Source organism: Desulfocastanea catecholica (genome assembly GCF_054657295.1).
Window position 1 is genome coordinate 1 of the sequence record NZ_BAAHYZ010000016.1, and the last position, 57,671, is coordinate 57,671.

Genomic DNA, 57,671 nt, shown 5'->3' on the forward strand with positions numbered 1-57,671 from the left:
GACGCGCAACTAAGGGTATCCATCTTTCATCAATTCAGGCGATGTCAAGTTGAAAGTTTTATGCAGTGAAACACTGTAGGCTGTGTTTCAGTCCAATGTTTATATTTAACAGTACTTGTATATCATCGTATAGGTTATACTATTATTGTACATAACCAATACAGGGAAAAGGAATGGAAAAATTACTTACTATAAAAGAAGCTGCTGCTTTTTTGAAAGTCTCGGAAATGTCACTCAGGCGCTGGACCAATGCCGGCAAGCTGAAATGTTATCGGGTAGGCGGTAAAAATGAACGTAGGTTTACCAGGCAAGACCTGGAAAGTGTTCTTAGAACGAGTGAAAGACTTGTACCGCTTGGTATCGGTGATACCACAGTCGAAGATTGTTCCCATATCGCCCACTTTTACAAAGATTCCGATAAGTGTATCGCCGAGGGCATTAAATACCTGAGTTGCGGGTTGTCCCGAGGTGAATCTCTATTGATCCTGTCCACTGAAAATAAATTATTACAAATTCTTTCAGGCCTTAATGATCTTGGTTTCCCGGTGGACAAACTCAAAAATGATAAGCAGATAATTTTAGACAGTGGGCGGTCTGATTTTGATGAGCAAGTAGAATTTCTGACTTCGGCCATCGAAAATGTGCCGATCGGCAAAGGATTCCGACTTCTGGGCGACATGATGTGGGCTGTTGAAAAAGGCTGGAAGCTGGATGAAATAACCAGGCTTGAAGCTAAGGCCAATCACCTCTTGACGGGTAAGAACAGTCTTATCATGTGTCAGTATGATCTGACCTATTTTGGCGCGGATGGGGCAATGATGGCTTTTGATGCTCATAACATAACGATCTACCGTGGAGAAGTAAAACAGAGTCCGTATTTTATCGGGATGGCTCATTAAGGCAAGAACCAGCTCTCTCATTGGCTCATTCCGGGAGCAGAGATGTTTAACCACTTCTCAACATCAACATGAAGAAAAAGCAGATGAACACTACTCATGAAGAAGCTCAAACAGCCGAAGAAAACACCAATCCGGAGACATGGGTCGATCTATACGCTGATAGCCTTTTTCATTATGCATTATACCGTATTGCCGACAAGGCTGTTGCCGAAGAACTGGTTCAGGAAACTTTTGTCGCTGCCCTGTCGAGCCTTGGCAATAGCCGGTTTCGTGGCGAATCGGCCTGCAAAACATGGCTGATCGGGATCCTTAAACACAAACTGCTCGACCACTTACGACAAAAATATCGGCACCAGGCGAGTTCAATTGACGTCATCAGGGAAAGCGAGGTTGAGGACTCTTTCGATGCCCGGGGAAACTGGCGGGTCAAACCTGGTCAATGGGATAATCCTGAGAAAAACTATGAACAGCGGGAACTCATGCTCATCATTATGGAGTGCATTGCCGCGCTTGGCCAGCGACAGGCCGATGCCTTCAGGCTCCGGGAAATCGAGGGTGAGGAAGCGGAAGAAATCTGTAAGATCCTCGAGATCAGCCCGACTAATTATTGGGTACTGATGCATAGGGCGCGACTGGCGATGAGGCGCTGTATTGAGCTGCACTGGCCAGTGGCATCTCTCCAAGGGACAAGATAACACAATGTTCATGAGAAATGCGGCCTAGTTGAACGTTTGGCTGCCTGATTCCTCGCTCCATGGAAACGTATGGGGATCAAATCCATATTCGACCGTCGGTTTAATTATCTGAAAATATGGTGAAACATCAAAGTCTCTTGGGGTGAACAGGCTGTAGTGTCGAATTCGATGCATTTCCTTGTAACAGGCTAAACAGGAAGGATCGTCCGACTGCTGGGCAATAATTTCCGGCAAAATTGGATACTTTATCGATTGGAAGGCCTGGGCTATAAGGGAAGAACAGATCGCCTGGGTTGGATCGGCGCTGCCCAAAGACAGTAAACGCCTTCTGAAACGTAACGGTACTGGAGGCACTGGAAAGAGATATTTGGCAAGATCAATAATATTGCGCAAATCATATTTGTGACCCAGTCGTGCTACGACATAACCGACAAGCTCATCAACTTCATCTTTGCTTAATCCTACAGGGCGGCAGATACGGGTATGGAATGGGGAATAAAATGACAAACCCACACTACGGACCCCATCATTTATGTCGGCTTCTACAAGTACAGGTTGTTCCTCACCATCTTTTACGACCGGCAGAGCATCACCGACATAGAGAGCGGCATGTGACCAACTGGATTGAGTCAGGTATTTTATTGCTGTGCTGAAAGTGCTGTTCCCTTCCACCAGGAGCACATCACCCGGACGAAGACAACCTGACAACTTCTCAGGACTACTGGTGGCAATCTTCGTGTTGCCTTTTCGTGGTCTTGAGAGATAGTGAGCTAATTGTGCACCGATTTTTTGAAGTATTTTCATTTGATCCAGTTCGTTTTTAAGAAAAAATCCAATTACCCATCTGTTTCCTGAAGCATTCAGGTCGATTGTCGTTCGGCTGTAGCTGGTGGCTTATTTCATGATTTTCGAGCCGGGATGTTTGTTCATCCATTTCCGCCAATTGCTGTCTTCTGATTCCAGCATTGGCAAATATTGGTTGAAATAGTGGCCACATATTCCCCGGAACCCTTTTTTATACGGATACCACAGGCTTTTGGTTTCCTTGTCGTAGAGGACAAAAGTGTTTTTATACGTCCAGCCGGATGGCGCTAAAGTGAGATCCCTACCGTTTAAAGTGCGGCTGTACACGGCCGCCAGATCGACCAGTGGTCAGTAAGCGGCAGCAATTGCCTTACCAGCAAGGGTTGTATTGGCAATTTCGTGATGTCTGAGGCGACTCACCGCATAGGCGTGAGCATTGTCGTCAATCGAGATGCCGATAATTCGGGTATCGAGAACCCCCGAGACCCGCTCGTCTCCAAAAACCTCATCCCGCAAGGGGGTAAAAGCGTTTTTACCAATACCATGCTGGAACTTTTGAGGGATAAAACCTAGTTTTCGCGCCTGGGTGACATCCCAGCGATCGCCGCTACGGTCTACTATATAGACCCTGTCACCCTCGGTTACCACCTGGGACGCTATACAAAAACTTACAGTATAGATGAGTGTTACGATCATGATCATGGTAATTAATACTGTCTTTTTCATGACTTATTCTCCTCCTGGCTTATATTAAAAAGTACAGGTCGCATGTATTTTTGGATTGTACTCGGCCTTCTTTACATATGTCGTGTGAAAATAATTTTCCTTACTTATCGATAAAGGAAAATTTGCATGTTCCTTCCTTGATGAAAAAAATCTGTAAGGTCTTGAGCATCAGCGCGACTAATCTACGGGTACCTTTACCCAAGGCCCATCTGCCAAGGCGGCATTATAATGAGTCATACATTGGTCACAGGAATCTTTTCGGAGGACAACACCATGAAAATGTGGATGTTCAATTGTCGGCAAATAGCACGTCTCGTCTCGGAGTCGATGGATCGCAAGCTGTCCCCCGGCCGACGGCTGGGTGTGAGATTCCACCTTCTTATGTGCCGCCACTGCGCCAGGTATAAAAAACAGCTTCATCTTATGCGCCGACTTATCCGTAGTCGAGCTTCCGATGCCAAATATTCTTCCATAACCATGGATGAACAGGCCAAAGAACGACTTCGTCAGCTTATCAATAAGAAAAATCAAACCAAAGATTGAAGCCGTCAATTTTCAACGTTCGTTCTTTTTTATGTAAGGAATCATCCCTCCTCCGCGACAGAGTATGCAAAGGGTTCTTTTTTTCACTTGTCAACAACCAGAGAGAATATCATGAGAAAATATTTCATTGCTGCTGCAGTAGTGGTTGCTGTATCCGCCTATTGGATTTTTGATGTAGATCAGTATCTGTCTCTGGAAGGTATCAAGGCGGCCCAGGCTCAACTGGACAGCTGGCGCAGCGGATCTCCTTTTCTGGCCGGCCTGGGTTTTTTCGCCCTGTATATTGCCGTTACCGCACTGTCTCTGCCGGGGGCCGCGGTGCTCACCCTGGCGGCGGGAGCGTTTTTCGGTCTGCTTTGGGGCGTAGTGATTGTTTCCTTTGCCTCAACCATCGGCGCGACCCTGGCATTTCTCGTTGCCCGATTCATTCTGCGCGATAGTGTGCAAAACCGCTTTGGCAATCGGCTGCAGGCCACCAACAGAGGTATGGAACAGGAAGGCGCCTTCTATCTCTTCACCTTACGCCTGGTGCCTATCTTCCCTTTTTTCATTATCAACCTGCTTATGGGCTTAACCCCCATTCGGACCTGGACCTTCTACTGGGTCAGCCAGGTCGGCATGCTGGCAGGTACCATCGTCTATGTCAATGCGGGTACCCAGTTGGCCCGGCTTGACAGTCTCAGTGGCATCTTATCACCGGGACTGATGATATCCTTTGCCGTTTTAGGGCTGTTCCCGCTCCTCGGCAAGAAAACCGTCGAGTGGCTGAAAAAGCGCCGGGTCTTTGCCAAATGGGCAAGACCGGCAACCTTCGATCGCAATCTGATTGTCATCGGCGGGGGTGCGGCAGGACTGGTCAGCGCCTATATCGGAGCCGCCGTTAAGGCCAAGGTGACCCTGGTTGAAGCGAACAAGATGGGCGGCGACTGCCTCAACTACGGTTGCGTGCCAAGTAAGGCGTTAATCAAAAGTGCCAAACTCGCCCACCACATCCGCCACGGCGACGACTATGGCCTTGAGGCGGTTGAGCCAAATTTTAGTTTTCGCCAGGTAATGACCAGGGTGCATCGGGTGATCGCCACCGTTGAACCCCACGACAGCATCGAACGCTACACCAGTCTCGGGGTTGAGGTTCTTTCCGGTTATGCCAAACTGGTAGATCCCTGGACTGTCGAAGTTGCCCTCAATGACGGCGGCACCAAACGTTTAACTTCAAGGGCGATCGTCATTGCTGCCGGGGCTCAACCGTTCGTCCCGCCTTTGCCCGGACTCGATGATGTCGGTTACCTTACCAGTGACAACCTATGGGATTCTTTCGCCGCCTTGGATGAGGCACCCTCAAGGCTGGTTGTACTTGGCGGCGGGCCAATTGGCTGTGAGTTGTCCCAGGCCTTTGCCAGGCTGGGTTCACAGGTATGGCAGGTAGAGATGGCTCCAAGAATTCTCATAAGGGAAGACGAGGAGGTTTCGGAGATTGCCGAAGCATCTCTGGCCAAAGACGGGGTTCATGTCCTGACCGGACACAAGGCGCTGCGCTGCGAACGGGACGGTGAGCAGAAATTCATCGTCGCCGAACACGAAGGCCGGGAACTTCGCCTCGAATTTGACGCCCTCATCTGCGCGGTCGGCCGGATCGCCAGGCTGCAGGGTTACGGCCTGGAGGAGCTGGGCATTGCCACCGAACGAACGGTGGTGACCAACGAATATCTGCAGACCCTGTATCCGAATATTTTTGCCGCGGGCGACGTGGCCGGCCCCTATCAGTTCACCCACACCGCCGCCCATCAGGCCTGGTATGCCTCGGTAAATGCCCTGTTCGGCGAATTCAGGAAATTCAGGGCGGATTACTCGGTGATTCCCTGGTCGACGTTTATCGATCCCGAGGTGGCACGAGTCGGCCTGAATGAACAGGAGGCACGCGAGCGTGGTATCGCCGTCGAGGTGACCCGCTACGGCATTGACGATCTTGACCGGGCCATTGCCGACAGTGTGGCCCGCGGTTTTGTCAAGGTACTGACCGTACCCAGTAAAGACCGCATCCTGGGTGTCACCATCGTCGGTGAGCATGCAGGCGATCTGCTGGCGGAATTCGTGCTGGCCATGAAACATGGTCTCGGACTGAGCAAAATCCTGGCCACGATCCATACCTACCCGACCCTTGCCGAGGCCAACAAATACGTGGCGGGCGAATGGAAGCGCGCTCATGCACCAAAAAAACTTTTGGCTTTGCTGGAGAAGTACCATACCTGGAAAAGGAGATAAATCATGCTGCGTTCTATATTAATTTTAATGCTGGTGATGCGCGCCGTTAGTGCCGACGCGGCCTCATTCGATCATAGTCAGTGGGATGGCCTGCTGAAAAACAATGTGGTGGTCTATGAAGGAGGAAAAGCTACCAAGGTCGATTACCAGGCTATGGCCAGGGAAAGACAGGTATTGACCGACTATTTTGATCGGCTGGCAAAGATACGCCGTGCACAATTTGATTCCTGGCCAAAGGACGAGCAGCTGGCCTTTTTGATCAACGCCTATAACGGCTGGACCGTTGAACTGATTCTCACCAGGTACCCCGACCTGCAATCGATAAAAGAGCTGGGGTTCTTATTCCAGTCACCCTGGAAAAAAGAGTTCATTCCCCTGCTGGGTGAAAAACGTTCGCTCGATGACATCGAGCACGGCCTCATCCGGGGCTCCGGACGGTATAACGACCCGCGAATTCATTTTGCCGTCAACTGCGCCAGCATCGGTTGCCCCGCTCTGAGAAACCAGGCCTACCGGGGAGACATCCTGGATAAGCAGCTGGAGGAGGCCACAGCATTGTTCCTCTCGGACAGGAGCAGAAACAGGCTGAGTGACGGTGAACTGCAGGTTTCCAGCATCTTTAAATGGTATCGTGAAGATTTTGAACGGGGCTGGCGCGGTGCGGCCACCCTGGCACAGTTTCTGTCACTGTATAAGGACAGCCTGGGGCTTGACGATGCCGAGGCCGGAAAGCTGGTTGCCGGCAATGTAGCCATCAGGTTTCTTGAGTACGACTGGAAACTTAACAGCACGGATTAAGGTCATTAAATGACCGACAGATGTTTTTTTGATGCAAAAGGATGATATCTCATGGAACACCGGTTTCCACATTGAAGGAAAAGTACATGATCAATGAAATTCTTGATCTGGTTGGCTTTAAAAATGGTGAAGGGCGGATGACCACCGGCTCGAGTAACGCCAATATGCTGGCGATGATGTCGGCTCGAAATGAGATACTCCCCGAAGCCAAGGCCAACGGCCTCTGCGGCGAGACAGACATCTATGCTTTCGTCAGTGCCGATGCCCACTATTCCATGGAAAAAGCAGCCAATATTTTGGGACTGGGGACCAACCGCCTCATCAAGATACATGTAACGGAAACGGGGGAGATGGATATCGCCATCCTTGCCGCACGACTGTAGAAAACGGTGGCAAGCGGGGGAAGCCCATTTTTCTTGAAGTGAACTCAAGACCGTATCTCAAGATGCACGACTATCCCCGATACGGCGAAAAAGAAGACTTAAGACCATATCTGAAAAAATTGGCAAGCCTTGAAATAGGCGAAAGAGATATCTACTGATGCGAACAGATGAAGAATTTTAACGACACCATAAATGGAGGTAACCATGCAATATTACGAAACGAAAGATTTGGCCGATTTTCCCAATATCGGCGAATGGACAAGTGATGAGGCGCAGAAGTTTTTTGATTATTACGCCAAGGCCACGGGTGACGGGAAACTCACCGAACGTGAAAAAACGCTGATCGCCCTGGCCGTTGCCGCGACGCAAAACTGTCCCTACTGCATCGACGCCTATACCAATAAATGCCTCTCATTAGGCGTGGACAAAGAAGAGATGATGGAGGTTTTTCATGTCGGCGCCGCCATGATGGCGGGAATTACCCTGGCCCATTCCACCCAGATGCGCAAGATTGTCAAGAAAAAGGAGATGTAGATGGATGCCCATGAACAGTTGTCCGCTTTGGATAACATCTGCCGGCAGAAATTCATCGATACATTGGCGGCAAGAGGACAATACCCGATAAAGGCAGCGGGAGTGGATGTCTTTCAGATGAATATCTGTCGAAAATGCAACCTTTTCTGCAAGCACTGCCATGTAGACGCCGGTCCCCATCGTACTGAGATAATGTCCAGATCTATTATGGAAATTTGCCTTAAAATCTTAAGGGACAATGAGATCTCAACCATCGATATTACCGGTGGCGCACCTGAAATCAATCCACACCTGAAATGGTTCCTCGATGAGGCTGCACAACTGAAGCGTCGACTCATCGTTCGGTCGAATCTGACGCTGTTGCTGGAGGATAAGTATCGCCATTTTATCGATACCTACGTCAGAAATAACGTCGAGATTGTCACCTCTCTGCCGCATTACAAGGCGGAGGGAACAGACAAACAGCGTGGCAAATGTGCCTTTACGACGATAGTCGAGGTTATCGGGAAATTAAATGCCAGGGGATACGGTAAAGCAAATTCCGGTCTTGTACTTAACCTCGTGCATAACCCAACCGGCTTTTATCTGCCCGGCTCACAATCGGCGCTGGCGCGTGAATATAAATCACGGCTCTTGAAAGATCACGGGATTTACTTCAACGAGCTGTTCTGCATCACTAACATGCCGGTCGGCCGGTACCTCGAGCACCTGCAAAAAAATGATACCTTGTCGGAATATATGACAGAGTTAATCGATTCTTTCAATTCCACGGCAGCCGAAAATGTCATGTGCAGGAATACCATTTCGGTCAGCTACGACGGGCAGCTGTATGATTGCGATTTCAACCAGATGCTGGGGCTGCCGATAGAATCCAATGCCCATGTAAGCGAATTTCACCGGGAAGTGATAGGGCGCCGTACCATTGTTCTTGCCAATCACTGTTATGGCTGCACAGCGGGTTCGGGCAGTTCGTGCCAGGGCACGACAGAAAAACAGGAGAGATGAGAACTATGTTTACTTGTGATGCGGCGGTCATTACCGGTTCCGGCTTCTATGATTTTCCGGAGCTGAAGGATTCGCGAGAGGTTGAAATAGTCACGCCATTTGGCGAAGTTCAGGCGCTTTGCGGCATCTGTGGCGACAGGTCGGTATTGTTTATCGCCCGGCATAAAAAAAACCATGCGCTATTGTCCAACTTGATCAATCACAAGGCCAATATCCATGTCTGCCAACAGGCCCGGGTGGAAGTCATTATCGCCACCTCAATTGTCGGCCTTACCAATCCAGCTTTACCTTTGGCAAAGCTGCTGATTTTCAATGATATATTCTATCCGGATAACCGTCTGCCGGATGGGAGTCACTGCACATTTTTCACTAAAGAGAATCAGGTCGGCAGAGGTCACTATCTTTTTAAATCGCCTTTTTTCGACGTCTCAAAGGTACTGATAGGCGAAGACGTCCTAGCGGATCTCACCTACGCTTACGTCAATGGCCCGCGCTTGAATTCCAAAAAGGAGATTAAATTTATCGCAAACTACGCCGATGCGGTAAGTCAGACCGCCGGTCCGGAAGCGATTCTGGCCGGCGAACTGGAGATTCCCTATGTGCTGTTAGGTTATGGTGTCGATTATGCCAATGGGGTGCACGATCAACCAACTCCCATCGAGGTATTAACTGAGAATATGAATCTCAGTAAGCAGGTTTTTGCTCAGGCGATCAGGATGCTTCTTGCCCATGAAAAATATCAATTCAATGGGCTTGTTTATCGTTTTGATTAACAAAAGTGCTTTACTCTAGAAAACCTGCCACTCAGTTCAGTACCCTCTTGAAGGGTGAAAAACAAGAGAGTTGGAGACACATTGGCAGCTTCACAAGCTGTCTTCTGCAACCTGAAAATTTACAATTGACGATAATTGTATAACATTTCGCAAGGGCAAAGAGTACGCAGAAATTACTGGCGACGAAAAAGGCTGATGAGTTTTTGTCGTCGAAAAGTGACATAGAATCCTTATTATGTGGGGACGACTGTCGGGAAAGCATGGCAAATAAAAGGAGAAGGTGCATGAGTGCATTATTGTTGGAAAAGGATGCCACCGGTAGAGCATTGTGCGTATTGTTCTCTGGCGCATGAAAGTATGGCCAGGATGGTTGGAGCAAGTGAAAAAGAGATAAATGAGGTGATGATGGTTGTTGAATTATTCAGAAGCTTCACTGTTATTGCCGATTCCTTGAAGATACCCTGCGATATTTTGCCGCCGGCGGAAGCGGCATAAGAAATGGCCATGGTCTGGAAGATTACGTCACTGATTAAAAAATTTATTGCATGATAACGCGGTCAGGCGAAATCGCCTGATATATTCCAACCACCACTACAAGGAGCAGTCATGAAGAAAAAAATATGTTCGTTCTCGCATCGGTATTTGTAATGGCAGGAACTTTGACCCTCGCTTATGCAGCAGACGTCTACAAGGGCAAGGCTCGCTTTGCCAGCCCGATCCTTGGCGGCGGCACAACCGGCAAGAGCTGCATGACCTGTCACGATGGGGGGGGAAGGTTTTGGTGATGATCTGTTTGATCGGAAGAGCTATACCATCATGGGCATGGAGAAGAACAGTGTCGAGGAAATTGTCAATGTCTGTATCGAGAAGCCGTTGGGAGGTGTCGCCATTGACCCGGCGGGTGAAGAAATGGGTGATCTTATTGCCTATATGAAAACCCTGGTCGCCAAGTAATCAGGGAAAAACCTGAACAACAAGCTTGAAGCTTGCCCGACTCGAAAATGAGTGTCGGCGACTATTGCCTCCCTGCCCAGCAGCCGGCCAGGAGGCATTGTCATACAACGATATTTATAAGTCAATATGGTAGCGCTAAGGACCTGGTGATGACGCACATTTCTACCAATTTTGATCGGACCGGCTTGCAGCAGAACTGGAACGTGGTGTTTCCTTTGGCGCGGCTCCAGGGAACTTGCCTCCGATAGCACCATCGGCAGCGTGGCCGACCATCTTCAAGAGATACCATGTCGATAAAGAGAGGTATGAAAAATGAAAATAAACGTTAATTCAGTGGCTGGTACGATCAATCCCGAACCTTGTGAACCGGTGTCTGGAGTTCCTTGTGGCTATGTCATCTTTGGTGCTTCCGGTGATCTTACCTTGCGGAAGTTACTGCCGGCAGTTTTTTCTCTGTTCAGGGCACAAAAGGTTGGGGACCGGTTTTTTGTCGTTGGCTTTGCCCGTTCTCTCATGACCGACGACGAATTCAGATCAAAAGTTATCGAGTCGATCCGGCATGCATATGGAGAAATTCCACAATCGGAAATGGAAGATTTTTCCATGCGGTGCTTCTATGTGGCCGGTGCTTATGACCAGGATGACGGGTATATCAAGTTGCATGAAAACACAGAAGAGCTGAGCCATAAGTTTGCCACCGACGGTAATCTCGTCTTTCACATTGCCACCCCACCTGCGCTCTATGCGGACATTGTCTCATTTCTGGGAAAAAACGGCCTGGTAACCAGGCACCAGAATGACAAACCATTTCATCGGGTGATTGTAGAGAAACCCTTCGGTCACGATCTGGAAAGTGCCGTCAACCTGAACAAGGAATTGCTCGAACATCTTGCCGACGAACAAATCTACAGGATCGACCATTATCTCGGCAAAGAGACCGTGCAGAATATCCTCATGTTCAGATTTGCCAATCAGATTTTTGAGCCTGCCTGGAATCGCCATTATATCGACCATGTGCAGATCACCGTTGCCGAGCAGCTTGGGGTGGAACACCGGGCCGGTTATTTTGAACAGGCAGGTCTGTTGCGGGATATGTTTCAGAACCACATGCTGCAGTTAGCCGCGTTGGTGGGTATGGAGCCGCCGGTGGATGCTTCGGCTGAAAGCGTGCGGGATGAAAAAGTTAAGTTCATGAAATCTATACGGCAGTTCGACCTGGAAAAACTGGAGACACAGTTGATCAAAGGCCAATATGTCAAAGGGGAAGCCGCCGGCAAAAAACTCATGGCCTACAGGGAAGAAAAGGGCGTTGCGACAATATCGTGCACTGAGACCTATTTTGCTATGAAGCTTTTCGTGGATAACATGCGCTGGAAAGATGTGCCGTTCTATCTGCAGGCCGGAAAAAGGCTGGAAAAAAAACTGACCCGGATTGCCGTGATATTCAAAAAAGTTCCTCACAGTATGTTTACCCGAAATCTGAAAGACCTGGACCCTTCTCCGAATGTACTCGTCTTTGAAATACAACCACGGCAGGGAACATCTCTTCTCTTACAGGCAAAGGTGCCGGGAGCGAAAATGTGCCTGGCGCCGCTCAAGATGGAATTGGACTACCGGGATGTCTTCGGCACGAAAATGGATGGGGATTATGCCAATCTTATCCTCGACTGCATGCTTGGCGACCAGACACTGTACTGGAGAAAAGACGGCGTGGAAACTTCCTGGAAGCTGTTAGATCCGGTGTTGAAAAAGTGGCAAGCGGAATGCAGGGAAGCACAAGACAGCGCTCTGCAAAGGTATGCTGCCGGAGGCTGGGGACCGTTGGCGGGCAAGCAACTTATTGAACAGGACGGCAGAACCTGGATTGTAACATGATTAGCCCGAATTTCTCAACTGAGGTGAAAGTTATGGATAAACTTAAGCAATTAAAAACGATGACCACCGTTGTTGCTGATACCGGGGACTTCGATGCAATCGCTGAATATAGACCGACGGATGCAACGACCAACCCTTCCCTGATCTATGCCGCAGCGCAATTACCGCAATATCGTGGGTTGGTTGAAGAGGCCATGGAATATGGCAGAGCAAAGGCTAACATACCTGAAGCCCGCAAGGCTCTTATCATGGATCGGCTGGCGGTCATTTTCGGTCGCGAGATTCTCTCCATTGTGCCGGGGCGGGTGTCTACGGAGGTGGATGCGCGGTTTTCGTTCGATACCGAGGGCAGTATCCGCAAGGCCAACGAGCTGATGGCAATGTATCAGGAATTCGGCATCGATTCGGACCGTATCCTCATCAAGCTGGCTTCGACCTGGGAGGGAATTCGGGCCGCGGAGACTCTTGAAAAGCAGGGAATCCATTGTAACCTGACCCTGATGTTCAGCTTTGCGCAGGCGGTAGCCTGTGCCGAGGCGGGAGTAACCCTTATTTCACCCTTCGTCGGGCGGATTACCGACTGGTATAGGGCTAAGGACGGTATCGATGTCTACGCGCCTGACGATGACCCGGGAGTGCAGTCAGTGCGAAAGATTTTTTATTATTACAAACATCATGGCTACAAAACCGAGATTATGGGGGCAAGCTTTCGCAATGTCGGCCAGATACTGGGGCTGGCCGGTAGTGATTTGTTGACTATTTCTCCTAAACTGCTTGACGAACTGGCCGGCATGGCAGGAGATGTCGACCGTAAACTGGACCCTCAACAGGCCAAGGCGATGGAAATAAAAAAATACACTCTCTCGGAAAAAGAGATGCGCTGGAAGCATAATGAAGACCCGATGGCAGTGGAAAAGCTTGCCGAGGGTATTCGAAATTTCACTAAGGATCTGCGTAAGCTGGAAGCTTATGTACAGCAACGACTTGATCACCCTGATTTCTCATGAAAAATCCAGGATAATCATACCATAAAATAAAATTTTCTACGGAGATGCATTATGCAAACCGACAATCTTGGCTATATGAAACGGATTTCCTACGGGATGGTGCTTCTGCTTCATGCCATATCAACTGTCTCCTCGTATAAGCAGTATCTTGGCACCGTATAGCGGATCGAATATCCTGTTCTTTGCCGCCTGGCCCATGCTGGCGGCCTGCCTTGCTTTGTATCTGATGCGGGATCAGGATGTTGTATGGACGATTGGCCAATAGACATTGCCCGAAAATTTAACAGGAGAATAGTATGTCACAAGCAGATATCGGACTGATCGGCCTTGCCGTCATGGGCCAGAACCTGGTGTTGAATATGAACGACCACAATTTCAGGGTGGCTGTGTTTAACCGAACACGTACAACGGTCGATGCCTTTCTTGCCGGTCCGGCCCAGGGGACGGACATCATTGCCGCCGATTCCATCGCCGAGTTGGTCGGCCATTTGAAAAAACCGCGTCGTGTCATGATGATGGTCAAGGCCGGGGTGGTGGTTGACGACTTGATTGCGCAAATTACTCCGCACCTGGAACCGGGCGACCTTATCATTGATGGCGGTAATTCCCTTTTTACAGACACTACTCGTCGCACGCAAGACCTTGCGGCAAAAGGAATATTATTTGTCGGTACGGGTATTTCCGGTGGGGAGGAAGGCGCACGAAAAGGACCTTCGATCATGCCGGGCGGCAACCCTGCTGCATGGCCGTATGTGAAAAATATTTTCCAGGCCATTGCCGCCCGGGTCGATGGCCTGCCCTGCTGTGACTGGGTCGGAGAAGAAGGGGCGGGGCATTACGTCAAGATGGTGCACAACGGTATTGAGTACGGCGACATGCAGCTCATCAGCGAGGCCTACGATTTTCTGCGCCGGGGGCTCGGTATGGATACGGATGCGATCCAGTCGGTGTTCAGTGCGTGGAATACTGGGGTGCTTGATTCGTATCTCATGGAAATCTCATCTGATATTCTTGGCCACAGAGATGCCGACGGCACCCACTTGATAGACAATATCCTTGATGCTGCCGGCCAGAAAGGCACCGGCAAGTGGACCGGCATCAATGCCCTCGAAGAAGGTATTCCGCTGACCCTAATTTCCGAGGCGGTGTTTGCCCGCTGTCTGTCGGCAATGAAGGAGGAGCGAGTCGGCGCCTCGGCAATACTCGATGGCCCGAAAACCGATTTTAGCGGCGACGTCAAGGAGTTTATCGGCTATGTCCACGATGCCCTGTACGCCTCGAAAATTATCTCCTACGCCCAGGGTTATATGCTTATGCGCCACGCGGCAAACGAATACGCCTGGCACCTCGACTATGGCGGTATTGCCCTCATGTGGCGCGGCGGCTGTATTATACGCAGCGTCTTTCTCGACAATATCAAACAGGCCTTTGATCAGAATCCATTCCTGGAAAATCTCCTTCTTGATGATTTTTTCCGCACTGCCATCCATCGGGCGCAGTACGGCTGGCGTCGGGTGGCCGCCAAGGCCATTGAAATCGGTATCCCCATGCCGGCCATTGTCGCCGGCCTGGCGTATTATGACGGCTATCGCAGTGACCGCCTGCCCGCCAACCTGCTGCAGGCACAGCGTGATTACTTTGGCGGCCACACCTATGAGCGCATCGATAAACCGCGGGGTGAATTTTTCCATACCGACTGGACGGGCCACGGCGGCAAGGTGTCATCACATACGTATACTCTTTAATGGACAGGGAATTGCCGTTTGACAGACTTCAAAAAGAAAAGAGGGGTATGCCGCCCAGGGTGAATATATATGCCAGCCGCGTCGAACTGTCAGCCGACCTGGCCGGTCATGTAGCCGATCTGGCGGCAAGGGCCTGCGCACAACGGGGGCGGTTCCACATCGCTCTTTCCGGAGGATCGCTCCTGGATATCCTCTCTCCCGGTCTTTGTGCCAAACCCTTGCGCGACACCATCGACTGGTCGAACTGGCATGTTTTCTGGGCGGATGAGCGATGGGTCCCGTGGAGTAGTCCTGACTCAAATTACGGCCTGGCAAAAGATCGATTCTTCAGCCGTGTGCCTATTCCCGAGGAACACATTTATGCCATGGACGATTCGGCCAATCCTGTCGCAACGGCGAAAACCTATGCGTCCGTTGTGGCAAAGGTCTTGCGTCCACGGCAAGGACAGATGCCGCGTTTTGATCTGATCCTCCTTGGTGTCGGTGAAGACGGCCACACCGCTTCCCTCTTTCCGGATCATCCGCTCCTCGCCGAAACCAGGGCCTGGATAGCCCCCGTCTTTGACGCTCCCAAGCCGCCGCCGGTGCGTTTGACCATGACGCTGCCTTTGATCAATAATGCCCGGACGATCTTTTTCGTGGCCGTCGGCCCGGGCAAGGCGGATATCTTGCCAAAAGTGCTCAGGCCAGCAAGCCGGCAACAGGAACCGCGCGAACTGCCGGCGCAGCTGGTCAGTCCGTCAGGCGGTGCATTGCAGTGGTTTATCGACCGGGCGGCAGCGGCAAAAATCGACGCGACCCATGCCTGTTCCTGCTGATTGCCGCCTGTGAGTGAGAGTAGCTTTTACAATAAATTCTCCAAAAACAAATTACCAGAGGAACCTCGCATGCTCATATTACACTCCCTGCTCAGTGAACTCAAAGACGAATTTGCCTCATCCCAAAATGGTAAGGAACGTAGCGCCTGGTTTCTTCACACCCTACTCGCGATCATCTTACCATTTGCCTCATCCAGAACCTCAAATTTGCTGCGAGTGCTTCATATCCTGTTCGGTTTTGCCGAGATCGGCAAGAAGCGGTACTACACCTTTATGGCCTCTCCGAAGATTCCTTGGGATAGGCTCTGGCCGAGGCTGTGGAAAATGATCCCCGAACCGGAAACAGGAGGCAGATTGATCATCGCCCTCGACGATTATATCAATCCCAAGACAGGGAAGAAGATTTCTTGCCTGCGCCAAGGTGTTTGACCATGCAGCCAAGCAAAATCAGTCAAAATATCCCTGGGCTCAGAATATTGTCGCCATCGGCCTTCTCAAAATGATCAAGGGACGCTGGGCCTGCCTGCCTCTTAGTCAGCGGTATTATCTGCCAGAAGCAGAAATCAAAGAAAAAAAACCAACATTCAAGGGCAAGAAAATTGACTTCCAAAGCAAGCATATCCAGACCGTAGAGATGCTCGGCAGAGTTGCTGTGGAATTTTCCCAGTCGGATATCATGGTTGTAACCGACTCCTGGTTTGGCAACAACGGCCTCTTCAAGCCTTTGCGAAAAGAAATAGGGAAGCGTGCCCACTTGCTGTCTCGGCTTCGTTCGAACAACAATCTCTTTGACGTGCCTTTCCCACTAACGGGAAAAGGCGCCGGTCGTCCGAGAAAATATGGGGACAAGCTTGGTACGACATCGTCACTTGCCGTGATAAATAGAGAGCGGGCTCGGGAGATGACGGTCAACCTGTACGGCAGAGTGCGAAAGGTTTTAGCCTATGATCAGGTTGTCATGCAAAAAACGCTTAAGTGCCGAATTAAAGTAGTGTGGGTGTATCGCCGGACGCAATGGGTTGCGCTCTTTTCCACCGACCTGACCCTGTCAATCACCGAGATAATCGAGTATTACGGCGCCAGATGGAAGATTGAGACCGGATTCAAAGAACTGAAAAGGGATATCGGCAGTGCCGAAACCCAGACCCGAAATCCGGTAGCAGTAAAAAACCACCTGGATTTCTGCTTGATGGCCACATCTCTTACCTGGATTTACGCCTGTCGCCTACAGAAAACTCCGCAGCGACGGCATACGGTGAAAGGCCGCGACCATTTCGCCTTTTCCGATGTCAGAAGGTTGGTGGCCCAAGCAGCATTGGACAAAGATTTTCCAATGCTTTGCCCAGTTCCACGCAAATCGATGGTTAATACGCTTGTGACCGCCCTGATGCGGATGGCGGCATGAGACTTTTATAGGAAACTTCAGATGACCTAACTGTAGTATTCTCATAATAATTCTTCACCCTCCTGCACCTGACGCATATTGACAGCACATTTCCCTATTCTTCGCTCCTTTCAGGAAGAAAGCCTTAGGGATTCATAAATTTCACTCCAAGTCCTCGCCGCGCAGGCCGCCTTTTACCGTTATCATGGTAATGGTCTGCAGCCATTGAGCGAAGTCAAAGCGGTTGCTATGAATACGCCGGTAAAAATAGCGGCGTAAGAAATATTCATATCAAGAAAAATACCGAAGATAACAGGCCCGAGGGCAGTACTGATAATCATCACGGCAATAAAGATACTGCGAATTTGCCCAATGATGGTCGAGCCATAAACCTCAGCCAGCATTGCGTCCTTAATGATATTACCAATTCCGTGTCCCATGCCTATGAGAGCCAGGGCAATGGGATATACGATACGGTGTTCAAAAAGAATGAGCGTAAGCAAACCAAGAAGATAGAAAATCATGTAATACGGGAAAAGTCTTTTGGCCGTGAACTGGTCAACCAGCGGGCCAACACCTATCATGCCCACTGCTCCGGCCACTGCGAAGGCCGATACTGACGCGGCCACCCATACGGGACTCCATCCTTTTGCCGCACTCAGCTTGAGCTGAAAAAAGAAGATGGCCGTGTTGGTAAAACCGATCATGAAAATGACCGGCGTTATCATCCAAAAATATTTTTTCACTCACAACGTGTATGATCGATATTTTTGGTTGGTTTTTTCGTGTTGCTCTAGCTTGCAATCGGTAGGCCCTTAGTTTGGCTTGCGATTGGTTAAGAAGAAAAACTATCAATGACGCTACTATTATAGCACATGCAAGTGCTGATACCTGCAGTGCCTCCCGCCAGCCAACGCCTCCAATAAGTAGAGTTATGAGAATGGGTAAAACCGCCTCGCCCACCGGATGACCGACACTGGCGGCACCAATGGCTTTTCCCCGATTGGTGCTGAAATATCTTGCTATACACGATATGGAAGTGTGGCTCATAAGTCCTTGCCCAAACAAACGTAATCCGTAAAAAGCAACCAAAACCATCGCAATGTTGTATGAGAACGAAAGCAAAAGCAGTGCCGATATCAGGTCGCCTGTAACCAGTAAGCTGTATCGTTTTGTTCCAATTTTGTCGAAATAGCCGCCGGCAAAGGGAAGAGTCGCTGCGCTGCCGATGGTAGCAAAGGCATATATTGCGCCAAATTCGGTGTTACTTATGCTTAATAGCTGCTCAATGGAAGGTACATACAGCGACAATAAAAATGTTTGCCCGAAACCTGAAATAAAGGAGAGCAAAAAACCAAAAGCAAGCAAGCTAAGGTTGTATTTGAAGAATAATTTTTATTCCCCAAGAAAGGGCATAAGACCGTTATCGTTGATGTGTAGCGCCAGCGCCTGAACAAGGGCGTCAAGTCCGGTCTCAAGATTGGAGAGCTGGATGGGGGTGAGTTGCTCCAAAGCGTTGCTCAGCTTGCCTTGGGCAGGTTTGGGTGCTTTGTCAAGAAACTGACGACCTTCTTCGGTGATGTAAATATGTACACTCCGTTGATCTGTTTTGCTGCGATCACGGGATACGAGTTGTTTTTCTTCAAGCTTATCCAGCATATTGCTGCAGGTCGAAGGGTGTATGGCAAGAGCGGCCGCAAGTTTCGACACTTTTAAACCCGGAGCAGTAGCGATTTTATCAAGCATCCATAGCTTGGCACTACTCAAGCCACATGATTTTTCAACGTATTTAGAGTGCGCCTGCACCCCTTTCAGAATATTACGCAATTTTTGAGTAACTGCATTAATTTGCTTGTTTCTTTCATCCATCATTCTCTCCCTGAAAGATCTCTATGAGTGAGACCTTCAGCTTAGTACTCCTTTTTTATCATCTGTTCCAGAATTTTTTGTTTGAAGAGATTTTAATTTTGAAAAAAATGAAACTCGAAGGACACAAAATTTGTGTCCTTCGATAATGCGGTAATCTCGCTTGATTGAGACTATTTCAAACTATTCTGCAGCTGCCATACGGGCTTCAGCAATCCAGCCATCCCATTTTCCCTGGTTTTTAGCAATCCACTCATCAACATGACCCTCAATGTCTTTCTGGCTCTTTTCACCTTCATTCATACGAGTGTTCTGGGCGCTGACCTCGCCGATGGTCAGCTTGAAATTCTCCAGGAAGGTTGCAGCTGCCGGATTCCTTTCCAAGAACTTTTTGTTGGCGACGACAGTGATATCGTAGACCATGAAGCCGTTACGAAGCGGATCGGAAACTGCACCCATAATACCGGAGACGGGGCTCTGATCGTCACCTTCGGCAGGCACATTGATCCACATGACGTCCTCACCAGGCTTCAGCTTATAAACAGTCCAGTTAGGCGTCCAAGTGTAGAAAAAGACGGGCTTGCCGGACTTGTATGCACCGATGGCGGAAGCCATGCCTGCTTCGTAGGAAGCCGTACTTGGCTTGATATAGTCCTTGAGATTGAACACTTCCATATGCTTGGAAATGACTTTTTCACAACCCCAGCCAGGAGGGCAAGCAGTGAGGTCGGCCTTGCCGTCACCGTTCGCATCGAAAGCCTCGACTACCTCGGGGCGTTTGAAATCGTCCAGGGATTTGATATTGAATTTCTCAACTTCCTTCTTGGAAACGAGGTAACCCTGCATGCCACCGGCCTTGATAATCGGATCGAGAATTTTGGCCTTCTCTTCGAAGTTCTTGGGTAGTTGAGGCGTATGCAGCGGGAAGTTGCCGTTACACCAGTAGTCGATATCGCCTAGCTCGATAGACCTGTAGGCTATGGGGTTCGATAGATCTTTTGGTTTTTCAACATCATAACCGAGTGTTTCCAATCCACGTCTTACGAGTGCTTCCTGGAAAAAACCGGTGTTCCAGGTAGCTCTTGCAGGTTTTACCGTTACACCTTCTCCGGGATGACCGGCAGCAGCCTGTGAATTCATCGCTCCGGCCATTGCCATTGCTGCGACTGCAGCGCCAAGTATCATCTTTTTCAACAACATAATCTCTCCTTTATTTCTTTTTCTTTGTACCCATCGACTGGGTAATTCTATCCAAAACTATAGCCATTAACACGATGGCCAGGCCACCGGTTGTCGCAAGACCGATATCAAGGGTGTTCAAACCGAGAACCACCGGGGCACCCAGGCCGCCGGCACCAATAAGAGCCGCGATGACAACCATGGAAAGCGCCATCATAATCGTCTGATTCAAGCCGGCCATAATTGTCGGCAACGCCAGCGGAATCTGTACTTTGAGCAGAACCTGACTACTTGTCGCGCCAAATGCCAGAGCCGCCTCAACCAATTCGGGATGCACCCCCCTGATACCAAGACTGGTCAGGCGAATAAGTGGCGGCATGGCAAAAACGATGGTCGCCAGTACCCCTGCAACATTACCGATGGAAAACAACATAACGATCGGCACTAAATACACAAAGGCGGGGGTCGTCTGCATTGCATCCAGAGCCGGACGAAGCATTGCATTAAAATTATCGCTGCGACCGGCCCAGATACCAAGAGGTATGCCGACAATGGTGCAGAACACCACGGAAGCGAAAACCATCGCCAGCGTAATCACGGTATCCGCCCATAAACCGAGCATGCCAATCAAGAACATCGTCGCGATGGTATAAATAGCCAACTTTATCCCTGAGGCCTTCCAGGCAACAGCACCGAGCAGCAGGACGATAACAAGAGGATGCACTGCCAGCAGGGCATGCTCAAACCCGGAAAGTGTTACTTCAACCGGCCATTTTATTCCCTGGAAAAACCACCGGTATCCTTCAACAAGCCAATCAATGAACACTGTTATCCAGTCATCGAGAGGTATAATTTTTTCATCAAAACTAAACATTATGCCAAACTCCCTCAAATTGCTTTTTATGCAGCAAGTTCTTCAAAGTGATTGCCGTTTTCTGCCCGATACAGGGTGCGTAGAAAACGATTCTTGGAAACGACACCGCGATACACATTATTTTCATCCACAACCGGAATGGGCCAGGTATGTGAAGCGACTAACGGCAGGATGTCCTGGAGACTTTCCGTTTCCAGAACAGACTGTGCATCTGGCAGGAAGGCATACTCGAGTTTACTTTGACCGTTTCCTTTATCGATGGCATCCCGAAGTGAATCAGTTGACACTACCCCCAGAAAACGATGTTCTGAATTAAGGACATAGGCAAATTCCCTATCTTTATTACTGAGCATCTCCAGGGTTGCCCGCGGACCGCCCTGGGGAGTATGCCATATCACGGTGGGCATGGTGTCGCGAACAATATCCCCGGCCGAGATAACTCCGGTCGGATCGACTCCCCGGAAAAAGGCCCGGACATAGTCATCAGCTGGGTTCTGTAAAATCTCTTCAGGGGTACCGACCTGCACCACAGTGCCTCCCTCCATAATGGCAATGCGATCACCGATGCGTAATGCCTCGTCGAGATCATGGGAGATGAAAATGATAGTTCGCTCATGTCGATCCTGAAGTTTCAACAGTTCATCCTGCATCTCGGTTCTGATAAGAGGATCAAGAGCCGAAAAGGCTTCATCCATCAGCAGAATATCCGGATCAACAGCTAAGCCCCGTGCCAGACCGACGCGCTGCTGCATGCCGCCGCTTAGTTCATTAGGATATGCATTTTCCCAGCCTTCAAGACCAACCTGTTTCAGGGCATCTTTCGCTCTACTCTCACGAGCCTGCTGATCCATTCCATCCAGTTCAAGTCCAAACGCCGCATTCTCAAGGACTGTCTGGTGCGGCATAAGAGCAAAAGACTGAAAAACCATACTGGTTTTGCTTCTGCGAAATCTTACCAGTTCGGCTTTATCCATCTTCAAAATATCTTCACCATCGACCAGCACCTCTCCTGATGTCGGCTCAATGAGTCTGTTCAGCATGCGCACAAGAGTTGATTTTCCGGAACCGGACAGGCCCATGACGACGAAAATCTCCCCAGTATTTACTTCAAAACTGGCTCCCTGCACCCCAACGGTAAGACCGGTCTTATCGTAAATTTCATCCTTGTTTTTCCCCTGCTTCAATAATTCCAATCCTTTTTCAGGATCTGAACCGAAAACCTTATAGAGGTCTTTAATCGCTATTTTTACCATATCTCTTTTCAGTAACCTTCTCTGTGTCGATTACCACTTCCTTCGTTTAACTCCATTGACGAACACACAGCACTTTCACCAGGAGACTGTCCGAGAATGCTCTTTCTCCTCTTCTCCGGGTATTTCAGAAAAAAACCAATGCTCATCGGTAAGCGTAGACTCCGATGCTCTACGTATGGCTGTTGTTATTTTTCTAAAATGCCTTGATCTGAGAAAAAATGCCTCTTCTCGGACAGCCTCCTAGACGAAATGCTCCATAGGAAAAACAATCTCACAATATTGTTTTGCGCAAAACTATATTTAACAATACAATTTGTCAAGTTTTACTTTTCTGAGGGAAGGTAAAGTGTTCCGTCAATAGTGTTGCAGCTGTGCCTATCGATCGATAAAAAACAGCGCTGTTCTGTAAAATGCAAGAAGGTACAAACAACAGAAATAAAGAGAGGGAATGTGTCTGGCCTACTATATGGGTGAGCTTTCCGAAAGATTAAGCAAAGTGAACGCCGAATGGACTCAGTTCAGGTGCTATTTCAACAAAGGGACAAAAGCAAAAAGGCACCTAACGAAAATCGCTAGATGCCTTTATATACTGGTAGGCGAGGCGGGATTCGAACCCGCGACCTTCGGCTTCGGAGGCCGACACTCTATCCAGCTGAGCTACCCGCCCATGAGAAAAAAATAATCAAATTATGAAATTTGCTCAATGCTTTTAAACGAAATCGGCCAAACAAGCGACAAGAAAATGAATTTCATGCAAATTTTCATTCCTTCTTTTTGGCCACTCTTTCAAGATAGTCCTGCCATTCCAGCGGCAGCATACTTTTTTTCAGATTGTTGCAGTCCTTGCAGCAGGGTACCAGATTATCCCTGGTCGAACGACCGCCTCGTGCAAGGGGAACCAGATGATCCATGGTAATATCCTTGAAGAGAACTTTTTTACCGCAGTAGTGACAGAGTCCCGGGGCGGTTTTCTGCTGCCACCATCTGGTTTTTCGCAAATCTCTCGCCTTGCCGCGTTCGGCACGGATCTCTGCATCCGCCGGTGCATCGAAATCAAAAAACTCCCTTGCCACTAGACCAGATCACCGAGCAAGAGGTGGCGTACTGCTCCAATAAGATAGAGCGAGCCGCCGACAACAATGAGATCTCCCGCTTCGGCCGTCTCCTGAGCCGCCACAAGCGCTTCATCAACTTTTTTGACACATCGGGCTTTTCGTTGTTGTTCGGTATGGACAATGGCATAGATCTGTTCCGGGGTGGCGGCTCGCTCACCATCCGGCTGCGTTATGATCAATTCATCGACAAGCGGCGCAATCAGATCAAGGGTTGCGGCAAGATCCTTATCGACCATGGCGCCCCACACTCCAATAAGTTTTTTGTATTGAAATTTCTCCCTCAAGGTTTGTGACAAATTTCTGACACCTTCGGTATTGTGTGCCCCATCAAGGAGATAACGGAGAACCTTCCTGCTGTTTCCTGCATTATCGCCGCCTGCGGTGGAGGGATACTCCTGGTCAAAACACTCCATTCGCCCCGGCCATTTGACACCTGCCAGCCCCTGGCGAATCTGTTGTTCACTCACCTTGAAGCCATCTTTTTGCAGCAGCTTTAGTACGGCAATGGACAGCGAATCGTTTTCCTGCTGCGCAAGACTTGCACGACTGCTGCGTAGCCCGGCGATTTTGCAGTCTGCAAAAGCGTTGCCACCGGCCCATGTCCAGGTCATGTCGGGCTGCACCGCATAGTCAAAATCTTGACGAAGGACGTACAGTGGTGCAGCATTAGTTTGAGCGACCGCCTCTATCACTCCAGCCGCCTCGGGATGAACCGCCCCGGACACCACCGGAACTCCTGGTTTGATAATCCCGGCCTTCTCGCCGGCGATATCGACGAGACTCGTGCCAAGATACGCCTCATGATCCATGCTGACACTGGTGATGACCGAGAGCAGCGGCGTGACCACATTGGTGGCGTCGAGCCGTCCGCCCATGCCTGTCTCCAGGAGAACCAGATCGACATTCGATTCAGCGAACCAGAGCAGGCCAAGCGCGGTGGTGAATTCAAAGTAGGTAATCTGTTCCTCGCCGAGAACCTGACAGATTCTGGCGCCAAATTCGGTGAAGGTCTCCTCGCTGATATAGTCGCTGCCGATCCTGAATCTTTCCCGCACGCTGCTCAGATGGGGCGAAGTGTACACCCCCACCCGGTATCCGGCCAGGCCGAGCACCTCGGAGACCGCCGCACAGACCGAACCTTTGCCGTTTGTTCCGGCAACATGAACAAACTTGAGACGACTTTCCGGTCGGTCCACTTTTTCTAAAAAAGACTGCATGGCCTCAAGACCCAGCTTTATTTTATGCATCTGCAGGGCATCGAGATGAGTCAGAACGTCTTGATATGTCATGATGATATGTTATTGTCGAGTGAGTGAGGTTTTTGCATCCTGCCGAAAGCAAGATATCCATGTATCACAGAATTGTCAGTTTTGCGTAGTCCAGGTGAAGGGTTTTCAAGCCATGTCGGTCAAAATGGATGTCGAGCGATCGCGCCTTCGACAGTTTCGTTACCGTGCCATCGCCAAAAAACTGGTGATTCACTCTCCTCCCCACGGAAAAATCCGTCATTTCCATTTTCTGCTGTTTTTTCTTTTTTGGCGGTGCGGTCTCACCTGAGGAAGATGAAAAATTCGCCTGAAAGGCAAAAGCGTCACGATCACCCGCTGACCTCTCCGTAACCCGTTCAAACAGTCCGCCGCTCAACTCGGTTAAAAAAGGTGACATGCCGACTCTGCGAAACTGCCGGTCCAGGGTCATCAGTTGCTGTGGATAGGTGAGATAGAGATATTTTTTCGCTCTGGTGGTCGCCACATACAGCAGTCGCCGCTCCTCCTCCCACTGCTCGCCGAAGGTTGCCGAGGCATGGGGGAAACGACCATCCGCCACCCCGATGACAAAGACCGCGTCAAATTCCAATCCCTTGGAGGAATGTATCGTCGATAGGATGAGCCTGTCCATTCCCTGGCCATCCGTACCAATCTCCTCAGGGGGATCCAGCGTCGTGTCATCGATAAAACTCTGCAGATCGCCATAGCCGCCCATAATGCTTTTCAGCTGATCGAGGTCCTTTTGACGTTTCGGAAAGTCGTCGATATATATCCTCTCAAAAATAGGCTGATAATAGTTGAGCGCCATCTCATACAATGCGGAAGGGGTCGGCGTACCGGCATGCAGATCGACAAAGAGCTGCACCAGTCGTGCGTAAGAGTCTTGCCATGTTTTCCCAGGTTTGTAGAGCTTCAAGGCCTCGAGTGCATCGGCCGCGCCGGCAATCGTTGCAGAAATTTTCTGGGCGGTTGCCGGACCTACCTTTTCCAGCTGGAGCAGGATCCTGTTCCAGGACAGGGTATCCTGCGGGTTGACCAGCACGCGAAGAAAGGCAATCATATCTTTCATATGCGCGGACTCGGTCAGCTTCATCCCCCCTCTCTTTTCGTATTCGAAATTTTTCGCTCCAAGGGCTAATTCAAGCTTATAGGAGTGGAAACTCGAGCGGAACAACACGGCAATATCCTGCAGCACCACCCCGCTTGCCAGCAGCTTTGTGATGGTTGTAACAATAAAAGCCGCTTCTTCCCGTTCGTCCCGAGCGGCAAAAACAACCGGCCGCAGATCACCTTCAATACGGCTAAAGAGGGTTTTGGTATATTTTTCCGCAGCATTTCTAATAATATCATTGGTCAGGGAGAGGATCGGCTGCGTCGAACGATAATTTTCTTCCAGTTTAATTATCCTGGTGTCAGGGAACACCTTGGGAAAACGCATGATATTGTAAAAATCAGCACCTCTGAAAGAATAGATCGACTGGGAATCATCGCCGACGACCATGACATTATCATGGGTATGGGCGACCAGGCGGATGATATCGGCCTGAATAAGATTGGTATCCTGATACTCATCGACCATGATATGGGAAAACCGTTCCGATACGGCCAGTTGTACCTCCGGCGACTCGGTCAGCAGTCTTTTCCAGTTGACCAGCAGGTCGTCATAGTCCATCAGGCCGTGGTCAAACTTAAATTCCTGATAGTGTTTGTTCAGGGTGAGAATATCTTCCAGGTGGTCGGCAAGATGGGCATATTGATCCTGCACCAGGCTCTCGAGGTCGATGGACCGGTTAATAGATCCACTGATCATATTGATAACGGCACGCCTGGAGGGAAAGCGTTTATCTTTCTTGCCAAGGCCAAGCGACGATTTTAACAGGTTGACGATGCCCTCGGCATCGGATCGATCAATAATGCTGAACGACGAACCAAAACCGATGCGTGAACCATAGCGCCGGAGCAGCATGTTGGCTACCCCGTGAAAGGTGCCGCCGACGACCCTGTTGCAGTTTTCATTGAGCAGTCTGCCGGCACGCCACAACATTTCCTGACTGGCCTTCCTGGTGAAGGTGAGAAGGAGAATCGCTTCGGGCGCAACACCTTTTTCCACCAGGTGAGCAACGCGGTACACCAGGGTCCTTGTCTTGCCGCTTCCGGCTCCGGCAATAACCAGCACCGGACCTTCCGTTGTTGTTACTGCTGCATATTGTGCATCGTTGAGCTCCTGTCGATTGATAACACCGGAGACGGCACAGGGTGATGGCGATAAGGGATCATTTTTCATGGCGGCTACTTTAACACAGGCCATTTCCCCCCGCAACGTCGGTTGACATAATTGCCCGCTCTGGTATATTATTTTGTCGCTGTTTTTATGTTCAACGGCTCTTCGCCTCCTCCACCATTCCTTCTATAATAACGCAACCCATGACAACCGATACCTTCAAAACCATTCTGACCAAAGAGAATTTAGAGAAGATTTTTCCAAAAGACCGGGCCAATGATTTTTTTGAAGCCCTGTTTGGTGATGCCGACGAGGGAGCCTATGATATCGAACTGGCATATCGGGAATGCGACGGCAGCACCCTGATCATGGAACTGCTCCTGCATGAACGCCCAAATTGCTGTCTGGCCTGTAACCTTACCCAGGGGCTGCCCCAGGTTTTTTCCCGCCACCCTGTTATCAACATTACCGGCATTGTCCGCGACCTCGATACCTTGCTCGGTGACACCTGCAAATGCGGTGACTGGAGCCTCGGCTATACCGAGCAGCACAGCCGGTCGCTGCATGCGATCCCGATCAAAATTGCCCTCAAGAAGACCGGCGAATAACATCCAGGCAGTTTTATCCTTATCAACACAAACAAAAAGGCCGACTTGTTGAGAGTCGGCCTTTTTTTTGTCGTTTGCTGGTAATCTTTATGGTACGGAAAAGCTATTCTACCGCAACCCTTGATCGCCCTTCCGCCTTGGCATGATAGAGGATATCATCGGTGCGCTCCAGCCACTGTTTCAGAGATTCTTCCTGCTTGAGTTGTGAAAGCCCGATAGAAACACCCAGTTTTGTTGCATCGTCCGCCCAGATATTCAGCGTATCGACCGCGACACACAATCGTTCCGCCAAAATTCTGGCACTTCTCAGGTCGGTGTTGTCGAGGATGAGCAGAAATTCATCGCCACCCATGCGAATAAGCAGATCAGTTGATCGAACGGCCTGTTTCAATACCTGCGCTACGGACTTCAACACCTCGTCTCCCACCTGATGGCCGAGGTTATCGTTAATCATCTTGAATTTATCCAGATCCATGGAGATCATCGACAAAGGATGGTGGTACCGCTTGGCACTTTCTATCAACCCAGAGATGCGTTCGTCAAATACCCGTCTGTTGGACAGGCCGGTGAGCGCGTCATTGCTAGCCCGCTCGAACAATTCCTCATAGGCAAGCCCGCGGCGTAGACATTCGGCCAAAATCTCCAGAGAATGATTGATGAGATTTATTTCCTCAGGCGACAACGCATGCCCTTTTTTCAGAATCAACAGGATTCCGGCGTCATCGACACTTTCAAAAATCCACTTATAAGCACATCGTCCATCTTTTTTCGTAAAGGAACCCTGAAAGGGTGACTTGTTTTCGATGAGTTGTTCGGCAAAGGCAATGGCTTTACGCCTATTAGGTCCATGACCGGAACAGAACAGATGTCGTTTTTTGCGGCTGCTGTTGTTGTAGCCGATCAATTCATGGTTGACCAACGGCATCAGCCAGACGGAATAGGCTTCAATCATTCCCGTCAGACTGAGGACCCCGGCCATTCTTGCATGCAGCTTATTAGTGAGATCGAGTCGTTCTGACTGTTTTTTGACATTATCCAGCTCGACCATAACCTTTTCCAACTCCGCCTGCTGCAGGTTCGATCCGGATATTTGAAATTCCTGCGTTCTAAGAGTCATGAGCGATGTTCCTCAATATTGTTCATTTTAAAAGATTTTTTATGCTTATGTAATTATCGGCTGTCAGCAAAAAATCTTTACCTTTATTTCTCTATGGACTCTTATGCACTTTTTATACCATCGACGTCACACCCAAAAAGCGACAAACCATCAAAAAAACAATCATAGTATTGATATTATTGCATTATTTTTCAATAAAATAGTCGCTTCAAATTTTTGTGAACCCCCGCCACCTGCTCTCAACGCCCCTCCCTTCTTTGCTCTGTCATATTACTGTCATATTATTGACAGTAATATTCCCCCGAAAATTTCTTTGACAATTGTGCTCTCTGAAAGTACTCCTCAAGACATAACAACCTGCGGCAATTCAGGAAACACCATTACGTGCGGAAAAAAATGACGCAACTCTCTCTCGAACAGAAAATCGGTCAACTCTTTCTCCTCGGTTTTTCGGGTGACACGGTCACTGCTGAGGATCCGATTGGCGAAGATATCTGCAAAAGAAATTTAGGCGGAGTTATTCTTTTTGACCATTGCCTCGCCTCGTCAAAAAAAACAAATAATATCATAGATACCAGGCAACTAAGGCTGCTTACGGCATCTTTAAGGGAACTGTCGGATGAACCTTTTCTGGTGGCGGTAGATCAAGAAGGCGGCCACGTCAGTCGCTTTACGCAAGAAAGAGGTTTCCCGGTTACACCAGCTGCCGTTCAACTCGGCAACTCCCCTGATCTGCATGCCACCATTGCCAGCGCACGACAAACCGCCCGGATGCTTGGCGATATTGGTGTAAACCTGAATCTAGCGCCGGTGGTCGATCTCAATGTCTATCAGGAAAATCCGATAATCGGCAAATACGGCCGCAGTTTTTCCGCGGACCCAGCCGTCGTTACCGCCCATGCTGCGGCCTGGATCAGAGAACACAGACAGCTGGGAATTCTCTCCTGTCTGAAACACTTTCCCGGTCACGGTAGTTCCCGCACCGACTCACATCTTGGCTTTGTTGACATTACCGAGACCTGGCAGGAAGACGAACTCGTGCCATACCAACAGCTTATACGTACCGGTCAGATCGAGGCGATCATGCTCGGACATCTGTTTCATAGAAATTTTGATGCGCAATACCCGGCCACCCTGTCCCGCGCAACCATACAGACACTCGTTCGGCGGCGACTGCAGTTTGATGGTGTTGTTATCACTGATGACATGCAGATGAAAGCGATCACCGGGCACTATGGCCTTGAGGACGCCTGCTGCAAAGCACTCGCTGCCGGGGTGGATCTCCTCATTATCGGCAACAATCTTGATCGTGATCCGTTTATACTCTCTAAAGTGATCGATGCTCTGTTGCGGAAGCTGGACGAAGGAACAATAACCGAAGCTCGACTGGAGGAGGCCTGGAGCCGAATCCAAAAATTCAAACAACCACTCCTCATGTGCCATGGCAACAAATAACCACACCACACACTCCCTTTTGGTCGGCTATCTTCTCTGGATTCTGGGGTTCCTCGGAGCGCACCGCTTTTACTATGGCAAGCAGCTCAGCGGTACACTCTATTTTTTCACTCTGGGATTATTTTTTATCGGCTGGATCATCGATCTTTTTCTCATCCCGGGTATGAACCGCGAGGCGGATATCCGCTACCACGAAGGGCACATTGATTTCAATCTCGCCTGGCTGCTGCTGGCTTTTCTTGGCCTGTTCGGTATCCACAGAATGTATATGGGCAAATGGATAACCGGCCTGATTTATCTCTGCACAGGCGGGCTGCTCGGTTTTGGCTATATATACGACCTGTGGACCCTGAACGATCAGATCAGTTTACTGAACGCGGCGGCCCGTTAAAAGAGGTGCGCTTGCTCCCTTGACGGGCACCTTGGCCGGTATCTTGAGCAGTTCCAAGAAACCGGCCGACAACCGTCGCCAGCGCTCGCATTGATATCGGCTTCATACAGTACTCGTCTATACCTGCCGCATAAGCATCATCTTGTGAAACCTGATCCGAATACCCGGTAAAGAGAATAATAGGAATATCCGGGCGTAATTTTTTCAGGCCTTCACTCAACTCCAGCCCCGTCAAGCCGGGCATGGTCAGATCGGTAATGACCAGATCAAACTCTTCGGGTCTCCTGGAAAAAAGCTGCAGAGCATCCTGTGACAGTGTTCTGCCCACCACCCTGTAGCCGAGGCTCTGAAGAATTTCACCGGTCACCTGAACAACCTGCTCTTCATCGTCAACAAGCAGGATATTGCCGGCACCTCCCTGCAGCTCCCCGAGAGATAAAACCTGCTCAACCACGGTCTCCTTCTGGGCTATCGGCAGATATACCCGGAAGACGGAACCCTCGCCAAGCACACTTTCGACGGTAATGCTCCCTCCCTGACGGCTGACAATGCCATGCACCATGGCCAGGCCCATGCCGGTCCCCCTGGTTTTCTCCTTGGTCGAGAAGTAGGGTTCAAATATTCTATCGAGAAACTCTTCCTGTATACCGCTGCCGGTATCGGACACCGTGAGTTCCAACGAGTCCCTGCCGTTTACAGGCGGTGCAACCTTGTCAAGCTTAACCGTGAGCACGCCATGTCGCCCCCCCATGGCATGGGCGGCGTTGGTGCAGAGGTTGATCAGGACCTGGTGAATCTGTACCGGGTCAATCAGCACCCGCCCGCACTGCTCATTGACCTCTTCCTTGATGACGATGGTGCTCGGCAGGGTAACCCGCATCAGCTTCATCACCTCTTTGACGATAGGATGCATATACTGCAGTACCGCTTTTTTCTCCGTGCTGCGTGAAAAAGTCAGGACCTGCTCGACAAGGGATTTTGCTCGCTTTGATGCCTTGAGAATTTCCTCGAGATAATCGTAAACGACCTTGTCACCAAAGCCGTCTTTTTTCAATTTCAACCGTATTATTTCCGAGTAGCCCATTATCGGCGTAAGAACGTTATTAAAGTCATGGGCCACGCCGCCTGCCAAGGTACCGATAGCCTCCATTTTCTGGGTATGCCGCAGCTGCCTTTCCAGCCGATACTGTTCCGTCACATTCTCGGCAATGCCGATCATACCGGAAACCTCACCGTTTTTGCCCTTTACCGGAGACGCGGTGATGTCGAAAACAGTCTCGTCGCCGTCTGTGCCGAAAACGCCAATCCGCTGTGTACTCGATTCAATACTGCCGCTCTGCAGACTCCTGTTAAAAGCGCACAGAGTACATTTGTCATTTTTGGCACAGAAGATCTCATGACACGTTTTGCCGATGGCATCGGGATACTTGAGATATATCGTCTTATTGACCCACTGGGCCTTCATCTGGTCATCAAAAAGGATAAGAATCCCACTGAAACCGTCGAAGATCGCTTTTTTCTGGGCTTGACTCTCACGCAGTGTGTCGAGTATTGCTTGCTTTTCGCTTGATTCCAATGACGATTCCTCTTCAAGATACTGATTTTCAGTAAAGAGTCCTGGTTTTTTTGCCGTTTACCTGGATCAATTGATAAAATATCTTTTGCTGCTCCTGCTGCCTTTTCCTGCCGTTAAACAGTACTGGGTTGATTGTATCATCTGCGTCCAGTTTATTCAAAAGAGTATTGCATACGATTAGCTATGTTTTTCCATAGCCCCGCATTTCTCATGAATACCCTGCAGTGCCCTGATCGGTCTTTTCCTTGACTCTTGCCGGCTGATTCATTATTAGTTTTGAATTTGATTCTTTCTCCACAGGAGTCTGTCGGATAATAGGCTCCCAGAGGACGCCAACACAACCTATCAAAAGGACAAACATGATACTCGATCGCCGATACCCGCTGCAGCAGCCACCCGAGCGACCTGAAATAGCATACCCCTGTACCTGGTCGTACAGGGTAATTGGCATCGACTGCAGCCTGCTTAAAGACGTCATCGTTTCCGCCTGCTTTCCTCTGCCGGTGAGAATCAGCCATTCGCACACCAGCTCCAAGGGCAAATATCATAGTCTCAATGCAGAGCTCGAAGTTCCAAGTGAAGAAGTCCGGCTGAAAATTTATAAAAAATTACAATGCAGCCCGGCAATAAAAATTATTCTTTGATAACAGCGTGACAATGAAAACGGAAACAGCCGAAAAAAAATCCCAGCTGGTCAGGTCGTTGCGGGAAGGAGTCAGCCTCGTGCAGATGGTTCTCTACAAAGAAGTACGGACCAATCTGATGCGCAAGAGACCGGATCTGGATAAAATGCATCTTACCATGCTCGCCGGCGCCATCACCAATGAGGTTTTCGGCACGCAGAATCCGGAGAAGAAATTTGTCCGTTTTAGTCAGGAAAACTGGGGAACCATTGAGCAGGAGCTGCTGAACATCAAAGAGGAACAGGCTCCTCTTCGTGAACTTCTCACCGATGCCCTGCGCATACAGACCCTGTGCGATCATCAGGAAGGCGGTGACAGCTCGACCACCCTGCTCCGGGCCAAAGAACTTGATTTTCTTATCGAAGAACGAGAAATCCCCCTGCCCTCAACGTTTATGACAGCGGTACGGCAGCTGGGAGAGCAGCACAATCTCCTCCTACCGCCGCTGCATATCTCCGCGGAGCAGGACGATTCAATGGTGCACTGAGCCTGGCTTGTTCAGGCTGGAGGCTCTTGCAATTTTACCCGCACCAGGCCGCGTACCGAATTACAGACAAAAATCGCCTCGGCGGCTCTGACATCCGCCGGGGTCAGCACTTTTTCGACGACCGGAACAGCAGTGTCCGTCAGCAGATAGCCGCGCATCACCCCGGGCAGCAGACCGCTTGCCACCGGCGGCGTCAGATAGGTACCTGCCCGGTAAATCACTATATTGGTGATGCATCCCTCGGTTACCTCCCCGGCAGTATTGCAGAAGATAGAATCAACCAAGCCATCTTCCTGCGCCTGTTTATATGCCGCATCGTACAGCGTACGCATGGTGGTTTTATGAAAAGGCCACGGGCTTGCGGCATCTATCCGCTGGGGAGAAAAATTGATTGTTGCCAAGCCGGAGATATCCTCCTGCTCCGGCCTGACCGGCAGCTGAGTGCGCAGCGGGGCAGTACACGGTACAGCCGAAAGAGATGCCCGGCCATCCTTTGCCAGGACCAGACGCAGGCGATGGCAGCCACCGTACATGGTGGCTGTGGACAATGTGCTGGCCTGCTGTTGCAGCAGCAGGCGTATCCTTGGCAAATCACAGGAAAATCTAAAAAAATGCGCCCCACTTGCCAGGCGCAGAAGATGTTCTTCAAGAAGCCAGTAGCCGGTTTCAGGCCGCCAGAGAATGGTTTCGAACAGCTGAAAGTCCGGTTGGGCATGGGTGAGAAATCGGCCTTTCAAGAGAGATTCCTTCCATTCCTCCTCGGGGATCGAATCATGGGTAATCCCCGCGCCGATGCCCATTTCCCCCGAATTTTTCTGCAATCGAACCGTACGGATAGGCACACTGAAGACCGCCGATCCGTCCGGGCCGAAATAGCCTATAGCCCCGGTATACACCCCCCGTCGCTCTTTTTCCAGTTCATCGATAATCTGCATGGTGCGGATTTTCGGCGCGCCGGTTATCGAGCCGCAGGGAAACAAGGCACGAAACAGCTCGGTAAGCTGCAGATTAGCCATGGTTGTCGACGTACTCCTGGCCTTTATTGTCGAGGTCATCTGCAGCAGACTCTCATAGGACTCGACATCAAACAGTGAGTCGACGAAGACGCGGCTCTCTCCATGGCCATGCATCAATCGCGCAAGATCATTGCGCAGCAGGTCGACAATCATGACATTTTCACTTCGGTTTTTACTGTCATAATGCAGTTCGCGGCTGTTGCGCTGCTCCTGCAGACCATTATATCCCTTTGCCGCCGTCCCCTTCATTGGTCGGACGGTGATCTCGTCGCCCTTTTTTCTAAAAAACAGCTCCGGCGAAAAGGATAACAGCTGTTCCTCACCGTGCCGGATATAGGCACTGTAGGCAACTGACTGATTCTTACGCAACACGGCATAGAGTTTTTCGGCGGAACCCTGAAAATCAAAAAGCAGCTTCATCGTGTAATTCACCTGGTAGGTGTCACCGGCGATGATATATTGCCGCACTTGATGGAGCCCCTGCAAAAATTCCTCTTTCTCCATATTTGGCCGGAGATCGGAGATAGTATATGTTCCTTCGATGGACCGGCAATCGGCGCCAAAAGGAAAATCGTTGTCACCTGTATGATGGCTAAATCTCTGTGGTTTAAAAAAAACCCCTAAATCGGCCAACACCAATTGATTATCGGCGGCAGGGCTAATCTTCACCCCGATCCTTCCTTCAAGCATTGCCCCGAATTCATAGCCAACCCAGCCGGCAAGGTAGAATCCGTTTGTCAAACGCTCCTGGAGAGCAGCCAGATACTGCTCAAGATCATCACCGACCCGGCAGAGCAGCCGATCGACCGGCCTAAGAAATAACAGTGATTCAACATTTTCATGGTCCGGCTGTGATGTATCGAGAAAGACAAACTCCTCTTGCGAGGCAAGAAAATTAAGCAATTTTTCCAGATCCGGATCCTGAATTTGCACCATATATCTATCCTTTCAATGCGTAAATCTTCAACAGGGCCATCGTTGCTTGACAATCCAGCAAAAGCCGCAACTGCCTGACCCTTAATTTTTTTTACTTATAATACCAATCAATAATTATCATCTGTTGCCGCGGCTGCGAATTTAACATAGAGTGGCCAACGAAATTTATCGTTGTAGTTGTTGTAATTCGGTGCACCTTATACTATTATCACCGGGTGTTTCTTACACGACGGCACAAACCCTCAGGAAAAATACACTATTTCGGCAGTTTCCGCCACATTGCTGGCACAACTCACAGAAATAACAAAGGAGAACACATTATGTCGCGAAAGATGGTTACAATTGACGGCAACCAGGCGTGCACCCATGTCGCCTATGCCACGAGTGAGGTCATCACACTTTACCCCATCACTCCCTCCACCCCTCTTGCTGCAGAAGCTGATTCCAAGTCGGCGTCCCTGCAAAAAAATATCTGGGGCACCGTCCCTGTCGTCAACCAGATGCAGTCCGAGGCCGGGGTTGCCGGCTCCATCCATGGATCTCTTGCTACCGGAGCTCTTTGCACAACCTTCACGGCTTCCCAGGGCCTGCTGTTGATGATTCCCAATATGTACAAGATTGCCGGTGAGCTTACCCCGACAGTTTTCCATGTAACCGCAAGGGCCATAGCCTGCCAGGGGCTGTCAATTTTTGGCGACCACAGTGATATCTACGCCGCACGGCAGACCGGTTTCGGTATGCTCTGCTCGGAAAATGTGCAGCAGGCCATGGATATGGCGCTCATCGCCGTCCAGGCGACACTCGCCTCGAGGATCCCGTTCATCCATTTCTTCGATGGCTTTCGGACCTCCCATGAAATCCAGAAGATTGAAGAAATCGGTTTGGATCAAATGGCCGAAATGATCGATGAAGAATTGATATTCGAGCACCGCCACAGAGCCCTCTCCCCCGATCACCCAACCATTCGCGGTACCGCGCAAAATCCGGATGTCTATTTTACCGGTCGTGAAACCGTTAATAAATACTACAATGCGGTCCCTGCAATCATGCAGGAGACCATGAATAAATTTGCCGGCATCACCGGTCGCCAGTACCATCTTTTTGATTATCATGGGGCGCCCGATGCGGAAAATGTCGTTGTCATGATGGGTTCAGGCTGCGAAACCGTGGCCGCGACGGTCGATTACCTCATTTCCCAGGGTGAGAAAGTCGGTATGGTCATGGTTCGCCTCTATCGTCCGTTCGACTGCAAGGCCATGGTTAATTCGCTGCCTTCCTCCGTGGAACGTATCACCGTGCTCGACCGTACCAAGGAACCGGGAGCCCCCGGCGATCCTCTCTACCTCGATGTTCGTGCGGCAATCGGCGAAGCGGCTGAAACGAACAGTTCCATTTATCCGCCGGTCATTCTTTCCGGTCGTTACGGTCTTGGTTCCGCGGAATTCACCCCGGCAATGGTCAAGGCGGTCTATGACAACATGGATGCCATGGCCCCGAAAAACAAGTTCTGCGTCGGTCCAAACGATGACGTAACTTTCGCAAGCCTCGACTACGACGCCTCCTTTAACATCGAAGGCAAGGATGTGTACCGCGCCATGTTCTACGGTCTCGGTTCCGACGGTACCGTTGGCGCCAACAAAAACACCATCAAGATCATCGGCACCGAAACCGATAACTCCGCCCAGGGGTATTTCGTCTATGACTCGAAAAAATCAGGGTCAATCACCACCAGTCATCTGCGTTTTGGTAAAAACCCGGTTGTTGCCCCGTATCTGATCGACAAGGCCAATTTTATTGCCTGTCACAACTTCGCCTTTCTCAAGCAGGTTGATATGATCGGCAACCTGGACGAAGGCGGCACTTTTCTGCTGACCACCAGTTTCGACAAAGATACCGTCTGGAATGAACTGCCTGGAAAAGTCCAGCGTGATCTGATCAACAAGAATGCCAAGTTCTACATCATTGATGCCGTTTCCCTCGGACTCGCTCTTGGTCTCGGCGCACGCATCAATATGATCATGCAGACCGCTTTCTTTTTGATTTCAGGCATCCTTACCCAGGATGAAGCCATTAAAGCCATCAAAAATGCCATCAAAAAGACCTACGGCAAGAAGGGTGACCAAGTTGTCGAGATGAACTACAGCGCGGTTGACGGCGCAGTAAAGAATATCGTTCAAGTCCCCCTCGGCACCACGGTTGACGGCAAGGAGATGCCGCCGACAGTACCGGAGAATGCCCCGAAGTTTGTCAAGGAAGTTACCGCCAAGATCATTGAAGGCAACGGAACGAAACTGAAAGTTTCGCAAATCCCCGCCGATGGCACCTGGCCGACCGGCACCACCCAGTACGAAAAACGTAACATTGCCGTCGCCGTTCCCCGCTGGATCCCGGAAAACTGCATCCAGTGTGGTCAATGTGCCCTGGTCTGCCCGCATGCGGCAAACCGCATCAAGGTCTTCCCTGAAGCAACAGACGCCCCGGCCGCCTTCCAGTCTATCGATGCCGTCGGCAAGTCCTTTAAAGGCCAACGTTTTGCCGTGCAGATTTTCACCGAAGATTGCTGCGGCTGTACCCTCTGCGTCAGTGTCTGTCCGGCAAAGACCAAAGCGCTTGAGATGATTCCAAACAGTGAGGAAGTTAAGGCTGTTCAATCGAAAAACGTTGAATACTTCCTCTCTCTGCCGGAAATCAATCCGGCCGACATCAACGTGGCAACCATCAAAGGCAGCCAGTTGAAACAACCGCTGTTCGAGTTCTCCGGCGCCTGTGCCGGGTGTGGAGAAACACCGTACATCAAGCTCATCTCCCAGCTTTTCGGTGACAGAATGTACATCGGCAATGCTACCGGTTGCACCTCTATTTACGGCGGCAATCTCCCGACGACGCCCTATTCGAAACGCAGCGATGGCCGTGGACCCACCTGGGCCAACTCACTGTTCGAAGACAATGCCGAATTCAGTGCCGGTATGCGTACCAGCGTCAACAAGCTGCGCAATCAGGCTGTTGAGCTTCTGACCAGTGCTACCGAAGCAGGCATCGTCAAGCAGGATCTGACCACGGCTATCCTCGAGGCAGTACAGGTTACCCAGATGGATATCGAGGCCCAGCGGGCACGGGTTGCCGAGGTTAATGCGGCTCTCGAAGGCAACAGTCAGCCTATCGCCCGTCGCCTGTTACACCTCACCGACTTTTTGGTCAAAAAATCTGTCTGGGCCTTCGGCGGTGACGGCTGGGCATATGATATCGGTTACGGTGGCGTCGATCATGTCCTTGCCTCCGGTGAGAATGTCAACATCCTGGTACTCGACACCGAGGTTTACTCCAACACCGGTGGCCAGATGTCCAAATCCACCCCACGTGCCGCTACCGCGCAGTTTGCTTCCAGTGGCAAGAAAATGCCCAAAAAGAATATGGGTATGATCTTCGCCACCTACGGCAATGTCTATGTTGCGCAAATCAGCATCGGCGCCAATCCGGCACAGGCAATAAAAGCAATTGCCGAGGCGGAAGCCTACGACGGACCGTCACTGATCATTGCTTATGCCCATTGCATAAACCATGGTATCAACATGGCGCTTGGCCTTGAGCAGCAGAAAAAGGCCGTGGCCTGCGGTCACTGGCCGCTGTACCGTTTCAATCCGGAGCTGGAAGCTCAAGGCAAAAATCCACTGATCATTGACTCGAAAACCGAGCCAAGCATCAGCTTTGCAGATTACGCCCTAGGCGAAAACCGTTACCGTACGCTCAAGCGGGTCAATCCGACGAAGGCCGATGAACTTCTTGCCGAATCGCAGAAAGACGTGCTGCACAGCTTGAAATTCCTCAAGAGCCTTGCCGCAGCCCTTGAGCCTGAAGTTGAAGTAAAAGTGGCAGAGTAATTCTTCTTCAGAACTTCTTGATACCGGCAAATGGCGGTATCAAGAAGTCAGCACGATAAACAAAAAAGGCCGCGTGGTAACTACCACGCGGCCTTTTTTATTATTTTTTTGCTAAACTATTTTTTCAGAACCCCGGTACCAACCTTCTGGGCAGCGGTCTGGGCTTTCAATTCCTCATATTCCTTGATCGACTGCAGAACGGTTTCATCCTGCCGTTCTTTTATCTGGGCCACCTTCGCCTTAATTTTTTCCTCTTTTATATTCAAGGTCTGGGCGCCAAAAAGGGTTGCTGCCAGATATTTAAAAGAAAAAAGCATCAATTCGACATCGTCTTCCCGGATCTTGTCGATAGTCTCTTGATCCAAATCATAGGTGTCGAGAAAGGAACTCTCGAAAACAAACTTACGGAAAGTGGCGATATCGGTAGAAGCCATGAAAAACATCCGTTTTGCCTGTTCAGACAGGGTGGCCTGGAGACCATAGGACTTACGCCGCATGACCAGTCGCAACCACTCCTTGTTCATCTCGTCGCGGACATCCACCCCCTGGTCTGCCCGCCATTCACGGATGGTCCATTTTTTATCTTCTTCAAAACCCTTGCAATGGTCTTCCCTGACCGTGAAAAAAAACTTTTCTTCGGCCGTTTTAACCTCCTCACCGTCGGCGTCTCTCGAACCGCCCTCATGGAAATCAGCCATGCCGACGGGATAATACCGGCAGGCGGTAGGACGATCGGTATACACGGTACATCCATCAGGGGTGACGAAAGGACATTTATTGTCCTCTTCCCGCAATTTGATCATAACACCCGGCATATCGGTTTTTTCAAGGTAGGTCGGCAGAGTATATGTATGCAAAAACTCATGGGCCGGGATTTCCAGTCTTCTGGTCAGCTGCAGAATATCATAGGGGGTGAGAATTATTTTGATGCCGCCGCAACAGGCGGTAAAACATCGTACCCCCGGGTGACAGCGAAATTTTAACGGACTGTCGAGAGTCAATTTTTTCGGTTCAATTGACGATGGATTTTTTTCCTTACCGAAAATCGTCTGTACCTTGGCGTCACTTTCTTTCTTACTCATTACATCACCTAGAAGTAAAATATTATATCGGAACCCTTTTGCTGCAGGGTTGAAGTTTATTGCCGAGAGCCTCTCATCATAAACATCTCCACCCATTGTGTAAACTACTTTCAACTGCGCACCACGTCTTGCACCTTTTGCTGGGCTCCGGCGGCATATTTTGTCACGTTCTGCCCGAACAAACTGCTCGAAAATTTCAGCTTACCCCTTGCAGTTTTCCATAATAGTTCGTATATGTCACTCTGCCCCCGTATTTTATTTATTTTTTTAGTATGCCGGGAGACCGGCATGACAAGGGTTTTAACGAATGAAAATATTTAGTCGTCCGATTGATTTATCCGGTGTCAGTACCGTCGTCTATCATCTTCCCGATGGTCCTGCCCTCTCCCTGAAGATTGAAGGTATCGAAGAATACCTTGATCTGGAACTTGAACTCGGCCATGTCTGTGATACCTCCGATATCGATGGGGTGTTACACTTCTTTCCTAAAGGAAACGCTTGAGTTAGCGTCTCTGCCAGATAGACTTCGGCACCTCTGTCATGGTGATAAAAAATCCCGGTTCGCCCGCCACATCTCTCTGCGACAGTCATATCCATACCCGACTCTGCGGTCATGCAGTCGGTGAGATGGAGGAGTACGTCCAGGCCGCCATCCGCAAAGGACTGAAAAAAATTATCTTCCTGGAGCATATGGAGGAAGGTATACGACATATCCAGGGAAAAACCTGGCTGTCAGCGGAAGATTTCGACAGCTATTTCGCCGAAGGTAAGAGGCTGCAAGCCGCATACGAAGACAAAATAGTCATTGGCCTGGGCGTCGAATGCGGCTACAATCCTGACTACCGCGACATCCTGCAAGCAAGACTTGGCGAAAGACGCTGGGACCAGATAGGCATTTCCTGTCATTTTCTAAAAATTGACGGGATGGCCGATCATCTGAATATGTTCAGCAGTAAGGAAAGGAACGTCCTGCTTGCCCGGCAGATCGGCGTCGAAATACTCCTCAATCGTTACTTCACAATCCTGACCGAGGCAGTCCGCTCTCTACCAGGCACCATGCTCTGCCACCTCGACGCTGCTCTACGCTATTTACCGGAAATCTCCTTCACCGAGTCGCACTATGTTTTAATCGACACATTGCTCCAGGCGGTCAGTGCCCAAGGCATGGCCATCGAAATCAACAGTTCCGGCTTTGCCATACGCCGGGAGCAGTTTCCGAACCGGCGCATCCTGGCCATGGCACAATCGTATAACATCCCTTTTATTTTCGGCTCTGATGCGCACAAGCCGGAGGATGTCGGCAGATACTTTGACCTTATTGCCTCCCTTCCCCTGTAAGAAGAGCCATAGCGGCACCAAGACTTGATATTGTCCTGGAGTTCTTCAATCATATGCTGCGGATTCAGTTCAGCCATACTTACTCTGTCGCACCCGTGCCCTTGCAGTATTTTTCAATAAAACACCCTTATCCCAACTGATGTGTTGCCCATATCACAGCGTGCCTTTGCTTGTCTGGCAGGGGCACGCTGTGCAAAAACACCGGGGTTGAAAAACTCTTGCTGAACTAGAAACACATTGCCGGACGAAAGATTATCAGCTTACCGGCAACCAGTCAGCCCCAATTCGCCTGATGACATTGAAACCGCCCGGCAGAACAACACTGTTTTTTATCCCGGCGTAGTCCAGGAAGGTCTGCACTTCAAAAGATCTGGAACCGGCGTTGCAAAAGACGATGAATTTCTTATCCGTCGGCAGTTCCGCGTAACGATCGCGTATCTGCTCATAGGGGAGAGAATGCCACAGAGCGGCGCCAAAATGTTCGATAAAAGGTGCTGCCTCGTTTTTATGGCGGACATCAAGCACCTGCCAGTCCGGATGACTGGACGGGTTGTCCATAAAACTGTAGAAATCTTCAATCGATATCTGCCGCATCCGTTTATCACAGAGATTATCGGCAATATAGGCCGCGGCATTGATTGGATCGATGGCCGGAGAAAACGGCGGAGAATAGGCCATTTCAATGTTGGCAAAATCATCGATCGTCGCCCCGGCGGTAATGGCCACGGCCGCGGCATCAATCCGAGCCGAAAGGGCATCGTTGACCGGCCCGACCCCCTGTAAACCAAGAATTTTTCTGCTCCTCCTGTCGAAAATCAACTCGAGGATAAGAATATCATGTCCTGGAAAGAAATGTGCCCGGTCTATGGGTGAGGAAAGGGAAAATTCCGCGGAAAAACCTTCGGCCCGGGCGGCCTGGAGACTGAGACCGACTGAACCTAATGACATCTCGAAGGCCTTGACGATAAAGCTGCCCACACCGCCTTTAAAGACCGAAGGGATTCCGGCCATATTATCGGCGGCAACCCGGCCTTCCCTGTTGGCCATACTGCCGAAAGGGGCAACAAATCGCTTGCCGGAGACAAGATGCATAATATCGACACAGTCGCCGGCGGCATAGATGTCCGGATCGGACGTCTGCATCCGTTCATTGACAACGATACCACCGTTGGCCGACACCAGAAGGCCGGCATTTCTGGCAAGTTCGGAACGCGGTCGCACACCCACTGACATTATCACCATATCGGCATCGACGGTACGTTTTCCGGTTCGAACGGCAACGACCTTGCCGTCCTTGACGACAATTTCTTCAGCGGATTCCTCGAGATGCACGGCCACGTTATGATCGCGGAGGTGTTTTGCCAGCATTGTCGCCAGCGGCCAGTCGATAATTCGCGGCAGCAGCTGGTTCTGGAACTCAATAAGAGTAGTTTCGATACCCCAGAGATCGGTCAAGGCCTCGGCCATCTCAATACCGATGGCTCCACCGCCGACCACTACGGCTCTGGATACCTTGCCTTTGGCAATCATATCTTTTATGGCTATCGCCTTATGCATATCACTGACGGTGAAAACACCCTCGGCATCGACACCGGGGATCGGCGGGACAAACGGCGTACTACCCGTGGCAAGCATCAGTGTGTCGTACTCTATCTCCTGTCTCTTACCGGACTTGATATCTTCAAGCTGGACACTCTTTTTTTTCCGGTCAATCGCCAAAGCCCTCGTTGCAGTCAGCGTTTTCACTCCCTTGGCCTTGTCGAAAAAATGCTCATCCCGCACCATATGAAAACTTGTTGAGCGCAACTCCTTCTCGTCGGAGACATCGCCGGAGACATAATAGGGTATGCCGCAACCTCCGTAGGATATGATAGTATCCTGGTCGATGACGGTTACCTCGGCATCCGGCATGAGACGTTTTACTCGACAGGCGGCTTTTGGGCCGGCTGCGACACCCCCTATAATTACTATTCGATTTGCCATCTTCTACTCCATCTGGGTTAAAAGTATATATACAGCAAGGCAAGATTCACTTCATACTCGATCGACATTGAGAACGTCGAGACGGAGCCGGTGCCGTTCGTCGAAAAGACGCCATCCGGACATCCAGATAGCACTGACGACCCCGAATCCTGTCCCGGCAGCGATCAGAAACATGATAAGAATCTGATACTTTACTGCCTCAACCGGTGGGGTTCCCCCCAGAATCTGTCCGGTCATCATCCCTGGTAAGCTGACCAGGCCGGCTGCGGCCATGGCATTAATAATCGGCATCATCCCGGTCCGCATACAATCGCTGCGAATATCCCGGCTTGCCTGTTGCCAGGTCTGTCCGAGCAATAAACGTTGTTCCACCTCTCCCCGCCGGCCATACAGCTGATCGGTCATCCTGTCCATGGCCAGGGCAATGCCGGTCATGGTATTGCCAAGGAGCATGCCGAGCAGCGGAATGGCATATTGCGGAGTGTACCATGGTTCGACCCGAATGATAACCAGCAGCGCCAAAACGGTAACGGAAAAAGAAGAAACAAACATGGCACTGATGCTGATCAGATACCCGGACAGGCCGACTATTTTCCGCTTTTGTCTGGCCTGCACCTCCCGCCCGGCGGCCAGCAGCATGACGGTCGACATAAGCAGGACCAGCAGCAGGCTGCCGTCGGCAAACAAAAAACGCAGCACCAGGCCGATCAAAAGGAGCTGGGCGGTCATCCGACCGCCAAAAAAAAGTATCTTCCGTTCAAGGCCGAGACTCAACAGCATGCTGAGGAGAGACAGCAGCACCAGCAGGGAAGCTGCTATTGCCAGATCGACACTGCTTAAACTGACGACATCCATCCTTTCACCGCCTCTCTTACTCCCGGTAAAATTTTCCCTACAGCACACTCCTCGCATCACCTCAGGTGTTTTCGTACAGGCCGTTCTGCTCCATGCGCAATACCCTGGCCGCCACCCGCTTGAGCTGCTGCGGATCATGGCTCACCCAGACGATTGCCGGCTGATTGAGTCGGCGGTACTGTTCAATAAAAACTTCCATCAGGCCGGTATGATACGCATCAAGCCCGGAGCTAGGTTCATCGAGCAACAGTACTGCCGGTCTCATTTGCAAAGCGCGCAGCAGGGCCAGGCGCTGGCGTTCTCCCGTGGAAAGGCGACTGACCTGCCAATCAAGGATCGCCGCATCAAGGCCGAGAAGGGCGCATCTCTCCCGAAGCAAGGAAATCTGCGCAGATTCGACAAAATGGTCGCCCACTTTATCATGCCACCAGGCCGAATCGGCCGGCACCATGGTCACTTTGGATCGCCATTGTGTCGGCCTGTACGCACTGCAGGCAATTCCCTCGAGAAATATCTCGCCACCGGCGGGAATAAGGTCGGTTATTGCTCTGAATAACTGGGTCTTGCCTATTCCCGATCTACCGGTCAAACCGACACATTCACCCTTTTCCACCGCAAATGAATAGGGCCCTTTGTCAAGAAAAGTGAGCTTTTCGACAAAAAGGTACATATCTCTCAGGGAGCTGGAGGCAGGGTAACAATAAATGTCGTCCCTTGCCCTTCTTCACTTTGCACCTCTATTTCCGCATGGTGCGTGTCGATTATAGATTTGGTTATGGCAAGGCCCAGGCCTGTCCCCTTATTTTTGTCAGTGAAAAAGGGCGTAAATATCTGCTCGAGCTTTTCCGGTGTCATGCCTACGCCGGTGTCTTTGATCACCAGTTCAGTGCCTGCCGCAGGCGAGCGGCGAGTCGTCACCTGCAACTGTCCGCCCTCGGGCATTGCCTGGATACTGTTCATTAAGATATTGAGCAGGGCACGATAAAAAAGATCCTGGTCCAGCCTGTTCTGCGGCAGGTTGGGCTCGAGATCGGTTATCAATTCAATATTTTGATACTTCAATTCGGAGGAGAGAAAGTCGAGCACCTTTCTGACAACCTGGTTCACCCCAGCCGTTTTCAGATCAGCCTTCTGCGGTCTGGCAAAGTCGAGAAACTCAACAACGATAGTATTCAGCCGCATCGTCTCATCGATGATTATTTTGGCCAGATGTTCATTGCCGGGTGCTACCTTGGCGATGCGTTTTTCGAGAATCTCCGCAGTGCTGCGTACGATTCCCAGAGGGCTTTTTATCTCATGGCTGACCGTTGCGACCATTTTCCCGAGATGCGCCAGCCTTTCCGCCTGATTAAGTTTTTCTTCGAGTCGCAAACGTTCGACGGCTCGCTTCTCAATTATTCTCCCTGCCCTGGACACGATGGATCGCAACACGAGAAAAAGTATGGCCATGACCACACTGGAGACGACAATAATTCTCCCTTGGAATTTAATGATATTCGCATAGTTGCGTGACAGATCCTTTTCGATCTCGATCACCCCCATGATAAGATCCCCTTCCTCACCGTCACGACGCACCTGTCGAAAAGGGATGAACGTCTTCAGGACACATTCCACTTCGGTGGTGATATGCAGCAGGCTGAGTACCGACCCGCTATAAATGAGCCGGGAATTGGGCATACCGACCAGGGCCTTATAATACTCCGACTCCCCCACATCCTTTTTTCCGATGAGTTCCGGATTCGTCGAATAGGAGATGATATTCATGCTTGAATCGTAGATGGTTACCGTATCAATCTTCAGGCCCTGCGTCACTCCTTTGATAATCCCGTCAAGCAGTTCAAACTGTTCGGGTTTTCGCAGCGCAATACCGCCATAGCGAATAACTGCGGGCAGAACGAAACGCCTGAAAACCTGTTGATTAAGGTTTTCCGCCAGCAAAAGAGAATACTCCTCATTTTGCTCAAGCATAACTTTTCGGGCGTTGTTGGAAATAATCCAGGAGAGCAGGAGGGTGAATACCAGGATGGCGGCGAGGCTGGAAAAGGAGAAGTATTTTACCAGCTTAAAGGACTCAAGGCCGGCTTCTAGCTTTTCTTTCCGGATCGACTCAAGAACCGCATCACTTTCATCCCCTTTCGTCATCATCTTTTCTCCCAGGGAAGTAATGCGGCTTATGCGGTACGGTACATTCACCGATCACCTTGCGAACAGTGCAGCCGATCCATTGCAGCAGTTACATGTCATGCGTTCACCTTCCCCGTCGGACAGAGGAAGGTGTGCCTGTCAGTTAGCCTTTTTTCGCAGATATGTCGGAGTCTCGAGATAATCATCATTCCAGTTAAGCGGTTTTGCCACCTTGCCCTCGGGGATATTTGAGGAACCAAGACTATCCAGTGCATCAAAGTTTGAACCGGGCAGCCGCGTCACCCTGGGTTGTCTGTTCGGTGCTGCCGGTGATCCTTTGACGACGGTCTCTGGTTCTTTGATCGGTAACGGTCGGCGCATATGATCCTCGACCGGATTGATGGTCTCTTTCTTGTTGACCATCCCACCGACCCCGGTGGCAATAACCGTGACATGCAATTCTTCTCCAAGGGCATCGTCATAGAGGGCACCAATGACCACTTTCGCATCATCATCGACTTTTTCTTGAATAAGCGCGGACGCCTCCATGAATTCGGCCATGGTGAAGGTTGCTTCCGAGGCCGAGATATTGATGAGCAGACCGCGTGCCCCATCGATGCCGAAGTCTTCAAGCAGCTGATTGTCTATGGCTTTTCTGGCGGCCTCGGTTGCCCTGTTCTCGCCGGTCGCCGAACCGGAACCCATGACCGCCGGGCCAACTTCCTTCATCACTGTACGCAGGTCGGCAAAATCGGCATTGATCAGCCCCGGAACATTGATCAGATCGGTTATACCCTTTACCGCCTGGAGCAAAACATTATCCGCCATGGCCAGCATATCGGAAAGTTTGCTGTTTTTCTGCATTATGGAGAGAAGTCTGTCATTTGGCACGGTAATAATCGTGTCGGCATATTTTTGCAGTTCCTGCCATCCTTCCTCGGCATTTCGGGCACGGTATTTGCCCTCAAAGCTAAATGGCTTGGTTACCACGGCAACGGTCAACGCGCCAAGATCTTTACTCGCCTTGGCCACAACAGGGGCTGCGCCGGTTCCTGTTCCCCCGCCAAGTCCGGCTGTGACAAACACCATATCACTGCCTTTAAGAGCCGCTTTGATTTCCTCGACAGACTCCATGGCAGCCATATTCCCGGTTTCCGGATCTGCCCCGGCACCGAGGCCTTTGGTAATACTCGGCCCGATTTGCAGGCAGACATCAGCCTTTGACTGATTAAGCGACTGCTTATCAGTATTGGCTACAATGAACTCTACTCCCTGAAGTCTATTGGCCACCATTGTGTTGATAGCATTACCGCCACCCCCACCGACACCAATCACTTTCACAACTGCAACACCTTCTGATTCAGCCATCCTAAACGGCATGTCTCCTCCCTCTCTTGTAACGTATATTTAACTCCATGTAGAGATAAAGTACGAATATTATCAGTGCAATACTATAGCATCCCGAAGTTGTCACTTAAACAAAAAACGTAACAATCACATGATTTTTTTAACCCACTCTTTTACTCTGCCAATTAAACTGCTGTCCTGTCTGCCTATTTCGTTACGCGCATTCCTGCCAAAAAGAACCAGACCCGTCGCCGTCGTACAGCGGGGGCTGTGCAGCTCCTCAACCCTGCCTGTTATTCCGGTTGGATAGCCTATTCTCACCGGTAAATCAAAAATCTGTTCGGCCAGCTCGACAAGGTTGGCCAGAAGAGCCGTCCCACCAGTCAGAACCACGCCTCCGTTGATCTTATTTTTTTGTCCCGAGGCGACCATCTCGCTGTTCATCATCTCGAGGATCTCCACAATCCTCGCCTCGAGAATGTCGACCAGGACCTTCTGGGTCACCTTTCGCGGTTCCCGATCCCCTACCGTTGGAACATCCACCACAAGATTGGGTTTGATAAAGGAGGCGATCGCCCCGCCGAAATCTTCTTTTAGCCGTTCCGCTTCCTGAAGGGGGGTACGCAGGCCAACGGACAGGTCATTGGTAAGATTATGCCCGCCCAGCCCGATTTCGCAGGTATGACGAATCGTCCCATCGCAGAAAATGGCCAGGTCGGTTGTTCCGCCGCCGATGTCAATCAGAGCGACGCCCAATTCCATCTCATCCTTGCTCAGAACGGAATTTGACGAGGCGATTGATTCGAGAACCAGCTCGGCGACCTGCAGTCCGGCCTTATTGCAGCAGGTGACCAGATTGTGTACCGCAGCGATGTCTGCCGTGACAATGTGCACGTTGGTGACCAACCGCACTCCGGTCATGCCGATCGGATTCTGGATGCCGGTATGATCGTCAACCATATATTCCTGGGGCAGGACATGGATAATACGCTGGTTTTCGGAAATTTTAACGGTCCTGGCCGCCGCGATAACCTCGTCTATGTCCGCGGCTTTAATTTCCCGGTTATTGACGGCGACTATGCCGGGGCTGTTAAAGCCTTTTATATGATTTCCGGCGATTCCGACATAGACATAGGCCGACCGCAAATCACAGCCGGCAGATTCCTCTGCAAGTATAACCGCCTGCCGAATGGAGTTGACAGTCGACTCGATATTGACGACGACACCTTTTTTCAGGCCGAGAGAAGGCACCGTTCCCACCCCGATTATCTCAACCCGGTCATCGAACACCTCGCCGACGACACAGCAGATCTTTGTTGTGCCGATGTCAAGGCCGACGACCAGTTCCCCTGCCGCCTGATAATCGGCATTTTTTTCTTCAACCCGGTCAACATCAATGGCGGTGATCATTACATTTTTATTATTGTCATTCATACTTTTTTCTAACCCCTGGAAACGGGACTCTTTTCAGTAGCCCCTCGAATTTTGTCGCTTATTCGAGAGGGAGAAGTAGCTTTAAAAACAAGAAAATACCCTGTAAGGTTAAGGATTAACCTGATTCACTCTCTGCGACGAGCACCTTGTCCTGCAAATAATCCATCTGAATATATTTAATTTGAGAAATCGACCCTTTTCCTTTCTGGTTTTTATACAATACTTTGAGAACCTGTACTAGGCGAGAATACTTTTTGTCGGTTTCACTGCTGCCAAAGAAAATAGGAAAGGGGTTATCGACGAGATACACCACCATTTCTCCGTCCCCGTTCAGGTGAACTTCTGAAACCGACTGCGCCGGAAGATAAGGATTGTTACCATTAATTTTCTTCAGGAAAAGCAGCACCTCAGCGAGGGCTTTTTCTCTCACCGAAGGATCTGCAATCTCCATCAATCCTGTAATGACAGGAAAATCAATCTCCGCACCAGGCTTGACCTGAAGAAACGGCACCCCTTTCCGGTCAATATAATGTAACTGGGCTCCTTGCAGGCTTTTGCTGTGCAAAAGGGCCATCGGGACATTTTCAACTATGGCAATCTCCACGGTTGACGGCCAATTTCGTTTCACCTCCGCCCGGGCTACCCAAGGAACGGTGAGAAGCGAGGCCTCCACCCGGCGGCAGTCCAGACCTATCAAACTGGTCTTGTGGATGATTATTCCGGAAGCCTCTCGCAATTTTCCTTCCGGAATGGTTTCCTTGCCGGAATAAACTACCCCCGACACCTGAAAGAAGGGTACTGTTTCGAGATTTTTCAGAATAATCTGCCAGCCGCCGACAAGGACAAAGAACAGGACAGAGGCGGCAATCGTTCCCAAGCCTGCCATCTTGAACATCAATTTTCTTTTCGCGGCCGTCCCTGTTGTATACCCCTCGTGGTTTGGGTTTGCTCTTTTTTTAGCGGTCAACACCTGCCTGAAGCGGGCTAATCTCTTTTTCTGTGGAGTATATTGACCACTTTGCCGGCTACCTTGTCCGGGAAGAGACGAAAGATCAATACCGCTTTGCAGATAGCCATTACCTCGCTTCTTCTTGCCGACCAAAATTGAAAATATTTTTTTTATTTTGGCGAGTAACATTTTCATTCTCAGATAAAATGAACTTCCGGTTCCAGGTCGACGCCGCTGTCGTTTTTTACTTTTGACCGAACAATATGCATCAGATGCACAACATCGTCGGCAGTTGCGCCGCCTTTATTAACCAAAAAATTGCCATGGTGTTCAGAAACCATGGCTCCGCCAAAAGTGAAACCTTTCAATCCGCTTGCATCAATTAGACGACCGGCGCTGTCGTTCGCCGGATTTTTAAAAAATGACCCGGCATTGGGGTAGATACAGCGTTGCGTTTTTTTTCGGCGATCCTGCAATGCATCGCACTGCTGCTTTATCATATCCCGGTCGCCGCTTTGTAATACCAGGTCCACCTCTGCGACCACCGCTCGGCCGAGATACGCGGCAAAGTCATTCCAGCAGCGGTAGGAGAAATCAAGCTCCCGGCGGACAAATCGTTTTTCACCATCGGCCGTCATCAGCACAGCACCGGCAACAATCGCCGACATATCGCTGCCCCATGCCCCGGCGTTCATGATCATCGCCCCGCCGAGGGTCCCAGGAATACCGCACGCAAATTCCACTCCGGTATAGCCCCATTCCATACAGCGATAAGCAAGCTGCGTCAGAGAACAACCGGCACCCGCTCGAACGAGGATACTTCCGACATTCTGATTTGACTGTCGATCGACCGTCTTGAATTCTCCTTCCAGTAGAAGAACTACTCCGGCAAACCCTTCATCTCTTACGAGCAGGTTGGTGCCGCGGCCGATAACTCGCCATGGTATCCGTTCCTCCGCCAGAAAGGCAAGCAGGGTTCGCAGTTCCAGCCGGTTCTCAACCTTGACGACAGCTTCAGCAGGGCCGCCGATGGCAAATGAGGTATAGCGATCCAAGCGGCATTGCCAATGAACGGCCCGGGCAAGCAGCTCGGTTAATCTTGCCTGTTGTCTCGAGTTCATCGTGTTTACCCGGTGCACCCGCACTGCAGTGCATTCTTTTGCAATAAAAGAAGTAATTCTTCACCAACCCTGACGATGTTTCCCGCACCAAGGGTAAGGACCAGATCACCGGCCTGCAGCATCGGCAGAAGTTCTTCTGCCATGTGTTCCAGCCCGCCGATATACCGGGTATGACGTTGGCCATGCATTTTCGTGGCCTCAAGCAGACTCTCTCCGGTCACGCCGGGAATAGGCTCCTCACTAGCCGGATAAATATCCGACATAATCAGATAATCTGCCTTATGAAAACAGGTCTGAAATTCCTTAAACAAAGCCTTGGTCCGCGAGTATCGATGGGGCTGAAAAAGAACCACCAGCCGCTTTTGCGGCCACGCCCCTTTGATTGCGTCTAAAGTGGCCCGGATTTCCGTGGGATGATGCCCATAATCATCAACTATGGTTATATCGCCTATCTCCCCTTTCTGCTGCATCCTGCGCTGCACCCCGGCAAATCCCTGCAGTCCGGTCTGAATTTTGGCAAAAGGCAGCTCCAGTTCCAACCCGACACAGACTACGGCCAGCGCATTATAGACGTTGTGCATTCCCGGCGGGGTGATACCGATTCTGCCAAGAACACCGGCAGCATCTTTTACGGTAAAAAACACCCGTCCATCCTGCCAGGCAATATCATCGGCATAGATATCCGCCTGCGGCGTCAGGCCATAGGTAATGGTTCTTTTTTTGATGGAGGGCAGAATGTCGGCGATATTGACGTCATCGAGGCAGACGATAGCAGCTCCATAAAAGGGAATTTTATCGATAAACTGCAGAAACGTCGATTTAATGTGCTCAAGATCCCGGTAATAGTCCAGATGCTCGAGGTCTATATTGGTCACCACTTCGATAACCGGGGACAATTTCAAAAAAGACCCGTCGCTCTCGTCGGCTTCCGCCACCAGAAACTCGCCCTTGCCCAGTTTGGCATTGCCGCCCAGAGCATCGACCTTACCGCCGATGACGATGGTTGGATCCAGTCCGGCGGCAGCCAGCATCCAGCTGACCATGGAGGTGGTTGACGTTTTCCCGTGACTGCCGGCAATAGCGATGCCGTATTTTTTCAGGCGCATCAGCTCAGCAAGCATCTCCGCCCGCATGATCACCGGCACATTGGTCTCTTTGGCCATAACGACTTCGGGATTCGTCGAGGCAATTGCCGACGAGGTCACCACCACATCGGCCCCCTCTATCCAGTCACTTTTATGCCCTTTATAAATCAGCCCGCCGAGCCGGGCGAGGTTTTCGGTGATGGCCGAGCTGTGCAGATCCGACCCTGAAACCTTGTAGCCCAGATTCAGCAGCAGTTCGGCGATGCCGCTCATACCGATACCGCCAATGCCGACAAAATGGATATGTTTTGTTTTTCTGTTCATTATTCTTAACGCTTGTCTTTTTGGTGCTTCTCTCTTTCTGCCAGGCAGCAGGCGACAATTCTTTTCGCCGCATCGGGAAATGCCAGTCGTTTCATCGCCGCCCCCATGGTATGCAATTGCGGTTCGTTATTGATCAGCTGGAGGATAGTTTCCCTAAGCTGTTGTGCCATCAGTTCCTTTTGTCTGAATTGCACGGCGCCACCGCCGGATACATAGTAGTGACCGTTTTTTTCCTGGTGGTTGTCGGCGGCCGAGGGATAGGGAATAAGAATCGCCGGTTTGCCGAGCACCGCTATTTCCGAGAGAGTGGTCGCCCCGGCTCTGCTGACCAGGAGATCCGCCTGGGCATAGATTTCATGCATCTGCGTAAAAAATTCGGCCACCTCGGCGTCTACTCCCCGTTGCCGATAGACATTTCTTACCTGTTCTTCATCCCTGTCACCGGTCTGATGAATCACTCTGATATGCTGCAATTCGGCATCGGTCAAAGAACAGAGTGCCTCGGTAACCAGAGTGTTTATCGCCTGTGCCCCCTGGCTGCCGCCGAGAATGAGCAGAGTGCGTTTTTCACTTTTCCGCGGCGGAGCTTTTTTTGCCAGCTCAAGAATTGTACTGCGTACCGGATTGCCGGTGTAATGTATTTTCTCCGCCGGGAATTCCGTGCCGCTGCCGGGCAGCGACAAGCAGATCTTGTCAGCTATCCTGCCGAGTTTTCGATTGGCCAGTCCCGGGACGGAATTCTGTTCGTGGATAACCACCGGAACACCGAGACTTTTGCCGGCCAAAACCACCGGGCCGGTGACATAGCCGCCCACGCCAAAGATAATGTCCGGTTTAAAACGGTGAATGAGCCGCAACGCCTGCAGGTACGACAATGGCAGCACTGCAAGAGCTTTGAGCAGTTCCAGAGGATTTTTACCCTTCAGACCGTAACAGAGGATACTCGCACTGGTAAAACCGTAGGCCTCGAGACTTCTGCTGTCCATTTTCCTTCTCGTACCGACAAACAGCACTTCCGTATCCGGCAGCTGCGCCTTGAACTCCTGGGCGGTGGCCACCGCTGGAAACAGATGCCCCCCTGTACCGCCGCCGGTAAGGAGCAGGCGTATTTTCTGGTCTTTTCCGCTCAAGCCGCCTGCCCCATTTTCGCTTCACCCAAGGCGGACGGCAGGGCCAGTACCGCCTTTTTGAATTCGTTACCTCGATGGCCATAACTGGTAAACATGTCAAAACTTGCACAGGCCGGAGAAAGCAGGACGATATCGCCGGGCATGGCCTCCCGGGCCGCTGCCTGCACCGCGTCCGCCATGGACTGCGCCGGCTGTATGTCGACGATGTCGGCAAGCGCATCGTGCAGGAGACCGGCTGCTTCCCCGAGAACGATCATTTTTTTTACCCGCGCCGCCACACTCTCGCGCAGCAGACGGTAATCGTCCCCTTTGTCGCGGCCCCCGGCGAGCAAAATGACATTTTTTTCAAACTGGGCCAGCGCGCCAATGACCGCACCGGTATTCGTTGCCTTGGAGTCGTTAACATATTCCACCCCGTTTACCTCGGCAACAAACTCGATACGATGCGGCAGCGGTCGAAAGGCCCGCAGTCCGGTCTCGGTCTGTAGCTGACTGCAGCCCAGCGAGCGGACCGCCAGGATTGCCGCGGCATAATTCATCAGGGTGATGTCATTGATGCCGGCAAGGTCGTCAAAGCAATATTCTTCCTGCTGGTTATCCACCAGCAGGCGTATCCGGGTATCAGTGAACCTTGCCGTGCAGCCTACACTTTGGCCGAAGGTATGCACCGTCGACGGCAGCCGGGCAGGAGGGCCGGAGAGAAGCTGCCGACAGAGCGGGTCATCTCCGTTGATGACCGCCACGGTCTCGGTCTTCGCGTGCAGAAAAAGCTGCATCTTCGCCTGCACATACCTGTCCATCGAAAGATGCCTGTCCAGGTGGTCCGGGGTGATATTCAGCAGCAGACCGACATCGGGAGAAAAATCTCCACCACTCTCCAGTTGAAAGCTGGACACTTCCACCACCACCATATCGTAGCCGGCCGGATCGAGCAGATACTCATACAGGGGGGTACCGATATTCCCGCCGACAAACACCTTCCTGCCGGCACTCCGGCAGATTTCACCGATGAGGGTCGTCACCGTCGTTTTGCCGTTGGTCCCGGTAACAGCCACCACCGGCACACCAATTTGGCCGGCGGCGATGGCCAGCTCCCCGACGATCGGTACTCCGTCAGCCCGCAGTCTCTTTAATAGCGGCAGGTGCAGATCAACGCCGGGACTGACCAGAAGGAGGTCTGCCCGGCTTAAGAAATCATAACTGTGGCCGCCCGCTTCCCAGGCTATGGCCGTGGCATCGAGCAGATCACCTTCCTCGGCAAGCAAGCGCTGCTCCGGGCGGCTGTCCGACACCAGGACCTCGGCCCCGCAGGAAAGGCTATAGCGAACAGCGGCACGACCGGTGACGCCGAGTCCCATGACCGCGACTCTCGCGCCGGGATAGATCAATGATGTCTTTTTCACTAGCGTAGTTTCAGTGTGGCAATGGCAACAAGGCCGAGAATAATCGATACAATCCAGAATCTGACGACAACCTTTGGTTCATGCCAGCCTTTTTTCTCAAAATGGTGATGAAAAGGGGCCATCAAAAAGATCCGTTTTCCATGGGTCATCTTGAAGTAGCCGACCTGCAGAATCACCGACAAGGCCTCCATGACAAAAATTCCGCCGACGATCGCCAGCAAAAATTCCTGCTTGATGATTATCGCCGTGGAACCAAGAGCCCCCCCGATAGCCAGCGAGCCGACATCCCCCATGAACATCTGTGCTGGATAGGCGTTGAACCACAAAAAGCCAAGACATGCTCCGAAAAGCGTCCCGCAGAATATGGCCAGCTCACCACTGCCGGCAACATAGGGAATCTGCAGGTATTCGGCCAGCACCACATGGCCAGCCAGATAGGAAAAGACCAGATACACCGCGGCGGTGACCACCGTTGGCCCGGCAGCCAGACCATCGAGTCCATCGGTGAGGTTGACCGCATTTGATGCCCCGACAATGACGATAATCGCGAAAACTATGTAAAACCAGCCAAGATCGGGGCTAAAATTTTTAAAAAACGGCAGACTCAGATGGCCATCAAAACCGGAATGCATAAAGATAACCAGGCCGACCATCGAGGCCCCGAGGATCTGCAGGGCCAGCTTCCACCTGGCGCTCAAGCCTTTTGAGTTGTTTTTTCGTATCTTGCGCAAATCGTCAATTGCGCCGATGCAACCGTAAAACAAGGTCACCGACAAGCCAAGCCACACCAGGGAGTTGTCGAGCCGCGCCCAGAGCAGAGTACCGATGGTGATGGCGGTGAGAATCAGCAGGCCTCCCATGGTCGGCACGCCCTGCTTGGCCAGATGCGTCTGTGGTCCGTCGTCACGCACCACCTGACCAATCTGGTAATGGCGCATGGTTCGTATAAAAATCTGGCCAAGAATAAGGACAAGCAAAAACGCGGTAACTGCCCCACCTATGGAACGGAAAGTTATATAGCGGAAGACATTCAAACCGCTCAAACTGGTATGCAGTGGATAAAAAAGGTGATACAGCATAAAAAATCCAACTCACTGGTAGATGGTTCAGTAACAGTAATACGGGCCCGGATCGGCCAGGCCCCTGCAATCAAAAATCTATAATTTCGCCGACAATGGTCTCAAAGCGCAGGCCTCGCGAGGCCTTGACGAGGACCACATCATTTTGGCCGAGCTTTTTGCGGTCAACCAGGTCATGAATCCAGCGGGCAGCCCCTTCTTTGCCGTCAAAGAGAAAGAGACGATCCTCCGGAAAACCGTGGTCGAGGGCTCCCTGTACCACATTTTCCTTAAATTCTCCAACAACTCCGACACAATCAATCGCCAATTCGGCAATCAATGTGCCAATGTCATAATGCGCCTGCCTGGCAGCGGCACCAAGTTCCCGCATGTCGCCGATAACGGCCACGGAAGATTTTCCTGCTATCATCCTCAATGTCTTCAAGCCGGCAGTCATGGAAGCCGGATTGGCATTGTAGGTGTCGTTGATTATAGTGAAGCCGGATCTGGCACGGAGCATTTCCATGCGTTTATCCGGCGGCCTAAAATCAGCGAGCCCGGCGGCAATATGCTGCAGTGATGCACCGGCCGCAAGGCCGATGGCGGCGGCACAAAGGGCGTTGGATACATTGTGCTCTCCGGCAATAAAAAGGTGAATTTCGACCGCCTCTTCCCGGTAATGCAGGGTGAAGGTGATGCCGCCGCCTTCCGTCATATGCATGTGCATGTTCGACGACCAGATATCCGGCGGTTGTTGTCCCGCTGCACCGTGCACGGCGAAGGTAATCTTCCGATGCGTATATTTCCTGGAGAGTTCGCGGATTCTGTTATCATCGAGGTTGACGACCAGTATACCTGACTCTCTCGTGGCGGCAAAAAGCTCTTCCTTGGCCCTGGCGACTCCTTCAATCGACTGCAACCCCTCCAGGTGCGCCCCATGGATGTTGGTGATACAGCTGACATCAGGGTCGGCGATGGCCCCGAGTCGTTTGAGTTCACCGGGCCGGTTCATGCCCATTTCCAGCACCGCTGCGCGATGTTCGACATCAAGCGGCAGCAGCGACAGGGGCAGGCCGATAAGATTATTAAAATTTCCTTTTGTTTTCAGGACACAGTCGGCAGGGAAATCAGGTCCTGCCGGCCACATCCGCGCAAGTATTGCCGCAACCATCTCTTTGACGGTGGTTTTGCCGCAGCTTCCGGTAAGGCCGATAACGACCTGGCCGCATTGCCCGGCCAGCTCCCTCCGGCGAAAGGCGGCCAGATCTCCCAGGGCCTGCGAGGTATCCTCGACTTCTACCTGACAAACC

At 50.8% G+C, this 57,671-nt stretch carries 53 protein-coding genes, 1 tRNA gene and 3 pseudogenes (1 of these 57 running past the window's edge); 27 read left to right on the forward strand and 30 right to left on the reverse strand.

The window, feature by feature from the left end:
* Nucleotides 1-173: 173 nt before the first annotated feature.
* Both ACYQ8U_RS14745 and ACYQ8U_RS14750 read left to right on the forward strand, forming a co-directional pair.
* The gene (locus ACYQ8U_RS14745; RefSeq protein ID WP_459946322.1) at nt 174-899 is read left to right on the forward strand and encodes an MEDS domain-containing protein; all 726 of its coding nucleotides are present in this window, start codon (nt 174-176) and stop codon (nt 897-899) included.
* 83 nt (nt 900-982) lie between these two features.
* Complete coding sequence (locus tag ACYQ8U_RS14750; protein WP_459946323.1) at nt 983-1,594, forward strand: sigma-70 family RNA polymerase sigma factor; 612 nt, start codon at nt 983-985, stop codon at nt 1,592-1,594.
* 24 nt (nt 1,595-1,618) lie between these two features.
* Here ACYQ8U_RS14750 and ACYQ8U_RS14755 read toward each other — a convergent pair whose 3' ends face one another.
* From ACYQ8U_RS14755 to ACYQ8U_RS14765, 3 genes are all read right to left on the reverse strand, one after another.
* Nucleotides 1,619-2,398: a C40 family peptidase gene (locus tag ACYQ8U_RS14755; RefSeq protein WP_459946324.1), complete on the reverse strand. Its 780-nt coding sequence runs from the start codon at nt 2,396-2,398 to the stop codon at nt 1,619-1,621.
* Between the two features lie 90 nt (nt 2,399-2,488).
* Complete coding sequence (locus tag ACYQ8U_RS14760) at nt 2,489-2,743, reverse strand: DUF3179 domain-containing (seleno)protein (RefSeq protein WP_459946416.1); 255 nt, start codon at nt 2,741-2,743, stop codon at nt 2,489-2,491.
* A 3-nt stretch (nt 2,744-2,746) separates the two neighbouring features.
* Nucleotides 2,747-3,124 carry a hypothetical protein gene (locus ACYQ8U_RS14765; RefSeq protein ID WP_459946325.1) on the reverse strand — a complete coding sequence of 126 codons (378 nt, stop codon included), beginning with the start codon at nt 3,122-3,124 and terminating at the stop codon, nt 2,747-2,749.
* A 228-nt stretch (nt 3,125-3,352) separates the two neighbouring features.
* Here ACYQ8U_RS14765 and ACYQ8U_RS14770 point away from each other — a divergent pair, with 228 nt between their 5' ends.
* The 17 genes and pseudogenes from ACYQ8U_RS14770 to ACYQ8U_RS14850 all read left to right on the forward strand — a co-directional run bounded on the left by ACYQ8U_RS14770 (nt 3,353) and on the right by ACYQ8U_RS14850 (nt 17,226).
* A complete protein-coding gene (locus ACYQ8U_RS14770; RefSeq protein WP_459946326.1) occupies nt 3,353-3,667 on the forward strand; it encodes a zf-HC2 domain-containing protein in 315 nt (104 codons plus the stop codon).
* A gap of 111 nt (nt 3,668-3,778) precedes the next feature.
* The gene (locus ACYQ8U_RS14775; RefSeq protein ID WP_459946327.1) at nt 3,779-5,929 is read left to right on the forward strand and encodes a dihydrolipoyl dehydrogenase family protein; all 2,151 of its coding nucleotides are present in this window, start codon (nt 3,779-3,781) and stop codon (nt 5,927-5,929) included.
* Between the two features lie 3 nt (nt 5,930-5,932).
* On the forward strand, nt 5,933-6,727 hold the full coding sequence (locus tag ACYQ8U_RS14780; RefSeq protein WP_459946328.1) for a DUF547 domain-containing protein: 795 nt from the start codon (nt 5,933-5,935) through the stop codon (nt 6,725-6,727).
* Between the two features lie 41 nt (nt 6,728-6,768).
* A complete protein-coding gene (locus ACYQ8U_RS14785; RefSeq protein WP_459946329.1) occupies nt 6,769-7,110 on the forward strand; it encodes a pyridoxal-dependent decarboxylase in 342 nt (113 codons plus the stop codon).
* A gap of 204 nt (nt 7,111-7,314) precedes the next feature.
* On the forward strand, nt 7,315-7,644 hold the full coding sequence (locus ACYQ8U_RS14790; protein WP_459946330.1) for an arsenosugar biosynthesis-associated peroxidase-like protein: 330 nt from the start codon (nt 7,315-7,317) through the stop codon (nt 7,642-7,644).
* Nucleotides 7,645-8,649, forward strand: coding sequence for an arsenosugar biosynthesis radical SAM (seleno)protein ArsS (gene arsS / locus ACYQ8U_RS14795; RefSeq protein WP_459946331.1), 1,005 nt, complete (start codon nt 7,645-7,647; stop codon nt 8,647-8,649).
* A 5-nt stretch (nt 8,650-8,654) separates the two neighbouring features.
* The gene (locus tag ACYQ8U_RS14800) at nt 8,655-9,422 is read left to right on the forward strand and encodes an MTAP family purine nucleoside phosphorylase (protein WP_459946332.1); all 768 of its coding nucleotides are present in this window, start codon (nt 8,655-8,657) and stop codon (nt 9,420-9,422) included.
* Between the two features lie 309 nt (nt 9,423-9,731).
* Complete coding sequence (locus tag ACYQ8U_RS14805) at nt 9,732-9,917, forward strand: carboxymuconolactone decarboxylase family protein (protein ID WP_459946333.1); 186 nt, start codon at nt 9,732-9,734, stop codon at nt 9,915-9,917.
* 152 nt (nt 9,918-10,069) lie between these two features.
* Nucleotides 10,070-10,207, forward strand: coding sequence for a hypothetical protein (locus tag ACYQ8U_RS14810; protein WP_459946334.1), 138 nt, complete (start codon nt 10,070-10,072; stop codon nt 10,205-10,207).
* Nucleotides 10,185-10,376 (forward strand): hypothetical protein, encoded by a 192-nt coding sequence (locus tag ACYQ8U_RS14815; RefSeq protein ID WP_459946335.1) that lies wholly within the window; start codon nt 10,185-10,187, stop codon nt 10,374-10,376. Before ACYQ8U_RS14810 ends, ACYQ8U_RS14815 begins: the two co-directional genes overlap by 23 nt.
* Nucleotides 10,377-10,507: 131 nt before the next feature.
* Nucleotides 10,508-10,643 (forward strand): annotated as a pseudogene (locus ACYQ8U_RS14820) (selenoprotein B); the annotation flags it as partial.
* 45 nt (nt 10,644-10,688) lie between these two features.
* Nucleotides 10,689-12,251 (forward strand): glucose-6-phosphate dehydrogenase, encoded by a 1,563-nt coding sequence (gene zwf, locus ACYQ8U_RS14825; protein ID WP_459946336.1) that lies wholly within the window; start codon nt 10,689-10,691, stop codon nt 12,249-12,251.
* 32 nt (nt 12,252-12,283) lie between these two features.
* Nucleotides 12,284-13,258: a transaldolase gene (gene tal, locus ACYQ8U_RS14830; protein ID WP_459946337.1), complete on the forward strand. Its 975-nt coding sequence runs from the start codon at nt 12,284-12,286 to the stop codon at nt 13,256-13,258.
* Nucleotides 13,259-13,327: 69 nt separating this feature from the next.
* A pseudogene (locus tag ACYQ8U_RS14835) lies at nt 13,328-13,523 on the forward strand (hypothetical protein); the annotation flags it as partial.
* Nucleotides 13,524-13,554: 31 nt separating this feature from the next.
* Entirely contained in the window at nt 13,555-15,003 is a 1,449-nt protein-coding gene (gnd, locus tag ACYQ8U_RS14840) for a decarboxylating NADP(+)-dependent phosphogluconate dehydrogenase (protein WP_459946338.1), read from the forward strand.
* Between the two features lie 47 nt (nt 15,004-15,050).
* Nucleotides 15,051-15,821: a 6-phosphogluconolactonase gene (gene pgl, locus ACYQ8U_RS14845; RefSeq protein WP_459946339.1), complete on the forward strand. Its 771-nt coding sequence runs from the start codon at nt 15,051-15,053 to the stop codon at nt 15,819-15,821.
* Between the two features lie 69 nt (nt 15,822-15,890).
* Nucleotides 15,891-17,226, forward strand: a pseudogene (locus ACYQ8U_RS14850) (IS701 family transposase).
* Between the two features lie 182 nt (nt 17,227-17,408).
* On the opposite strand, the gene ACYQ8U_RS14855 reads toward ACYQ8U_RS14850, so the two are convergent.
* From ACYQ8U_RS14855 to ACYQ8U_RS14900, 10 genes are all read right to left on the reverse strand, one after another.
* Nucleotides 17,409-17,867, reverse strand: coding sequence for an MFS transporter (locus tag ACYQ8U_RS14855; protein ID WP_459946417.1), 459 nt, complete (start codon nt 17,865-17,867; stop codon nt 17,409-17,411).
* The gene (locus tag ACYQ8U_RS14860; protein WP_459946340.1) at nt 17,764-18,573 is read right to left on the reverse strand and encodes an MFS transporter; all 810 of its coding nucleotides are present in this window, start codon (nt 18,571-18,573) and stop codon (nt 17,764-17,766) included. The genes ACYQ8U_RS14855 and ACYQ8U_RS14860 overlap by 104 nt, the downstream gene beginning before the upstream one ends.
* A gap of 27 nt (nt 18,574-18,600) precedes the next feature.
* Complete coding sequence (locus ACYQ8U_RS14865) at nt 18,601-19,077, reverse strand: MarR family winged helix-turn-helix transcriptional regulator (protein ID WP_459946341.1); 477 nt, start codon at nt 19,075-19,077, stop codon at nt 18,601-18,603.
* Nucleotides 19,078-19,254: 177 nt separating this feature from the next.
* Complete coding sequence (proX, locus tag ACYQ8U_RS14870) at nt 19,255-20,271, reverse strand: glycine betaine/L-proline ABC transporter substrate-binding protein ProX (protein WP_459946342.1); 1,017 nt, start codon at nt 20,269-20,271, stop codon at nt 19,255-19,257.
* 10 nt (nt 20,272-20,281) lie between these two features.
* A complete protein-coding gene (locus ACYQ8U_RS14875) occupies nt 20,282-21,124 on the reverse strand; it encodes an ABC transporter permease (protein ID WP_459946343.1) in 843 nt (280 codons plus the stop codon).
* A 26-nt stretch (nt 21,125-21,150) separates the two neighbouring features.
* Entirely contained in the window at nt 21,151-22,377 is a 1,227-nt protein-coding gene (proV, locus tag ACYQ8U_RS14880; RefSeq protein WP_459946344.1) for a glycine betaine/L-proline ABC transporter ATP-binding protein ProV, read from the reverse strand.
* Between the two features lie 590 nt (nt 22,378-22,967).
* A tRNA-Arg gene (locus tag ACYQ8U_RS14885) sits at nt 22,968-23,044 on the reverse strand.
* Nucleotides 23,045-23,138: 94 nt separating this feature from the next.
* Nucleotides 23,139-23,450 (reverse strand): HNH endonuclease, encoded by a 312-nt coding sequence (locus ACYQ8U_RS14890; RefSeq protein WP_459946345.1) that lies wholly within the window; start codon nt 23,448-23,450, stop codon nt 23,139-23,141.
* Nucleotides 23,450-24,781 (reverse strand): bifunctional folylpolyglutamate synthase/dihydrofolate synthase, encoded by a 1,332-nt coding sequence (locus tag ACYQ8U_RS14895; RefSeq protein WP_459946346.1) that lies wholly within the window; start codon nt 24,779-24,781, stop codon nt 23,450-23,452. The genes ACYQ8U_RS14890 and ACYQ8U_RS14895 overlap by 1 nt, the downstream gene beginning before the upstream one ends.
* A gap of 64 nt (nt 24,782-24,845) precedes the next feature.
* Nucleotides 24,846-27,068, reverse strand: coding sequence for an ATP-dependent helicase (locus ACYQ8U_RS14900; protein WP_459946347.1), 2,223 nt, complete (start codon nt 27,066-27,068; stop codon nt 24,846-24,848).
* A 116-nt stretch (nt 27,069-27,184) separates the two neighbouring features.
* Between ACYQ8U_RS14900 and ACYQ8U_RS14905 the strand changes: the two genes are divergently transcribed.
* Nucleotides 27,185-27,589: a pancreas/duodenum homeobox protein 1 gene (locus ACYQ8U_RS14905; protein WP_459946348.1), complete on the forward strand. Its 405-nt coding sequence runs from the start codon at nt 27,185-27,187 to the stop codon at nt 27,587-27,589.
* Nucleotides 27,590-27,692: 103 nt separating this feature from the next.
* Here ACYQ8U_RS14905 and ACYQ8U_RS14910 read toward each other — a convergent pair whose 3' ends face one another.
* Complete coding sequence (locus ACYQ8U_RS14910; protein ID WP_459946349.1) at nt 27,693-28,706, reverse strand: GGDEF domain-containing protein; 1,014 nt, start codon at nt 28,704-28,706, stop codon at nt 27,693-27,695.
* Nucleotides 28,707-29,102: 396 nt separating this feature from the next.
* Between ACYQ8U_RS14910 and ACYQ8U_RS14915 the strand changes: the two genes are divergently transcribed.
* Together ACYQ8U_RS14915 and ACYQ8U_RS14920 are read left to right on the forward strand one after the other, a co-directional pair.
* The gene (locus ACYQ8U_RS14915) at nt 29,103-30,161 is read left to right on the forward strand and encodes a glycoside hydrolase family 3 protein (protein WP_459946350.1); all 1,059 of its coding nucleotides are present in this window, start codon (nt 29,103-29,105) and stop codon (nt 30,159-30,161) included.
* On the forward strand, nt 30,148-30,552 hold the full coding sequence (locus ACYQ8U_RS14920) for an NINE protein (RefSeq protein ID WP_459946351.1): 405 nt from the start codon (nt 30,148-30,150) through the stop codon (nt 30,550-30,552). The genes ACYQ8U_RS14915 and ACYQ8U_RS14920 overlap by 14 nt, the downstream gene beginning before the upstream one ends.
* On the opposite strand, the gene ACYQ8U_RS14925 is transcribed toward ACYQ8U_RS14920, so the two are convergent.
* The gene (locus tag ACYQ8U_RS14925; RefSeq protein WP_459946352.1) at nt 30,524-32,128 is read right to left on the reverse strand and encodes a hybrid sensor histidine kinase/response regulator; all 1,605 of its coding nucleotides are present in this window, start codon (nt 32,126-32,128) and stop codon (nt 30,524-30,526) included. The genes ACYQ8U_RS14920 and ACYQ8U_RS14925 overlap by 29 nt on opposite strands.
* A gap of 359 nt (nt 32,129-32,487) precedes the next feature.
* Here ACYQ8U_RS14925 and ACYQ8U_RS14930 point away from each other — a divergent pair, with 359 nt between their 5' ends.
* Together ACYQ8U_RS14930 and ACYQ8U_RS14935 are read left to right on the forward strand one after the other, a co-directional pair.
* A complete protein-coding gene (locus ACYQ8U_RS14930; protein ID WP_459946353.1) occupies nt 32,488-32,772 on the forward strand; it encodes an HP0495 family protein in 285 nt (94 codons plus the stop codon).
* A gap of 13 nt (nt 32,773-32,785) precedes the next feature.
* On the forward strand, nt 32,786-33,298 hold the full coding sequence (locus ACYQ8U_RS14935) for a hypothetical protein (RefSeq protein WP_459946354.1): 513 nt from the start codon (nt 32,786-32,788) through the stop codon (nt 33,296-33,298).
* A gap of 11 nt (nt 33,299-33,309) precedes the next feature.
* Here the strand turns inward: ACYQ8U_RS14935 and ACYQ8U_RS14940 are convergent, their stop codons facing one another.
* Complete coding sequence (locus ACYQ8U_RS14940; RefSeq protein WP_459946355.1) at nt 33,310-35,250, reverse strand: chorismate-binding protein; 1,941 nt, start codon at nt 35,248-35,250, stop codon at nt 33,310-33,312.
* A gap of 320 nt (nt 35,251-35,570) precedes the next feature.
* Between ACYQ8U_RS14940 and nifJ the strand changes: the two genes are divergently transcribed.
* Nucleotides 35,571-39,128, forward strand: a complete 3,558-nt coding sequence (nifJ, locus tag ACYQ8U_RS14945; RefSeq protein ID WP_459946356.1) for a pyruvate:ferredoxin (flavodoxin) oxidoreductase — start codon at nt 35,571-35,573, stop codon at nt 39,126-39,128.
* 116 nt (nt 39,129-39,244) lie between these two features.
* Here nifJ and ACYQ8U_RS14950 read toward each other — a convergent pair whose 3' ends face one another.
* Nucleotides 39,245-40,210, reverse strand: coding sequence for a YkgJ family cysteine cluster protein (locus ACYQ8U_RS14950; RefSeq protein ID WP_459946357.1), 966 nt, complete (start codon nt 40,208-40,210; stop codon nt 39,245-39,247).
* Between the two features lie 307 nt (nt 40,211-40,517).
* On the opposite strand from ACYQ8U_RS14950, the gene ACYQ8U_RS14955 reads away from it, so the two are divergent.
* Nucleotides 40,518-40,712 carry a hypothetical protein gene (locus tag ACYQ8U_RS14955; protein WP_459946358.1) on the forward strand — a complete coding sequence of 65 codons (195 nt, stop codon included), beginning with the start codon at nt 40,518-40,520 and terminating at the stop codon, nt 40,710-40,712.
* Nucleotides 40,713-40,750: 38 nt separating this feature from the next.
* Nucleotides 40,751-41,548, forward strand: a complete 798-nt coding sequence (locus ACYQ8U_RS14960; protein ID WP_459946359.1) for a histidinol-phosphatase — start codon at nt 40,751-40,753, stop codon at nt 41,546-41,548.
* 255 nt (nt 41,549-41,803) lie between these two features.
* Here the strand turns inward: ACYQ8U_RS14960 and ACYQ8U_RS14965 are convergent, their stop codons facing one another.
* The 13 genes from ACYQ8U_RS14965 to ACYQ8U_RS15025 form a co-directional block, all read right to left on the reverse strand.
* The gene (locus ACYQ8U_RS14965) at nt 41,804-43,531 is read right to left on the reverse strand and encodes an FAD-dependent oxidoreductase (RefSeq protein WP_459946360.1); all 1,728 of its coding nucleotides are present in this window, start codon (nt 43,529-43,531) and stop codon (nt 41,804-41,806) included.
* 51 nt (nt 43,532-43,582) lie between these two features.
* The gene (locus ACYQ8U_RS14970; RefSeq protein WP_459946361.1) at nt 43,583-44,386 is read right to left on the reverse strand and encodes an ABC transporter permease; all 804 of its coding nucleotides are present in this window, start codon (nt 44,384-44,386) and stop codon (nt 43,583-43,585) included.
* Nucleotides 44,387-44,447: 61 nt separating this feature from the next.
* On the reverse strand, nt 44,448-45,056 hold the full coding sequence (locus tag ACYQ8U_RS14975) for an ABC transporter ATP-binding protein (protein ID WP_459946362.1): 609 nt from the start codon (nt 45,054-45,056) through the stop codon (nt 44,448-44,450).
* Nucleotides 45,057-45,061: 5 nt separating this feature from the next.
* On the reverse strand, nt 45,062-46,579 hold the full coding sequence (locus ACYQ8U_RS14980; RefSeq protein ID WP_459946363.1) for a two-component system sensor histidine kinase NtrB: 1,518 nt from the start codon (nt 46,577-46,579) through the stop codon (nt 45,062-45,064).
* Nucleotides 46,580-46,669: 90 nt separating this feature from the next.
* Nucleotides 46,670-47,890, reverse strand: a complete 1,221-nt coding sequence (ftsZ, locus tag ACYQ8U_RS14985; protein WP_459946364.1) for a cell division protein FtsZ — start codon at nt 47,888-47,890, stop codon at nt 46,670-46,672.
* A 114-nt stretch (nt 47,891-48,004) separates the two neighbouring features.
* The gene (gene ftsA / locus ACYQ8U_RS14990; RefSeq protein WP_459946418.1) at nt 48,005-49,267 is read right to left on the reverse strand and encodes a cell division protein FtsA; all 1,263 of its coding nucleotides are present in this window, start codon (nt 49,265-49,267) and stop codon (nt 48,005-48,007) included.
* Nucleotides 49,268-49,406: 139 nt separating this feature from the next.
* Entirely contained in the window at nt 49,407-50,429 is a 1,023-nt protein-coding gene (locus tag ACYQ8U_RS14995) for a cell division protein FtsQ/DivIB (protein ID WP_459946365.1), read from the reverse strand.
* 8 nt (nt 50,430-50,437) lie between these two features.
* Nucleotides 50,438-51,361 carry a UDP-N-acetylmuramate dehydrogenase gene (gene murB / locus ACYQ8U_RS15000; protein WP_459946366.1) on the reverse strand — a complete coding sequence of 308 codons (924 nt, stop codon included), beginning with the start codon at nt 51,359-51,361 and terminating at the stop codon, nt 50,438-50,440.
* Nucleotides 51,362-51,366: 5 nt separating this feature from the next.
* On the reverse strand, nt 51,367-52,770 hold the full coding sequence (gene murC / locus ACYQ8U_RS15005; RefSeq protein WP_459946367.1) for a UDP-N-acetylmuramate--L-alanine ligase: 1,404 nt from the start codon (nt 52,768-52,770) through the stop codon (nt 51,367-51,369).
* Nucleotides 52,771-52,775: 5 nt separating this feature from the next.
* Entirely contained in the window at nt 52,776-53,900 is a 1,125-nt protein-coding gene (gene murG, locus ACYQ8U_RS15010; protein ID WP_459946368.1) for an undecaprenyldiphospho-muramoylpentapeptide beta-N-acetylglucosaminyltransferase, read from the reverse strand.
* A complete protein-coding gene (murD, locus tag ACYQ8U_RS15015) occupies nt 53,897-55,303 on the reverse strand; it encodes a UDP-N-acetylmuramoyl-L-alanine--D-glutamate ligase (RefSeq protein ID WP_459946369.1) in 1,407 nt (468 codons plus the stop codon). The genes murG and murD overlap by 4 nt, the downstream gene beginning before the upstream one ends.
* Nucleotides 55,303-56,382, reverse strand: a complete 1,080-nt coding sequence (mraY, locus tag ACYQ8U_RS15020; RefSeq protein ID WP_459946370.1) for a phospho-N-acetylmuramoyl-pentapeptide-transferase — start codon at nt 56,380-56,382, stop codon at nt 55,303-55,305. Before mraY ends, murD begins: the two co-directional genes overlap by 1 nt.
* Before the next feature lie 70 nt (nt 56,383-56,452).
* A protein-coding gene (locus ACYQ8U_RS15025; RefSeq protein WP_459946371.1) for a UDP-N-acetylmuramoyl-L-alanyl-D-glutamate--2,6-diaminopimelate ligase crosses the window boundary here: on the reverse strand, nt 56,453-57,671 show its end. 1,865 nt of this gene lie beyond the right edge of the window; 1,219 of the gene's 3,084 nt are visible here — the last part of the coding sequence; its start codon lies beyond the right edge, outside the window; it ends in the stop codon at nt 56,453-56,455.

Bases quoted from the DNA above. Each gene is read 5' to 3' on its own strand.
- ACYQ8U_RS14785 (WP_459946329.1), top strand. From the start codon at position 6,769: ATGATATCTCATGGAACACCGGTTTCCACATTGAAGGAAAAGTACATG.
- ACYQ8U_RS14895 (WP_459946346.1), bottom strand. From the start codon at position 24,781: ATGACATATCAAGACGTTCTGACTCATCTCGATGCCCTGCAGATGCAT.
- ACYQ8U_RS14800 (WP_459946332.1), top strand. From the start codon at position 8,655: ATGTTTACTTGTGATGCGGCGGTCATTACCGGTTCCGGCTTCTATGAT.
- ACYQ8U_RS14805 (WP_459946333.1), top strand. From the start codon at position 9,732: ATGCCACCGGTAGAGCATTGTGCGTATTGTTCTCTGGCGCATGAAAGT.
- ACYQ8U_RS14775 (WP_459946327.1), top strand. From the start codon at position 3,779: ATGAGAAAATATTTCATTGCTGCTGCAGTAGTGGTTGCTGTATCCGCC.
- ftsA (WP_459946418.1), bottom strand. From the start codon at position 49,267: ATGATCACCGCCATTGATGTTGACCGGGTTGAAGAAAAAAATGCCGAT.
- ACYQ8U_RS14915 (WP_459946350.1), top strand. From the start codon at position 29,103: ATGACGCAACTCTCTCTCGAACAGAAAATCGGTCAACTCTTTCTCCTC.
- ACYQ8U_RS14940 (WP_459946355.1), bottom strand. From the start codon at position 35,250: ATGGTGCAAATTCAGGATCCGGATCTGGAAAAATTGCTTAATTTTCTT.
- ACYQ8U_RS14920 (WP_459946351.1), top strand. From the start codon at position 30,148: ATGGCAACAAATAACCACACCACACACTCCCTTTTGGTCGGCTATCTT.
- ACYQ8U_RS14965 (WP_459946360.1), bottom strand. From the start codon at position 43,531: ATGGCAAATCGAATAGTAATTATAGGGGGTGTCGCAGCCGGCCCAAAA.
- pgl (WP_459946339.1), top strand. From the start codon at position 15,051: ATGCCGCCCAGGGTGAATATATATGCCAGCCGCGTCGAACTGTCAGCC.
- ACYQ8U_RS14995 (WP_459946365.1), bottom strand. From the start codon at position 50,429: ATGTTACTCGCCAAAATAAAAAAAATATTTTCAATTTTGGTCGGCAAG.
- ACYQ8U_RS14745 (WP_459946322.1), top strand. From the start codon at position 174: ATGGAAAAATTACTTACTATAAAAGAAGCTGCTGCTTTTTTGAAAGTC.
- ACYQ8U_RS14970 (WP_459946361.1), bottom strand. From the start codon at position 44,386: ATGGATGTCGTCAGTTTAAGCAGTGTCGATCTGGCAATAGCAGCTTCC.
- ACYQ8U_RS14900 (WP_459946347.1), bottom strand. From the start codon at position 27,068: ATGGCCTGTGTTAAAGTAGCCGCCATGAAAAATGATCCCTTATCGCCA.
- tal (WP_459946337.1), top strand. From the start codon at position 12,284: ATGGATAAACTTAAGCAATTAAAAACGATGACCACCGTTGTTGCTGAT.
- gnd (WP_459946338.1), top strand. From the start codon at position 13,555: ATGTCACAAGCAGATATCGGACTGATCGGCCTTGCCGTCATGGGCCAG.
- murC (WP_459946367.1), bottom strand. From the start codon at position 52,770: ATGAACAGAAAAACAAAACATATCCATTTTGTCGGCATTGGCGGTATC.
- nifJ (WP_459946356.1), top strand. From the start codon at position 35,571: ATGTCGCGAAAGATGGTTACAATTGACGGCAACCAGGCGTGCACCCAT.
- ACYQ8U_RS14905 (WP_459946348.1), top strand. From the start codon at position 27,185: ATGACAACCGATACCTTCAAAACCATTCTGACCAAAGAGAATTTAGAG.
- mraY (WP_459946370.1), bottom strand. From the start codon at position 56,382: ATGCTGTATCACCTTTTTTATCCACTGCATACCAGTTTGAGCGGTTTG.
- ACYQ8U_RS14810 (WP_459946334.1), top strand. From the start codon at position 10,070: ATGGCAGGAACTTTGACCCTCGCTTATGCAGCAGACGTCTACAAGGGC.
- ACYQ8U_RS14780 (WP_459946328.1), top strand. From the start codon at position 5,933: ATGCTGCGTTCTATATTAATTTTAATGCTGGTGATGCGCGCCGTTAGT.
- ACYQ8U_RS14930 (WP_459946353.1), top strand. From the start codon at position 32,488: ATGATACTCGATCGCCGATACCCGCTGCAGCAGCCACCCGAGCGACCT.
- ACYQ8U_RS14750 (WP_459946323.1), top strand. From the start codon at position 983: ATGAACACTACTCATGAAGAAGCTCAAACAGCCGAAGAAAACACCAAT.
- ACYQ8U_RS14960 (WP_459946359.1), top strand. From the start codon at position 40,751: ATGGTGATAAAAAATCCCGGTTCGCCCGCCACATCTCTCTGCGACAGT.
- zwf (WP_459946336.1), top strand. From the start codon at position 10,689: ATGAAAATAAACGTTAATTCAGTGGCTGGTACGATCAATCCCGAACCT.
- ACYQ8U_RS14975 (WP_459946362.1), bottom strand. From the start codon at position 45,056: ATGTACCTTTTTGTCGAAAAGCTCACTTTTCTTGACAAAGGGCCCTAT.
- arsS (WP_459946331.1), top strand. From the start codon at position 7,645: ATGGATGCCCATGAACAGTTGTCCGCTTTGGATAACATCTGCCGGCAG.
- ACYQ8U_RS14865 (WP_459946341.1), bottom strand. From the start codon at position 19,077: ATGATGGATGAAAGAAACAAGCAAATTAATGCAGTTACTCAAAAATTG.
- ACYQ8U_RS14815 (WP_459946335.1), top strand. From the start codon at position 10,185: ATGGGGGGGGAAGGTTTTGGTGATGATCTGTTTGATCGGAAGAGCTAT.
- ACYQ8U_RS14935 (WP_459946354.1), top strand. From the start codon at position 32,786: ATGAAAACGGAAACAGCCGAAAAAAAATCCCAGCTGGTCAGGTCGTTG.
- murB (WP_459946366.1), bottom strand. From the start codon at position 51,361: ATGAACTCGAGACAACAGGCAAGATTAACCGAGCTGCTTGCCCGGGCC.
- ACYQ8U_RS14790 (WP_459946330.1), top strand. From the start codon at position 7,315: ATGCAATATTACGAAACGAAAGATTTGGCCGATTTTCCCAATATCGGC.
- proV (WP_459946344.1), bottom strand. From the start codon at position 22,377: ATGGTAAAAATAGCGATTAAAGACCTCTATAAGGTTTTCGGTTCAGAT.
- ACYQ8U_RS14765 (WP_459946325.1), bottom strand. From the start codon at position 3,124: ATGAAAAAGACAGTATTAATTACCATGATCATGATCGTAACACTCATC.
- ACYQ8U_RS14910 (WP_459946349.1), bottom strand. From the start codon at position 28,706: ATGACTCTTAGAACGCAGGAATTTCAAATATCCGGATCGAACCTGCAG.
- proX (WP_459946342.1), bottom strand. From the start codon at position 20,271: ATGTTGTTGAAAAAGATGATACTTGGCGCTGCAGTCGCAGCAATGGCA.
- ftsZ (WP_459946364.1), bottom strand. From the start codon at position 47,890: ATGCCGTTTAGGATGGCTGAATCAGAAGGTGTTGCAGTTGTGAAAGTG.
- ACYQ8U_RS14955 (WP_459946358.1), top strand. From the start codon at position 40,518: ATGAAAATATTTAGTCGTCCGATTGATTTATCCGGTGTCAGTACCGTC.
- ACYQ8U_RS14950 (WP_459946357.1), bottom strand. From the start codon at position 40,210: ATGAGTAAGAAAGAAAGTGACGCCAAGGTACAGACGATTTTCGGTAAG.
- ACYQ8U_RS14755 (WP_459946324.1), bottom strand. From the start codon at position 2,398: ATGAAAATACTTCAAAAAATCGGTGCACAATTAGCTCACTATCTCTCA.
- ACYQ8U_RS14770 (WP_459946326.1), top strand. From the start codon at position 3,353: ATGAGTCATACATTGGTCACAGGAATCTTTTCGGAGGACAACACCATG.
- ACYQ8U_RS14875 (WP_459946343.1), bottom strand. From the start codon at position 21,124: ATGTTTAGTTTTGATGAAAAAATTATACCTCTCGATGACTGGATAACA.